The 55,683-nt window shown below is 71.6% G+C and carries 54 protein-coding genes and 1 pseudogene (2 of these 55 running past the window's edge); 25 read left to right on the top strand and 30 right to left on the bottom strand.

What is annotated here, in order from left to right; genetic code table 11:
* The 5 genes from ACWCQS_RS16015 to ACWCQS_RS16035 all read right to left on the bottom strand — a co-directional run.
* Positions 1-323: the 5' portion of a hypothetical protein gene (locus ACWCQS_RS16015; protein WP_451004970.1), read on the bottom strand. The gene continues 133 nt to the left of window position 1, outside the view; 323 of the gene's 456 nt are visible here — the first part of the coding sequence; the start codon lies at positions 321-323; the stop codon falls past the left edge of the window.
* Positions 320-871, bottom strand: a complete 552-nt coding sequence (locus tag ACWCQS_RS16020; RefSeq protein ID WP_451004971.1) for an RNA polymerase sigma factor — start codon at positions 869-871, stop codon at positions 320-322. Before ACWCQS_RS16020 ends, ACWCQS_RS16015 begins: the two co-directional genes overlap by 4 nt.
* A gap of 7 nt (positions 872-878) precedes the next feature.
* Positions 879-1,904: a DUF1648 domain-containing protein gene (locus tag ACWCQS_RS16025; protein ID WP_451004972.1), complete on the bottom strand. Its 1,026-nt coding sequence runs from the start codon at positions 1,902-1,904 to the stop codon at positions 879-881.
* Positions 1,901-2,251, bottom strand: coding sequence for a GntR family transcriptional regulator (locus ACWCQS_RS16030; protein WP_388622974.1), 351 nt, complete (start codon positions 2,249-2,251; stop codon positions 1,901-1,903). Before ACWCQS_RS16030 ends, ACWCQS_RS16025 begins: the two co-directional genes overlap by 4 nt.
* A 100-nt stretch (positions 2,252-2,351) precedes the next feature.
* Positions 2,352-3,263: a D-alanyl-D-alanine carboxypeptidase family protein gene (locus tag ACWCQS_RS16035; protein WP_451004973.1), complete on the bottom strand. Its 912-nt coding sequence runs from the start codon at positions 3,261-3,263 to the stop codon at positions 2,352-2,354.
* 213 nt (positions 3,264-3,476) lie between these two features.
* Between ACWCQS_RS16035 and ACWCQS_RS16040 the strand changes: the two genes are divergently transcribed.
* A complete protein-coding gene (locus ACWCQS_RS16040; protein ID WP_451004974.1) occupies positions 3,477-4,151 on the top strand; it encodes a GntR family transcriptional regulator in 675 nt (224 codons plus the stop codon).
* Entirely contained in the window at positions 4,148-5,455 is a 1,308-nt protein-coding gene (locus tag ACWCQS_RS16045) for an MFS transporter (RefSeq protein ID WP_451004975.1), read from the top strand. The genes ACWCQS_RS16040 and ACWCQS_RS16045 overlap by 4 nt, the downstream gene beginning before the upstream one ends.
* Before the next feature lie 63 nt (positions 5,456-5,518).
* On the opposite strand, the gene ACWCQS_RS16050 is transcribed toward ACWCQS_RS16045, so the two are convergent.
* Complete coding sequence (locus ACWCQS_RS16050) at positions 5,519-6,343, bottom strand: maleylpyruvate isomerase family mycothiol-dependent enzyme (RefSeq protein WP_451004976.1); 825 nt, start codon at positions 6,341-6,343, stop codon at positions 5,519-5,521.
* Positions 6,344-6,524: 181 nt separating this feature from the next.
* Here ACWCQS_RS16050 and ACWCQS_RS16055 point away from each other — a divergent pair, with 181 nt between their 5' ends.
* Entirely contained in the window at positions 6,525-7,319 is a 795-nt protein-coding gene (locus ACWCQS_RS16055; RefSeq protein ID WP_451004977.1) for a carbon-nitrogen family hydrolase, read from the top strand.
* Positions 7,320-7,335: 16 nt separating this feature from the next.
* Here the strand turns inward: ACWCQS_RS16055 and ACWCQS_RS16060 are convergent, their stop codons facing one another.
* Together ACWCQS_RS16060 and ACWCQS_RS16065 are read right to left on the bottom strand one after the other, a co-directional pair.
* Positions 7,336-7,830 carry an LURP-one-related/scramblase family protein gene (locus ACWCQS_RS16060; RefSeq protein ID WP_451004978.1) on the bottom strand — a complete coding sequence of 165 codons (495 nt, stop codon included), beginning with the start codon at positions 7,828-7,830 and terminating at the stop codon, positions 7,336-7,338.
* A gap of 108 nt (positions 7,831-7,938) precedes the next feature.
* Positions 7,939-8,979 carry a helix-turn-helix domain-containing protein gene (locus ACWCQS_RS16065; RefSeq protein WP_451004979.1) on the bottom strand — a complete coding sequence of 347 codons (1,041 nt, stop codon included), beginning with the start codon at positions 8,977-8,979 and terminating at the stop codon, positions 7,939-7,941.
* A gap of 52 nt (positions 8,980-9,031) precedes the next feature.
* On the opposite strand from ACWCQS_RS16065, the gene ACWCQS_RS16070 reads away from it, so the two are divergent.
* The 3 genes from ACWCQS_RS16070 (at position 9,032) to ACWCQS_RS16080 (ending at position 11,960) form a co-directional block, all read left to right on the top strand.
* Complete coding sequence (locus tag ACWCQS_RS16070) at positions 9,032-9,430, top strand: cupin domain-containing protein (protein ID WP_451004980.1); 399 nt, start codon at positions 9,032-9,034, stop codon at positions 9,428-9,430.
* Positions 9,431-9,465: 35 nt separating this feature from the next.
* Positions 9,466-9,795 (top strand): recombinase family protein, encoded by a 330-nt coding sequence (locus ACWCQS_RS16075; RefSeq protein ID WP_451004981.1) that lies wholly within the window; start codon positions 9,466-9,468, stop codon positions 9,793-9,795.
* 356 nt (positions 9,796-10,151) lie between these two features.
* Positions 10,152-11,960, top strand: a complete 1,809-nt coding sequence (locus tag ACWCQS_RS16080; RefSeq protein WP_451004982.1) for an NHL domain-containing thioredoxin family protein — start codon at positions 10,152-10,154, stop codon at positions 11,958-11,960.
* A gap of 31 nt (positions 11,961-11,991) precedes the next feature.
* Here the strand turns inward: ACWCQS_RS16080 and ACWCQS_RS16085 are convergent, their stop codons facing one another.
* The 4 genes from ACWCQS_RS16085 to ACWCQS_RS16100 all read right to left on the bottom strand — a co-directional run bounded on the left by ACWCQS_RS16085 (position 11,992) and on the right by ACWCQS_RS16100 (position 16,436).
* The gene (locus tag ACWCQS_RS16085) at positions 11,992-12,249 is read right to left on the bottom strand and encodes a DUF6458 family protein (protein WP_450981460.1); all 258 of its coding nucleotides are present in this window, start codon (positions 12,247-12,249) and stop codon (positions 11,992-11,994) included.
* A 66-nt stretch (positions 12,250-12,315) separates the two neighbouring features.
* A complete protein-coding gene (locus ACWCQS_RS16090; RefSeq protein ID WP_451004983.1) occupies positions 12,316-13,614 on the bottom strand; it encodes a M18 family aminopeptidase in 1,299 nt (432 codons plus the stop codon).
* 104 nt (positions 13,615-13,718) lie between these two features.
* Positions 13,719-15,545 carry an acyl-CoA dehydrogenase gene (locus ACWCQS_RS16095; RefSeq protein WP_451005082.1) on the bottom strand — a complete coding sequence of 609 codons (1,827 nt, stop codon included), beginning with the start codon at positions 15,543-15,545 and terminating at the stop codon, positions 13,719-13,721.
* A 132-nt stretch (positions 15,546-15,677) separates the two neighbouring features.
* Positions 15,678-16,436, bottom strand: a complete 759-nt coding sequence (locus ACWCQS_RS16100; protein WP_451004984.1) for an alpha/beta fold hydrolase — start codon at positions 16,434-16,436, stop codon at positions 15,678-15,680.
* 129 nt (positions 16,437-16,565) lie between these two features.
* Between ACWCQS_RS16100 and ACWCQS_RS16105 the strand changes: the two genes are divergently transcribed.
* The 4 genes from ACWCQS_RS16105 to ACWCQS_RS16120 all read left to right on the top strand — a co-directional run bounded on the left by ACWCQS_RS16105 (position 16,566) and on the right by ACWCQS_RS16120 (position 18,624).
* Positions 16,566-17,030 carry an SseB family protein gene (locus ACWCQS_RS16105; protein ID WP_031172737.1) on the top strand — a complete coding sequence of 155 codons (465 nt, stop codon included), beginning with the start codon at positions 16,566-16,568 and terminating at the stop codon, positions 17,028-17,030.
* A gap of 6 nt (positions 17,031-17,036) precedes the next feature.
* Positions 17,037-17,312, top strand: coding sequence for a hypothetical protein (locus ACWCQS_RS16110; protein WP_451004985.1), 276 nt, complete (start codon positions 17,037-17,039; stop codon positions 17,310-17,312).
* A gap of 30 nt (positions 17,313-17,342) precedes the next feature.
* Positions 17,343-17,540 carry a hypothetical protein gene (locus ACWCQS_RS16115; protein ID WP_451004986.1) on the top strand — a complete coding sequence of 66 codons (198 nt, stop codon included), beginning with the start codon at positions 17,343-17,345 and terminating at the stop codon, positions 17,538-17,540.
* Between the two features lie 106 nt (positions 17,541-17,646).
* Positions 17,647-18,624 carry a pirin family protein gene (locus ACWCQS_RS16120; RefSeq protein WP_451004987.1) on the top strand — a complete coding sequence of 326 codons (978 nt, stop codon included), beginning with the start codon at positions 17,647-17,649 and terminating at the stop codon, positions 18,622-18,624.
* Between the two features lie 61 nt (positions 18,625-18,685).
* Here ACWCQS_RS16120 and ACWCQS_RS16125 read toward each other — a convergent pair whose 3' ends face one another.
* A complete protein-coding gene (locus ACWCQS_RS16125; protein ID WP_451004988.1) occupies positions 18,686-19,321 on the bottom strand; it encodes a MerR family transcriptional regulator in 636 nt (211 codons plus the stop codon).
* A gap of 99 nt (positions 19,322-19,420) precedes the next feature.
* Here ACWCQS_RS16125 and ACWCQS_RS16130 point away from each other — a divergent pair, with 99 nt between their 5' ends.
* Positions 19,421-20,632, top strand: a complete 1,212-nt coding sequence (locus tag ACWCQS_RS16130; RefSeq protein ID WP_451004989.1) for an AI-2E family transporter — start codon at positions 19,421-19,423, stop codon at positions 20,630-20,632.
* Here ACWCQS_RS16130 and ACWCQS_RS16135 read toward each other — a convergent pair.
* Positions 20,599-22,716: pseudogene (locus ACWCQS_RS16135) on the bottom strand (SpoIIE family protein phosphatase); the annotation flags it as partial. The gene ACWCQS_RS16130 and the pseudogene ACWCQS_RS16135 overlap by 34 nt on opposite strands.
* Positions 22,717-22,945: 229 nt before the next feature.
* Between ACWCQS_RS16135 and aspS the strand changes: the two are divergent.
* Positions 22,946-24,709 carry an aspartate--tRNA ligase gene (gene aspS / locus ACWCQS_RS16140; protein ID WP_451004990.1) on the top strand — a complete coding sequence of 588 codons (1,764 nt, stop codon included), beginning with the start codon at positions 22,946-22,948 and terminating at the stop codon, positions 24,707-24,709.
* A gap of 65 nt (positions 24,710-24,774) precedes the next feature.
* On the opposite strand, the gene ACWCQS_RS16145 is transcribed toward aspS, so the two are convergent.
* Both ACWCQS_RS16145 and ACWCQS_RS16150 read right to left on the bottom strand, forming a co-directional pair.
* Entirely contained in the window at positions 24,775-25,467 is a 693-nt protein-coding gene (locus ACWCQS_RS16145; RefSeq protein WP_451004991.1) for a hypothetical protein, read from the bottom strand.
* Positions 25,468-25,546: 79 nt separating this feature from the next.
* A complete protein-coding gene (locus ACWCQS_RS16150; protein WP_451004992.1) occupies positions 25,547-26,491 on the bottom strand; it encodes a hypothetical protein in 945 nt (314 codons plus the stop codon).
* A 182-nt stretch (positions 26,492-26,673) separates the two neighbouring features.
* Here ACWCQS_RS16150 and ACWCQS_RS16155 point away from each other — a divergent pair, with 182 nt between their 5' ends.
* Positions 26,674-27,021, top strand: coding sequence for a DoxX family protein (locus tag ACWCQS_RS16155; RefSeq protein ID WP_451004993.1), 348 nt, complete (start codon positions 26,674-26,676; stop codon positions 27,019-27,021).
* A 95-nt stretch (positions 27,022-27,116) separates the two neighbouring features.
* Positions 27,117-27,347: a hypothetical protein gene (locus tag ACWCQS_RS16160; RefSeq protein ID WP_451004994.1), complete on the top strand. Its 231-nt coding sequence runs from the start codon at positions 27,117-27,119 to the stop codon at positions 27,345-27,347.
* Between the two features lie 67 nt (positions 27,348-27,414).
* Here the strand turns inward: ACWCQS_RS16160 and metG are convergent, their stop codons facing one another.
* The 6 genes from metG to ACWCQS_RS16190 all read right to left on the bottom strand — a co-directional run bounded on the left by metG (position 27,415) and on the right by ACWCQS_RS16190 (position 35,703).
* Positions 27,415-29,139 carry a methionine--tRNA ligase gene (metG, locus tag ACWCQS_RS16165; protein WP_451004995.1) on the bottom strand — a complete coding sequence of 575 codons (1,725 nt, stop codon included), beginning with the start codon at positions 29,137-29,139 and terminating at the stop codon, positions 27,415-27,417.
* Positions 29,140-29,288: 149 nt separating this feature from the next.
* Positions 29,289-30,824 (bottom strand): VWA domain-containing protein, encoded by a 1,536-nt coding sequence (locus tag ACWCQS_RS16170; protein WP_451004996.1) that lies wholly within the window; start codon positions 30,822-30,824, stop codon positions 29,289-29,291.
* A 73-nt stretch (positions 30,825-30,897) separates the two neighbouring features.
* Positions 30,898-32,841 (bottom strand): FUSC family protein, encoded by a 1,944-nt coding sequence (locus ACWCQS_RS16175; RefSeq protein ID WP_451004997.1) that lies wholly within the window; start codon positions 32,839-32,841, stop codon positions 30,898-30,900.
* A 35-nt stretch (positions 32,842-32,876) separates the two neighbouring features.
* Entirely contained in the window at positions 32,877-33,833 is a 957-nt protein-coding gene (locus tag ACWCQS_RS16180) for an endonuclease/exonuclease/phosphatase family protein (protein WP_451004998.1), read from the bottom strand.
* 125 nt (positions 33,834-33,958) lie between these two features.
* A complete protein-coding gene (locus ACWCQS_RS16185) occupies positions 33,959-34,948 on the bottom strand; it encodes a hypothetical protein (RefSeq protein WP_451004999.1) in 990 nt (329 codons plus the stop codon).
* A gap of 272 nt (positions 34,949-35,220) precedes the next feature.
* On the bottom strand, positions 35,221-35,703 hold the full coding sequence (locus tag ACWCQS_RS16190; RefSeq protein WP_451005000.1) for a hypothetical protein: 483 nt from the start codon (positions 35,701-35,703) through the stop codon (positions 35,221-35,223).
* Positions 35,704-35,857: 154 nt separating this feature from the next.
* On the opposite strand from ACWCQS_RS16190, the gene ACWCQS_RS16195 reads away from it, so the two are divergent.
* Entirely contained in the window at positions 35,858-37,033 is a 1,176-nt protein-coding gene (locus ACWCQS_RS16195; RefSeq protein ID WP_451005001.1) for a PP2C family protein-serine/threonine phosphatase, read from the top strand.
* Positions 37,034-37,162: 129 nt separating this feature from the next.
* Positions 37,163-38,734 carry a hypothetical protein gene (locus ACWCQS_RS16200; protein WP_451005002.1) on the top strand — a complete coding sequence of 524 codons (1,572 nt, stop codon included), beginning with the start codon at positions 37,163-37,165 and terminating at the stop codon, positions 38,732-38,734.
* A 25-nt stretch (positions 38,735-38,759) separates the two neighbouring features.
* On the opposite strand, the gene ACWCQS_RS16205 is transcribed toward ACWCQS_RS16200, so the two are convergent.
* Entirely contained in the window at positions 38,760-40,004 is a 1,245-nt protein-coding gene (locus ACWCQS_RS16205) for an amidohydrolase (protein ID WP_451005003.1), read from the bottom strand.
* Between the two features lie 82 nt (positions 40,005-40,086).
* On the bottom strand, positions 40,087-40,257 hold the full coding sequence (locus tag ACWCQS_RS16210) for a hypothetical protein (RefSeq protein ID WP_451005004.1): 171 nt from the start codon (positions 40,255-40,257) through the stop codon (positions 40,087-40,089).
* Positions 40,258-40,369: 112 nt separating this feature from the next.
* Here ACWCQS_RS16210 and ACWCQS_RS16215 point away from each other — a divergent pair, with 112 nt between their 5' ends.
* The gene (locus tag ACWCQS_RS16215) at positions 40,370-41,713 is read left to right on the top strand and encodes a tetratricopeptide repeat protein (protein ID WP_451005005.1); all 1,344 of its coding nucleotides are present in this window, start codon (positions 40,370-40,372) and stop codon (positions 41,711-41,713) included.
* An 11-nt stretch (positions 41,714-41,724) separates the two neighbouring features.
* On the opposite strand, the gene ACWCQS_RS16220 is transcribed toward ACWCQS_RS16215, so the two are convergent.
* On the bottom strand, positions 41,725-42,507 hold the full coding sequence (locus ACWCQS_RS16220) for a hypothetical protein (protein ID WP_451005006.1): 783 nt from the start codon (positions 42,505-42,507) through the stop codon (positions 41,725-41,727).
* Between the two features lie 367 nt (positions 42,508-42,874).
* Between ACWCQS_RS16220 and thrS the strand changes: the two genes are divergently transcribed.
* The 3 genes from thrS (at position 42,875) to ACWCQS_RS16235 (ending at position 46,899) form a co-directional block, all read left to right on the top strand.
* Positions 42,875-44,110, top strand: coding sequence for a threonine--tRNA ligase (gene thrS, locus ACWCQS_RS16225; protein ID WP_451005007.1), 1,236 nt, complete (start codon positions 42,875-42,877; stop codon positions 44,108-44,110).
* Between the two features lie 57 nt (positions 44,111-44,167).
* Positions 44,168-45,136 (top strand): nucleoside hydrolase, encoded by a 969-nt coding sequence (locus ACWCQS_RS16230; protein WP_451005008.1) that lies wholly within the window; start codon positions 44,168-44,170, stop codon positions 45,134-45,136.
* A gap of 101 nt (positions 45,137-45,237) precedes the next feature.
* Positions 45,238-46,899 (top strand): glycoside hydrolase family 13 protein, encoded by a 1,662-nt coding sequence (locus tag ACWCQS_RS16235; RefSeq protein WP_451005009.1) that lies wholly within the window; start codon positions 45,238-45,240, stop codon positions 46,897-46,899.
* Here the strand turns inward: ACWCQS_RS16235 and ACWCQS_RS16240 are convergent.
* Positions 46,896-47,618 (bottom strand): DUF4142 domain-containing protein, encoded by a 723-nt coding sequence (locus ACWCQS_RS16240; RefSeq protein WP_451005083.1) that lies wholly within the window; start codon positions 47,616-47,618, stop codon positions 46,896-46,898. The genes ACWCQS_RS16235 and ACWCQS_RS16240 overlap by 4 nt on opposite strands.
* Before the next feature lie 237 nt (positions 47,619-47,855).
* On the opposite strand from ACWCQS_RS16240, the gene ACWCQS_RS16245 reads away from it, so the two are divergent.
* A complete protein-coding gene (locus ACWCQS_RS16245; RefSeq protein ID WP_451005010.1) occupies positions 47,856-48,542 on the top strand; it encodes a DUF6445 family protein in 687 nt (228 codons plus the stop codon).
* A 22-nt stretch (positions 48,543-48,564) separates the two neighbouring features.
* Here ACWCQS_RS16245 and ACWCQS_RS16250 read toward each other — a convergent pair whose 3' ends face one another.
* Both ACWCQS_RS16250 and ctaD read right to left on the bottom strand, forming a co-directional pair.
* Positions 48,565-48,909 carry a cytochrome C oxidase subunit I gene (locus ACWCQS_RS16250; RefSeq protein WP_451005011.1) on the bottom strand — a complete coding sequence of 115 codons (345 nt, stop codon included), beginning with the start codon at positions 48,907-48,909 and terminating at the stop codon, positions 48,565-48,567.
* Entirely contained in the window at positions 48,906-50,624 is a 1,719-nt protein-coding gene (ctaD, locus tag ACWCQS_RS16255; RefSeq protein WP_451005012.1) for an aa3-type cytochrome oxidase subunit I, read from the bottom strand. Before ctaD ends, ACWCQS_RS16250 begins: the two co-directional genes overlap by 4 nt.
* Positions 50,625-50,816: 192 nt before the next feature.
* Between ctaD and ACWCQS_RS16260 the strand changes: the two genes are divergently transcribed.
* On the top strand, positions 50,817-51,503 hold the full coding sequence (locus ACWCQS_RS16260) for a DUF4328 domain-containing protein (RefSeq protein ID WP_451005013.1): 687 nt from the start codon (positions 50,817-50,819) through the stop codon (positions 51,501-51,503).
* On the opposite strand, the gene ACWCQS_RS16265 is transcribed toward ACWCQS_RS16260, so the two are convergent.
* Entirely contained in the window at positions 51,500-51,739 is a 240-nt protein-coding gene (locus ACWCQS_RS16265) for a hypothetical protein (RefSeq protein WP_451005014.1), read from the bottom strand. The two genes, ACWCQS_RS16260 and ACWCQS_RS16265, sit on opposite strands and share 4 nt — an antisense overlap.
* Positions 51,740-51,788: 49 nt before the next feature.
* Here ACWCQS_RS16265 and ACWCQS_RS16270 point away from each other — a divergent pair, with 49 nt between their 5' ends.
* Positions 51,789-52,454 (top strand): SDR family NAD(P)-dependent oxidoreductase, encoded by a 666-nt coding sequence (locus ACWCQS_RS16270; RefSeq protein ID WP_451005015.1) that lies wholly within the window; start codon positions 51,789-51,791, stop codon positions 52,452-52,454.
* A 104-nt stretch (positions 52,455-52,558) separates the two neighbouring features.
* Entirely contained in the window at positions 52,559-53,506 is a 948-nt protein-coding gene (locus tag ACWCQS_RS16275) for an MIP/aquaporin family protein (RefSeq protein ID WP_451005016.1), read from the top strand.
* A gap of 15 nt (positions 53,507-53,521) precedes the next feature.
* Here the strand turns inward: ACWCQS_RS16275 and ACWCQS_RS16280 are convergent, their stop codons facing one another.
* The gene (locus tag ACWCQS_RS16280; protein ID WP_451005017.1) at positions 53,522-54,601 is read right to left on the bottom strand and encodes a PucR family transcriptional regulator; all 1,080 of its coding nucleotides are present in this window, start codon (positions 54,599-54,601) and stop codon (positions 53,522-53,524) included.
* A 289-nt stretch (positions 54,602-54,890) separates the two neighbouring features.
* On the opposite strand from ACWCQS_RS16280, the gene ACWCQS_RS16285 reads away from it, so the two are divergent.
* On the top strand, positions 54,891-55,683 hold the 5' portion of the coding sequence (locus tag ACWCQS_RS16285) for a flotillin family protein (RefSeq protein ID WP_451005018.1). 1,397 nt of this gene lie beyond the right edge of the window; the window shows 793 of its 2,190 coding nt (coding positions 1-793); it begins with the start codon at positions 54,891-54,893; its stop codon lies off the right edge, out of view.

The raw sequence follows: 55,683 nt of genomic DNA on the forward strand, positions 1-55,683 counted from the left end.
GTGCCGCCGGCCTCGGGGGCGGCCGCCATGCCGCCGACGATCAGCCGGGACTGCATCAGGCACCAGCCGGGCGAGAGCCGTACGTCGAAGGACTCCGTCAGGCCCGAACGGCCCACCGCAAGCGCCCGTTTGCGGTCCGTGTCACCGGGTGGCACGCGGAACTCGCGGAGGAACGGCACCAGATGGGGCAGTTCCGCCTCCAGGTCGGCGGCCACCGCCCACACCCGGTCGTACGGCAGCGCCAGATGCTCCTCGGTGTACAGACCGGCGTGCAGCCCCGCGGCCAGCACCCGCAGCCGCAGCACCGGATCGGAGGAACTCATCGTGACCACGCCTTCCGGAAGGAGGAACGGGCCCGGCTCAGCCGGGACTTGACAGTGCCCTGGGGTACGCCGAGCAGGGCGGCGACGGTGGCCTCGTCCAGTCCTTCCAGTTCGCGCAGGACGAGGACCGCGCGGTGCCGGACCGGCAGCCGGGCCAGTGCGTCCCGCACGTCGGCGGGCAACTCACCGTCGGCGTCCGCGCGCAGTGCGCCGAGGTGGGCCAGGTCGGCGGGGTCGGCCGGTTCCTCGGCGGAGGTGCGGCGGGCGACCCGGACCGCCTCGCGCACGGTGGTCGTGCGCACCCAGCCGTAGAAGGCCCGTTGGTCGCGGAGCGTGCGCAGGCCTTTGAAGACGGCCAGGAGCGACTCCTGTACGGCGTCGGCCACGTCGTGCGGGGCGATCGGGCGGCAGAGCCGGGTCACGTACGGGGTGATCAGCGTGAGCAGTTCGTCCATGGCCAGGGCGTCCCCGTCCTGGGCGGCCCGGACCAGTGCGGCGGCCGTGTCCCAGGGTGCCGCCCGGCCGTCGTCCTCCCCCTGGATGTCCATGGCCGGCTCAGTCCCGCGACCGCATCGCGTTCAGCAGGGCCGCGCCCCGTTCGGCGTCGTCCACGCTCACGGCGAAGTCCGTGCGGCGGCCGCGGGGGCGTACGACCAGGCAGTCGCCGGCGCGGAGCATGACCGTCGTGCCGAGGCCGCTGAGGCGGTAGCCCCAGCCGCCGACCTGGGAGGGCTGCCGGCGCTCGGCGCGTGCGGACTCGATGGCGGTCGGCGACCAGTGGCGGGCGGGCCAGCCGAGCGGGCCGAACGACACCTCAAGGCCGGCTTCCGACACCTTGGCCTGGACGGAGGAGGAGAGGGCACCAGTGAGCGAGACGGTGGCGCACACGACGCACAGCGGGACCAGCACGGTGGCACTCGCCAGACCGGCGACCAGTGCCACCAGCGCGCCGGCGGCGATCAGGCCGGTCAGTGCGGCCAGCAGTTGCAGCCAGGGGTTGGCCGCGCGGGAGAACCACACCAGCCGCTCGCCCTCGGGCAGGTTCAGCGCGGGGGTCGGGGCGGCCGGCGGGGTGGAGCCGGTGCGGGTGGTCAGCCACCAGGCCACCACCCCGGCGACCGCCGCGAGAGCTAGGGGGAGTACGACTCCGAGCGCCGGTTCGCGGGCCTCGTGCCAGTCGGTGCGGTCCAGGTTCGCGCGGACGACGGAGGCCTGTGCGCCGACGAGCACCGCCGCCGTGGGCGCCAGGGCGATCGCCCGCCAGGGGCGTGCGGCCGGCCAGGAGCGGCGCCATCGCACGCTCAGCGCGAGGGCGATCAGCAACCAGATGCCGGCCGGGAACAGGGAGGCCTCCCACAGCGGCATCGAGCCGTCGGGGGCGGCACCCCCGCTCCAGTGGGTCGCCAACCGGTCGGGCAGCCGACCGTGCGCGGCCCAGGGCAGGCCCGCGAGCAGCGCGGCGACGGCCACCGTGCATCCCGCGAGCCCCCAGCGCCCGGCGCGCCTTCGGGTACCTGTCCACTCGTATCCGCCGCGGTTCCGGTCGTCCTCGTCCCGGTCCCGTTCGTCCCCGTCGGTCATGTCGTGGTCCCCCGGATCATCTCGATGAGGTCGGTGCGGCTGTAGCCGAGCCGGGATGCCTCCGCGACCAGCTCCCGCACTCTGATCTGCAGTCCGGAGCGCCGGGCCGCCCCTTCGGCGACGGTGATCCCGCGGCCGCGGCGAAACTCCAGCAGGCCCTCGTCCCGCAGTTCGCGCAGGCCGCGCAGGACCGTGTTGACGTTGATGTCCAGGGCCGTGGAGAGATCGCGGGCCGAGGGCAGCCGGTCGCCGGTGCGGCACTCGCCCTCGGCGATGGCCCGCCGGATCGCCGCCGCGACCTGCTCGTGCAGGGGGCGGGTGTCGGTCTTGTCCAGACGCAGCAGCATGGTGCCAATGACACTAGCACCAACGGTGTCATTGTGCGCCCGGGCAGCGGAACGGGCCCGCCGCTGGCGTGCGACGGGCCCGTGGGTGTCCGGTGAGGTGTCAGCCGAGCTTGGCGAAGCCGTAGTCGAGGAGCTTCTTCGCGTCCGCCTCGCGCTGGGGGATGGAGGTGGAGGCGAGGACGGTGCCGATGATCGTCTTGTTGTTGCGGGTGGCGGCAAAGACCAGGCAGTAGCCGGCCTCCGGGCCGGAGCCCGTCTTCACACCGATGGTGCCGCTGTAGCTGCTGAGCAGACCGTTGGTGTTGGTCCATGGGGCCATCGTGCGGATGCTGCCCGTCTTGGTGACGGTCTTCGCGGTGTACGACTTCGTCTTGACGATCGCGCGGAACGTGGAGTTCTGCATCGCGCTGCTGGCGATTTTCGTGAGGTCGCGCGGCGTCGAGTAGTTGTTGCCGTTGCCGATGCCGTCGAAGGAGTCGAAGTGCGTGTTCGTGAGCTTGAGGCTCTTGGCGGCGGCGTTCATCTTGCTGATGAAGTTCGACACGCGCGCGGCACGGGTGGTGCCGGTGCCGTAGGTGTCGGCGAGCGCGTAGGCGGCGTCGCAGCCGGACGGCAGCATCAGGCCGTACAGCAGCTGACGGACGGTGACCTTGTCACCGACGATCAGGTGCGCCTGGGAGGCGTTGTTCGCGACCACGTAGTCGCTGTACGCCTTCTGGATCGTCACCTTCTTGTCGAGGTTGAGGTTCGACTGCGCGAGCACGACCTTGGCGGTCATGATCTTGGTGGTGGAGCCGGTGGAGCGCCGGGTGTCCGCCGCCTTGGTGTAGAGCGTCGTACCGCTCACGTTGTTCATCACGTAGCCGCCCTTGGCCACGATCGTGGGCGTCGTGAGGGCCTGAGCGGGCGTCGCGGTGAGGGCACCGGTCGCGAGCAGCGCGCCGGAGGTGACGGCGACGGCGGCGGCTCTGCGGATGCGGGTGCTGTGGGTGCCCTTAATGCCGGTAATCAAAGTGATGTACCCCGATTGTCGTGAATGCCCCTGAAGTGCGGCCGAGTTGAGGTGGCAAGAGCAGAGGGCCGCACGTGTGAGACACGTAAGTAGCACAGAAGGTTGCGCGATTGCTGTGTGCGATCTTCGTCACATCCACCGCCGCGTCCGCCGTCGCGTTCGGATGCTGGACGCCACTGCCGCATGCGTACGTGTTGTATCTATCATGTGGACATGCAGACGGCCGTACAGCAGCACACCCGCCGAGACCCCAAGCCCCCGCCCGCCGCCGACCGCGTGTACGCCCACGTCAAGCAGGGTGTTCTCGACCGGCGGTACGAGGGCGGCACCCTGCTCACCGAGGGGGAGCTGGCCGAGGCCGTCGGGGTCTCGCGCACGCCCGTGCGGGAGGCGCTGCTGCGGCTGGAGGTCGAGGGCCTGATCCGGCTCTACCCGAAGAAGGGCGCGCTGGTGCTGCCGGTCTCCGCGCAGGAGATCGCGGATGTCGTGGAGACCCGCCAGCTGGTCGAGGAGCACGCCGCCCGCAAGGCCGTACCCGCCCCGCCCGGGCTGCTCGAGCGCCTGACCGAGCTGCTGGAGCTGCAGAAGGCGCAGGCCGCCGCTGGTGATCTGGCCGCGGCCGCGGTCACCGACCGCAACTTCCACGCCGAGATCGTGCGCAGCGGCGGTAACGAGATCCTGGCCCGGCTCTACGACCAACTGCGCGACCGGCAGCTGCGGATGGGCGTCGCCGTCATGCACTCCCATCCCGACCGGATCGCCAAGACGCTCGCCGAGCACGAGGAGATCCTGGACGCGCTGCGCGCCGGGGACGCGGAGGCGGCCGTCGGGGTCGTGCACCGGCATGTGAGCTGGTTCGAGCACCTCGCGCGGGGTGAGGTCCGATGAGCGCTCCGGCGCGCAACCTCACCCTTCCGGGTGATCCACCGGGCGGCCGACGCGCCGTCACCGTGTGGTCCATAGGAGTCGCCGTCTACTTCGTCGCCGTCATCTTCCGTACGTCACTGGGCGTGGCGGGGCTGGACGCGGCGGACCGCTTCCATGTGAACGCGTCCGCCCTGTCGACGTTCTCCATCCTCCAGCTGCTGGTCTACGCCGGTATGCAGATACCCGTCGGCCTGCTCGTCGACCGGCTCGGCACGAAGCGGGTGCTGAGCATCGGGGCGGTCCTCTTCACGGCCGGTCAGCTGGGGTTCGCCTTCTCGCCCTCGTACGGCACCGCCCTCGCCTCCCGTGCCCTGCTGGGCTGTGGTGACGCGATGACCTTCATCAGCGTGCTGCGGCTCGGCACCCGCTGGTTCCCGGCCCGGCGAGGGCCGCTGGTCGCGCAGCTCGCGGGGCTGGTCGGCATGGGGGGCAACCTGGTCTCCACACTGGTCCTCGCCCGGCTGCTGCACGGCATCGGCTGGACCCCGGCGTTTGCCGGCAGCGCGCTCGCGGGTGTCCTCGTCCTCGTGCTGACGCTGCTGTTCCTGAAGGACCATCCCGAGGGGTACGAGCCGGAGCCGGTGCCGCACCAGGGCGCGGCGTATGTGCGCCGGCAGATCGCGGCGGCCTGGCGGGAGCCGGGGACCCGCCTCGGACTGTGGGTGCACTTCACCACCCAGTTCCCGGCGATGGTGTTCCTGCTGCTGTGGGGCCTGCCGTTCCTGGTCCAGGCGCAGGGGCTCAGCCGGGCCACGGCCGGTGAGCTGCTCACCCTGGTCGTGCTGTCCAACATGGTGATCGGGCTGGTCTACGGCCAGATCATCGCCCGGCACCACGCGGCGCGGCTGCCGCTGGCGCTGGGCACGGTCGAGGCGACCGCGCTGCTGTGGGCCTCGACGCTGCTGTATCCCGGTGCGCATGCGCCGATGTGGCTGCTGGTGGTGCTGTGCACGGTGCTGGGGGCGTGCGGTCCGGCCTCGATGATCGGGTTCGACTTCGCGCGGCCGGCCAATCCGCCCGCGCGGCAGGGGACGGCGTCCGGTATCACCAACATGGGTGGTTTCATCGCCTCGATGACGACGTTGTTCGCGATCGGGGTGCTGCTGGACGCCACCGGGGACGACTACGCCGTGGCGTTCTCGGCGGTGTTCGTGCTGCAGGCGCTGGGGGTGTCCCAGATCCTGCGGCTACGGGGGCGGGCGGCCCGGCGTGAACGTGAGCGGCTGGTGGCGAGCCGGGTGGAGACGGTGCACGTTCCCGCATAGGTGCCCTGCGCCGGTGCGGGCCTCACCGGGGGCTGCCGCCCTCAGCCCCCGCAGCCACCGGCACTACGGCGTCACCGTGAAGTTGCGCAGGATCGCCGCCGTCAGGTCCGGATCGCCCTCGGTCTTCACCCGGTCGGCCACCGCCTCCGGGGTCACCCGGCCGCAGGCGAGGCGGACGTAGGTCTCCCAGTCGAGGGTGAGAGCGGCGGCGGGGCCGAGGGCCGGGGCGGTTTCCAGGGTGCCGCGGCCCTGGATGTCGACGCGGATGGTGCGCAGGAACTCCACCGGACCGTGCACATCGAAGACGATGGCCGAACTGCGCGGTGCGTCCGCGTCCTTCGCCACGACCTTGGGGAGTGCGTCCAGGAGCACGTCCCGGGCCACGTGCGCGCCCGGTGAGTCCAGGTTGCCGGGGCGGCCGAGGGCCGTACGCAGGTCCTGCTCGTGCACCCATACGTCGAAGGCACGGGCGCGGTAGGCCTGTTCCACCGTGATCTCCGCGCCCAGCGGGCCGCGGACCGTGGTGCCCGGGTCACGCGACTCGTTGCGCAGCTGGCGGTTGCGGCGGATGACCGTGTACTCCAGCTCGGCCGTCATCTCCGGCGCCGTGTGGTGGCGGCGGACGTCGACCTGCACCTCCGTGTACCGCTGGTGCTCGGTGGTGACGTGGAAGAGGTCACGGGGGAGGGAGTGGATCGGGCGCGGGTCGCCGAGCATCTCGCAGTCCATGCCGATGACGTGCGACACGATGTCCCGGACCGACCAGCCGGGGCAGGGGGTCCGCCGGTTCCACTCGCCCTCCGCGAGCGACTGGACCATCTCGGATATCGCGTCGATGGAGTGCGTCCAGGCGTCGGCGTAGGGCTGGAGGGTGGGATGCAGACTCACGGAACGGGACCCCTCGGCGGTCGGTACACGGGCAGGTTGTGGCGGCGTTGCCAGCGGGCGGCGGCGGCACTCGGCGGGTGTCTGGGAGGCTAAGTTACGCTGCCCGCAGGCACCCCGGCAGTGCTTTCGTGTGACGATCGTAGGCCTGTGTGGACGACTCGAATGCCAGGACGGTGGTAGTGTGCGCGCCTCGCTGATCCAGATCGCCGTGAACGAGGACGAATCGGTCGACACCCGGCGGCAGCGGGTGGCCGCGCTGGTCCGGGAACAGGCCGGTGCCGACCTGGTGGTCCTGCCCGAGCTGTGGACCACCGGCGCCTTCGCCTACGAGGAGTTCGGCCGCGAGGCCGAGCCGCTCGAAGGGCCGACGTACGAGACGATGGCCAAGGCCGCGAGTGACGCGGGTGTCTGGCTGCACGCGGGCTCGATTCCCGAGCGCGACCCTGACGGGCCCCTCTACAACACCTCTCTCATCTTCTCCCCCTCCGGTGAGCTTGCTGCCGCCTACCGCAAGATCCATCGCTTCGGCTTCGACAAGGGCGAGGCCGTGCTGATGGGCGCCGGGCGGGACCTGGTGACGGTCCGGCTGCCCGGGACCACGCTCGGCGTGGCCACCTGCTACGACCTCCGTTTCCCCGAACTCTTCCGGTCACTGGTCGACGCCGGCGCCGAGACACTGGTGATCCCGGCGGGCTGGCCCGAGCGGCGACGCGCGCACTGGACGCTGCTGGCTCAGGCGCGGGCGGTGGAGAACCAGGCGTTCGTGCTCGCCTGTGGAACGGCCGGGACGCACGCCGGAGTTCCGCAGGCGGGTCACTCGATCGTGGTGGATCCGTGGGGCGAGGTGCTCGGCGAGGCGGGCCCGGACGAGGAGGTCCTCACCGCCCACTTCGACCCGGCGAAGGTCGCCACCACCCGCGAGCAGTTCCCGGCGCTGAAGGACCGCGTGCTGGGCCTGGAACCGCCGCGCCGCTGAGGTCTCTCGGCCGGCCTCAGTCCCCTTCCCGCTCCTTCTGCGCGAGATGGATCACGCACACCGCCACCGCGATCAGCAGGGCCGGGTCCGCGTCCTCGCGCACGATGTCGACACCGTAGGTGTCGCGGAGGGTCAGCCAACGCCGGGAGATCACGGCCAGGAGTTCGCCGTCGTACTCGATGGCGAACTCGTGGTCGAGGATCTTGCCGCTGACGTCCAGCTCGGTGCCGTCGACCAGGGACACCCGGTAGTGGTTGCGCAGCAGGGACAGCCGTTTGCGCTTGACGGTGGCCAGGCCCTCGCCGTCCCGCTCGATCACCATCGTGTCGCGCAGCGCCAGCATCTTCTGGTGGATGTCGATCAGCACGCGCCCGTGGGCGTCCTTCAGCTGGAAGGTGTCCCGCAGCCGCATGGCCTTGCCGTCGACGAGAAAGACCTTCCGGCCGTGCTCGTCCTCGATCCAGTAGTCGTCACCGATGCCGAGCAGCCGGTCGTGTACGAGGAGTCTCATGCGGGTACCGTTCCCCGCCGCGCGTTGATCATCACGGTCCGGCCGAAGGCGCCTGCCGGTTGCGCTCAGCACGGCCCTCCGGAGCGAGTCGCCCGCTGATCGCGCTCATCAGGTCCTTCCGGACCGAGCCTTCCGCCGGTCGGACTCGCCAGGACCCGCCGGCCCGAAGCGCCTGCGGTACGCCGATGGGCTGAGCCCCGTCTCCCGGCGCAGCCGGGCCCGCAGGTTGGCCGCCGTACCCAGGCCGCAGCGGGCCGCGACGACGTCCAGGCGCTCCTCGCCGCGCTCGATCAGCCGGCAGGCCAGCGCCACCCGCTCCCCGGTGAGCCAGGCCAGCGGGGTCGTACCCAGCTGCGCGCGGAAGCGGCGGTGCAGGGTGGCGGGGCTGACGGCCGCGCGGGCGGCGAGGTCCGCCACGGTCAGCGGTTCGCCCAGCCGCTCCTGCGCCCAGCTCAGCAGCGGGCCGAGCGACTCGTCGGGCACCTCGGGCACCGGGCGCTCCACGAACTGCCGCTGGCCACCGTCGCGGTGGGCGGCGAAGACCAGGCGCCGGGAGACGGCGTTGGCGAGTTCGGCGCCGTGGTCGCGGCGCCAGAGGTGCAGCCCGAGGTCGAGCGCGGCCGCGCTGCCGGCGGCGGTGAGGATGTCGCCCTCGTCCACGAAGAGGACGTCCGGCTCCAGCAGCACCTTGGGATGCAGGTCCCGGAAGGTGTCCGCCCACATCCAGTGGGTGGTGGCCCGGCGCCCGTCGAGCAGTCCGGACTCGGCGAGGGCGAAGCTGCCCGTGCAGAAGCTGACGATGCGCGCCCCGCGCGCGTGGCTGCGCCGGATGGCCTCCAGGACGTCGGCGCCGCGCGGTACGACGTTGTCGGGGCGTCCGGGGACGACGAGGGTGTCGGCCTCGTCCACCGCCTCCAGGCCGGGTACGCCGGTGAGGGTGAAGAAGCCGTGGTTCATCCGGATCCGCGGGCTGGGCGTGCACAGCGTGACCGTGTACAGCGGCCCCCGGTCGCCCAGTTCGGGCCGGGGCAGTCCGAACAGTTCGGTCGCGACACCGACCTCGAAGGGGTTGGTGCCCGCGTCCACGATCACCACGACCCGGTGCGGCGGCACGCCCCGGTGCGAGGGCTGAGAGGATCCTTGCGGCATATGCGATTCCTAGCACTCGTGGGGCGGTACCGGAACCCCGCACGATGACCCCATGGAACCCATCTCCGAACCCATCGCCCTGGACAAGGCCTTCGCCTCCTTCACCGAGTGCTGGAGCCCGCGCATCGTCGCCGCCGTCAACGACTACGACGTCCGGATCGCCAAGTTCGAGGGCGAGCACGTCTGGCATGTGCACGAGAACACCGACGAGTTCTTCCTGGTCCTCGACGGCGAGGTGCACCTCGGCCTGCGCGAGCCGGCCGGTGAGCGCACGCTCGTCCTGACCAAGGGCTCGGTGTTCACCGTCCCGCGCGGCACCTGTCACAAGCCCTCCGCGCCCCGCCGCGCCGAGGTCCTCCTCTTCGAGCCCACCGGCACGCTCTCGGTCGGCGACCGGCACGATGAGGTCCCGGACCATGTGGATGTCACGACGGGCCGCGCGCTGACGTAGGCACGCGCCGAGTTCATTGCCTTTGACTGGTGCACGTGGACCGAGGCCGGTCCGGCTGTAAGGAAGTCACGCGGAAGGGATTCGACGCGGCCAGGAACGCGGTTACGTCGGGTGCCGTACGGACCCTGATCGTCTGGAAGCCGGATCGTCTGAGCCGGAAAGGGAGCGCCGAAGTCGGACCGCTCCTGGACGAGTTCGACGAGGTCGGCGGACGGCTGGTCTCTGTCATGGACGGGCTGGATTCGACGCTTTCCGGGGACCGGCCGGCCATGGCCTCGCTGTCCGAGTGGGCACGCACCGAGGCTGAGACGCAAGGTGAACGCATTCGTCACGCCAAGCAGTACCTGCGTAGCCGGGGCAGGTGATCGGTGGGCAGCCGCCCTACGGGTTGCGTATCGCCCCCGGCTCCGGGCGATTGACGCCGGACCCTGAGACCGTGGTGTACGCACGTCTGATCGCCGACGAGGCGGGCGATGGCCGCCCGTGTCGAGGAAGCGGTGGTCCACGCCTTCCTGAGCAGGAATCCGACGCTTGTTGCGCAGTGGGAGCGGAGCGAGGTACAGGAAAGACGAGCGCTCCTCTTTGCCGCAGTGGAAAGGGTATGGGTGACCAGGGCTCCGGGCCGGGGGCGACGGTTCGATCCCGAGAAACGGCTTCGGATCGTCTGGGCGGGCGAAAGTCACGAGGAATAGCCCGGGCTCATGTGTGGTTGGTCTCGATCATGGCAAAGCACGCACGCGTTCGAGCCCCCGAACTGGTTGGCAAGGGTGGCTGGATCAATACGGGTGACAAGGAGCTCGGTCTCGCTGAGCTCCGAGGACGCATCGTAATTGTTGATTTTTGGACATTTTGTTGCGTGAACTGCCTTCACGTCCTGGACGAGCTGCGCGAGCTGGAGGAGAAGCACCGGGACACGGTGGTGATCATCGGTGTGCACTCCCCGAAGTTCGTGCACGAGGCCGAGCACCAGGCGGTCGTGGACGCCGTGGAGAGGTACGGGGTCGAACATCCGGTGCTGGACGATCCCGAGCTCGCCACCTGGAAGCAGTACGCGGTGCGCGCCTGGCCGACCCTCGTCGTCATCGACCCGGAGGGGTATGTCGTCGCCCAGCACGCGGGCGAGGGGCACGCGCACGCCATCGAGCGGCTGGTCGAGGAGCTGGAGGCGGAGCACGGGGCGAAGGGCACCCTGCGCCGCGGCGACGGTCCGTACGTGGCGCCGGAGCCCGAGCCGACGACCCTGCGCTTCCCCGGCAAGGCCCTGCTGCTTCCGTCCGGGCACTTCCTGGTCAGCGACACCACCCGGCACCAGCTGGTGGAGCTGGCCGAGGACGCCGAGACCGTCGTACGGCGCATCGGCTCCGGCACGCGCGGCTTCGCGGACGGCGGTCCGGAGGAGGCCGCCTTCAACGAGCCGCAGGGCCTGGCGTCGCTGGAGGACGGAGCGGTGGTGGTGGCCGACACCGTCAACCACGCCCTGCGCCGCCTCGACCTGGCCACGGGCGCGGTGACCACCCTGGCCGGCACCGGAAGGCAGTGGTGGCAGGGGTCCGCCACCTCCGGCCCGGCCCGCGAGGTGGACCTCTCCTCGCCCTGGGACGTGGCGGTCTTCGGCGGCCGGGTGTGGATCGCGATGGCGGGCGTCCACCAGTTGTGGACGTACGACCCTGTGGCGGGCACGGTCGCCGTGGCGGCGGGCACCACCAACGAGGGCCTGGTCGACGGCCCCGGCGCCGAGGCCTGGTTCGCCCAGCCCTCCGGTCTCGCGGCGACCGCCGAGCGGCTGTGGCTCGCCGACTCCGAGACGAGCGCCCTGCGCTGGGTGGACCTCGACGGGCATGTCCACACGGCGGTCGGCACCGGCCTGTTCGACTTCGGCCACCGGGACGGCGCCGCCGGCCAGGCCCTGTTCCAGCACCCGCTGGGCGTCACCGCCCTGCCCGACGGCTCGGTGGCGGTCGCCGACACCTACAACCACGCCCTGCGCCGCTACGACCCGGCGACCGGCGAGGTCACCACGCTGGCCACCGACCTGCGCGAGCCCAGCGACGCCGTGCTCGTGGGTGAGGACATCGTGGTCGTGGAGTCGGCCCGGCACCGGCTGACCCGGCTGCGGCTGCCCGAGGAGGCGGTGCGGGTGGAGTCGGTCGCCCACCGCACCCAGCGCGCGGCGACCGAAGTCGCCCCCGGCAGACTCCGGCTGGACGTCGTCTTCCAGGCCCCCGCGGGTCAGAAGCTGGACACCAGATACGGTCCCTCGACCCGTCTGCTGGTCTCCTCGACCCCGCCCGAGCTGCTGCTCAAGGGCGAGGGAGCGGACCCGGACCTGAGTCGTGACCTGGAGCTGAACCCGGAGGTCACGGAGGGCGTCCTGCATGTCTCGGCGATGGCCGCGAGCTGCGACGACGATCCTGCGAACGAGTACCCGGCCTGCCATGTCCACCAGCAGGACTGGGGCGTCCCGGTCCGTCTCACCGAGGGCGCGCCGGACCGCCTGCCGCTCGTCCTCGCGGGGATGGACGAGCAGTAGGCAGGCGCACTCGTCGGATCAGGCGCCCGCGTCAGACGCCGTACCCGTCGGTGTAGCCGTCGTCGCGGTAGTGGTGGTGATGGTGCGGGTCCTCCTCCACCACCGGTGTCGGCGGGACCACGACCCGCCGGCGCCGTGCGATGCCGCTGAACGTGGCGACGCCGATCAGGCCCACGGCCATCAGGATCACGCCGACCACGTCGAGGTTGACGCCGCGCATGTGCCAGTCGGTCGCGAATGTGAGGATGGCTCCCACGGCTATGAGGATGATGCATCCGCCGAGCCCCATGAGACCTCGCCTCCCCTTCCGGTACCGGAATCTCCGGTCCCGGCCGGGTACCCGGCGAGGTCCCGGCTAGCCCTCCAGAAAGGCAGTCAGGGCGTTCGCCAGCAGGAACGGGTCGTCGGCGCCGCACAGTTCACGGACGCTGTGCATGGAGAGGACCGCGACGCCGATGTCGACCGTGCGGATGCCGTGGCGGGCCGCGGTGATGGGGCCGATCGTCGTGCCGCACGGCATGGAGTTGTTGGAGACGAACGACTGGAAGGGCACGTCCGCCTTCTCGCAGGCCGCCGCGAAGATCGCCCGGCCCGAACCGTCCGTGGCGTAGCGGTTGTTGACGTTGACCTTGAGGATCGGGCCGCCGTTGACCCGCGGGTGGTGCGTGGGGTCGTGCCGCTCGGCGTAGTTGGGATGCACGGCGTGGCCGGTGTCGGAGGACAGGCACACCGTGCCGGCGAAGGCCCGGGCCCGGTCCTCGTACGAGCCGCCGCGGGCGAAGACCGAGCGCTCCAGCACGCTGCCGAGCAGCGGGCCGTCCGCGCCGGTGTCCGACTGGGAGCCGTTCTCCTCGTGGTCGAAGGCGGCCAGCACGGGGATGCGGGTGAGCGGGGCGCCGGAGGCCCCGGCCGAGACGAGTGCGGCCATGGCCGCGTGCACCGACAGCAAGTTGTCCATGCGCGGGCCGGCGACCAGCTCCCGGTCCCGGCCGAGGTAGGCGGGGGCCTCCACCGGGTGCGTCATCAGGTCCCAGCCGGTGACCGAGTCGGCCGGGAGACCGGCCTCCTGCTCCAGGAAGGCGATCAGATCGCCGTCGCGCACATCGTCGCCGAGGCCCCAGACCGGCTGCAGATGACGCTGCTTGTCGAGCTTGAGCCCCTCGGAGCTGACCGAGCGGTCCAGGTGGATGGCCAGTTGGGGCACGCGCAGCAGCGGCCGGTCCACGTTGACCAGGACCGTGGAGCCGTCCCGCAGGCTCAGCCGGCCGGCCAGGCCCAGGTCGCGGTCCAGCCAGGAGTTCATCAGCGGGCCGCCGTAGATCTCGACGGCGACCTGACGCCAGCCGTGCGCCCCGCTGTCCGGCCGCGGTTTGATGCGGAGGTTCGGGGAGTCGGTGTGCGCGCCGACGATGTGGAACGGCGTGTGCGGCTCGGCGCCCTCGGGGACGTACCAGGCGATGATCGCGCCGCCGCGCAGCACGAACTTGCCGCCGCTCGCCGAGTCCCAGGCGTCCGTCTCGGCGACCTGCCGGAAGCCCGCCTTCTCCAGCCGCTCGGCGGTGTTCGCCACGGCGTGGTACGGCGTCGGGCTCGCCGCCAGGAAGGACATCAGGTCGTCGGTGTGGCCGCGGTCGAAGCGGGCTGGTGCGCTCATGGGTTCACCTTAACGACGTGCACGGGCCCGCTCCCGGAAAGGGAGCGGGCCCGCACAGGGAATCCGCAGGAATCCGCAAGTACCTTCCAGAACGCGGCCTGGTCCTAGAACGCGGCCTCGTCCAGCTCCATCAGGTCCAGCTCGACACTCGAGGCGACCTTGCGGGCGAGGGTGACACCCGGGAGGACGTTCGCCGCGAAGAACTTCGCCGCGGCGATCTTGCCGGTGTAGAACGCCTGGTCCTTGGCGGAGGCCGTGGCCAGCTTCTCGGCGGCGATCGCGGCACCCTTCAGCAGCAGGTAGCCGACGACGACGTCACCGGAGGCCATGAGCAGCCGGGTGGTGTTCAGGCCCACCTTGTAGATGTTCTTGGTGTCCTGCTCGGTGGCGGCGAGGTCGGTCAGCATCAGGCCGACGATCGCCTCCAGCTCCACGGCCGCCTTGGCCAGGTGCTCACGGGCGCCGGCCAGCTCCTCGCCGCCGGTGCCGAGCGCCAGGAACTTCTTGATGTCCTCGGCGAGGGAGTTCAGCGCGGCTCCCTGGTTGCGGACGATCTTCCGGAAGAAGAAGTCCTGGCCCTGGATCGCGGTGGTGCCCTCGTAGAGGGTGTCGATCTTGGAGTCCCGGATGTACTGCTCGATCGGGTACTCCTGCAGGAAGCCGGAGCCGCCGAAGGTCTGCAGCGACTGGGCGAGCTGCTCGTAGCCCTTCTCGGAGCCGTAGCCCTTGACGATCGGCAGCAGCAGGTCGTTCAGCGCGTGCTCGGCGGAGGCGTCCTCGCCGGCCGCCTCCTTGAGCTGGATCGCGTCCTGGACGGAGGCGGTGTACAGCACCAGGGCGCGCATGCCCTCCGCGTACGCCTTCTGCGTCATCAGCGAGCGGCGCACGTCCGGGTGGTGGGTGATGGTGACCTTGGGCGCGGCCTTGTCCATGAACTGCGCGAGGTCGGGACCCTGGACGCGCTCCTTGGCGTACTCCAGCGCGTTCAGGTAGCCGGTGGACAGCGTGGAGATCGCCTTCGTGCCGACCATCATGCGGGCGAACTCGATGATGCGGAACATCTGGCGGATGCCGTCGTGCTTGTCGCCGATGAGCCAGCCCTTGGCGGGGTGCTGGTCGCCGAAGGTCATCTCGCAGGTGTTGGAGGCCTTCAGGCCCATCTTGTGCTCGACGTTGGTGGCGTAGACGCCGTTGCGCTCGCCCAGCTCGCCGGTCTCGAAGTCGAACTCGTACTTCGGCACGAGGAAGAGGGAGAGCCCCTTGGTGCCCGGACCGGCGCCCTCGGGACGCGCGAGCACGTAGTGGAGGATGTTCTCGGACATGTCGTGCTCACCGGAGGTGATGAAGCGCTTCACGCCCTCGATGTGCCAGGAGCCGTCCTCCTGCTGGATCGCCCTGGTACGGCCGGCGCCCACGTCGGAGCCCGCGTCGGGCTCGGTGAGCACCATCGTGGAGCCCCACTGCTTCTCCACGGCGATCTTGGCTATGTGCTTCTGGACCTCGTTGCCCTCCTCGAAGAGGATGCCGGCGAACGCCGGGCCCGAGGAGTACATCCACACGGCCGGGTTGGCGCCCAGGATCAGCTCGGCGTAGGCCCAGATCAGGGAGCGCGGCGAGGTGGTGCCGCCGATCTCCTCGGGCAGGCCGAGCCGCCAGTACTCGGAGTCCATGAAGGCCTGGTAGCTCTTCTTGAAGGACGCCGGGACCGGCGCGGTGTTGGACTCGGGGTCGAAGACCGGCGGGTTGCGGTCGGCGTCGGCGAAGGACTCGGCCAGCTCGTTCTCCGAGAGGCGGGTCATCTCCTCCAGGATGCTCTTCGCGGTGTCGACGTCCATCTCCTCGAACGGGCCGGTGCCGTACACCTTGTCGCGCCCCAGTACTTCGAAGAGGTTGAACTCGATGTCGCGGAGATTCGACTTGTAGTGCCCCATGGCGACGGCTCCGTAGAGGGATCGGCGAGGCACTGACTCCTCGCACCTAGTTCACGTACCAACAAGTGGCCATGATGATGCTACCCGTCGGTAATAAGAAGCAACCCCTGCCGGTCCAAGTGTGAGAAGGGTCTACTCCGGCGTGTCCTCCAGCCCGTCCGTGAGCAGGGCCGCCCACTGCTCCGGCTGCTCGGCGAAAGCAAGGTGACCGCCTGGTATCTCCACCAGCCGGGCTCCCGGGATGCCCTCGGCCACCGCGTGGTGCAGCCGGGGCGGGATCAGATGGTCGTCGACCGGTGAGACGACCAGCGTGGGTACGGCGATCCGGCCCAGGTCCGCGGTCACGTCCAGCCGCTCCACCAGCTCCACGTGCTCCGGCGTCCCCTCCGGCACGGCCGCTCCCCTCTCCTTCACCGCCGCCTCCAGTTCCTCCGGGGTCATCGCCTCCAGCGCGGCCGGACTCAGGGCGTGGGCGAACAGGAAACGGCCGAGCGTGTCGGGGTCCCCCGACTCCACCAGCGTCCGCCACACGCGCGCAGTGAGCCGTACCTGCGCGTCGGCGCGCGCGAAGGGTGCGGTCAGCACGAGTCCCGTCACCCGCTCCGGGTACCGCACGGCCAGCCGTATCGCCACCGGCCCGCCCAGCGAGTAGCCGGACGCACCGAACCGCTCGATGCCCTCGGCGTCGGCGACCGCCACCAACTGGTCGGCCAGGTCGTCCAGTTCGAGCGGCCGGGTGGCGGGCGGGGTGCTGCCCGCGCCCGGACAGTCGGCGCCGATCACCGTGTACCGCGCGGTCAGCCGGTCCATCACCGGGCCGTAGTTGCGGTCCAGGGATCCGCCGGCGCCGTGCGCGAGGAGCAGGGCGGGGCGGGACGTGCTGTCGGACATGAGCCCCCCGGGGTCGCTGTCCGTCGATGTCTTCAGTGGTCGTACGGAACCTAACAGGATTGTCTAGCGACCGCTACATAATTTCTCCCCGACGCCACCGTGCCGCTCCCGCTCGGTACGCTTGCGCGCATGTACGGCTACGACCAGAACGTCGGTGCTCAGCAGCAGTACGCCGCACCCCAGCAGCCGATGGCCGGCGGCTACGGGCAGCAGCCGCCGCTGTATCCCGAGCCGTCCCCGCCCTCCCTCGCGGACGCGGTGCGTGCCTTCACCACCGGGCAGATGTCCGCCGAGGACTTCCAGCAGATCTTCGCCACGTCGAAGGTGTACTGCCCGCGTGGCGACACCCCCGGCTTCCTCGCCCTGCACAACACCCAGCAGCCGGTGATCCCGATGTTCACCTCGCTCAAGGAGCTGCGCCGGTACGCGGGCAAGGAGTCCAAGTACTTCGTGATCACCGGCGCCGAGGTGATCGACCTGCTGCCCACCGGATACGGCTTCGTCCTGGACATGGAGGGCGAGCACCGGATGGTCTTCGACGCGAAGGCGGTCGAGCAGATGGTCGACTTCGCCATGCGGCGGATGTACGGCTAGCCGGCCGTGCCGCACGGACGCCGGCTCTGGTGGGCCGGGGGTGGGGTCTTCGCGCTGACGGCGTGCGTGCTGGGGATCGCCGGAGGCGTGGCGTCCGTCGTCGTCTGGTTCTGCGTCCCGGCCCTGGCCGCCTGCGGCTGCCTGTCCACGGTGAGCGGCTGGCGGCTGGTGCGCGCGGCCTGGGTGCTGCGCACGCAGGGGGTCGCGGCGGAGGGGCGGCTGGAGTCCTTCCGTGAGATCGGCACCGAGAACGGGCCTCTGACGCGCTATGTGTACGCCTAGACGGATGCCCGAGGGACGCGGCGCGAGTGTGTGGGTACGGACACGGGCGGTGCCGCATGGGTGCGGATCCTGTACGACCCCGCGGACCCCGACGGGAGCGGTCAGGTCGGAACCGGTACCGCGGGAATGCTCGTCTTCGGCGTCGTCCTGCTGCTGGTGGCCGGTGTTCCGGTCCTGGTGGGCAGTGCCGGGGCGGCCGCGTTCGCGGTGACGTCCGCCTTTGTGTGAGCCCCATGCCGTGGAGCCCGGAGGGAATTCCCTCCGGGCTCGTTCTGTTGGGGGTGGCAGAAAGTTCAACGCTCAACTAAAGTGAGCGCACAAGGAGGTACCGACCATGCCTGCAGTGACCGTCGAGAACCCGTTGACCCTGCCCCGCGTGACCGCTCCCGCCGACGCGGTGGCGCGTCCGGTGCTCGCCGTCACGACCGCTCCGAGCGGTTTCGAGGGCGAGGGCTTCCCGGTGCGCCGGGCGTTCGCGGGGATCAACTACCGCCACCTCGACCCGTTCATCATGATGGACCAGATGGGCGAGGTGGAGTACGCGCCGGGCGAGCCCAAGGGCACCCCCTGGCACCCGCACCGCGGCTTCGAGACCGTCACCTACATCATCGACGGGGTCTTCGACCACCAGGACTCCCAGGGTGGTGGCGGCACCATCACCAACGGCGACACGCAGTGGATGACGGCGGGCTCCGGTCTGCTGCACATCGAGGCGCCGCCGGAGTCCCTCGTCGTGTCCGGCGGTCTCTTCCACGGCCTGCAGCTGTGGGTGAACCTCCCGGCCAAGGACAAGATGATGGCCCCGCGCTACCAGGACATCCGCGGCGGCAACGTCCAGCTGCTGACGACTCCGGACGGCGGGGCGCTGCTGCGGGTCATCGCGGGTGAGCTGGACGGCCACAAGGGTCCGGGCATCACGCACACCCCGATCACGATGATCCACGCGACCGTCGCGCCGGGCGCCGAGGTCACCCTGCCCTGGCGGGAGGACTTCAACGGTCTGGCCTACGTCCTCGCGGGCCGCGGCAGCGTCGGTACGGACCGTCGGCCGATCCACCTCGGGCAGACCGCGGTGTTCGGCGCCGGGTCCTCGCTGACCGTGCGCGCGGACGAGAAGCAGGACTCCCGCACGCCGGACCTGGAGGTCGTCCTGCTCGGCGGACAGCCGATCCGTGAGCCCATGGCCCACTACGGCCCGTTCGTCATGAACACCAAGGAAGAGCTGATGCAGGCCTTCGAGGACTTCCAGAAGGGGCGGCTGGGGACGGTTCCGGCGGTGCACGGGATGAGCGGCGAGGGACCGCAGTCCTGAAACCGGGTCGGCTGGGAAGGCCGGCGACCGCCCGAGACGCCCGGGGCGGCGACACCGCGGGCTAGGCCGAGGGCGTTGGTGTTCTCGCCGAGGCGTTCTCCTGGGCGATGCGGCGTAGTGCGGCCATTGCGGTGTCGCCCAGGACTGTGCCCAGTACCACGGTCTCGATCTTGCCGTCGACGGTCGGTACGCGGGCCACGGTGGCCAGCTCGGACTCGGCGAGGCGGGCGGCCGCCGAGGCGTACTCGTCGAGCAGCGCCAGCAGATCGTCCCGGCCCAGGTCCCGGTACGTCACGACGAGCTGCACCAGCGTCGCCCAGCCGGGGTTCCTCGGCCGGGCCGTCCAGCCGTGCCGGCGCATCAGCTCGGCCACGTCCGCCTCGGCCCGCTCGCGGTCCTGCGGGGTGCCCCGGTCCCCGGCGGTCCGGCTGACCGCGGACTGGGCGACACCGAGCATCGAGTGGACGGTGCGGTCCGGAGCGTCCATCCGGGCGAGCACCTGGCCGACCGCGGTCACGGACATGCCGCCGACCTCCAGCATCGCCCGGATGAGCTTCAGCCTGCGGACGTGGGTGTCGTCGTACCGGACCTGGTTGGGGCTGGTGCGCTCGCCGGGCGGCAGCAGGCCCTCCCGTGCGTAGAACTTGATCGTCGGAACCGGGACCCCGGTGCGCTGCGCCAGCTCTCCGATACGCATGGGGCGAGGATACGAGCCTCCCTGCCCGCCGGAGCGGCACCTCACCCGCCCGGCCCCGTGCGGCAGGACACCGGTCGGCGCCCATGATCCGCTGGACGCGTGCAGCTGTTGCCCGACCCCGTTCGACGCCTCGCCGCCTGGTGTGCAGTGCTGCTGCTCGTCGCAGGGGTGGGCTGGGTCGGGGTGCGGCTGTGCGGGGAGTTCCGTACGGCCGTCACCCCGGTGCTGCTCGCCCTGCTCGGTACCGCGCTGCTCGGCCCGCTGTACCGGCGACTCGTGCGCACCGGGGTGCAGGCCTCCGTGGCGGCCGGGCTCACCTGTGTCGCCGTCGTGGCCGTCGTCGGCGGTGCCGTGTACATCGTCGTCGCCGCGCTCATCGACACCGGCGACCAGATCATCGCCTCGCTGCGGGACGCCGCCAAGGGTGTCGCACAGCACTTCGGGGCGGCCGGCACCGGTCTCGACGACCTCGCAGCGAACTCGCGCAAGCTGCTGAGCAAGTTCGGGGGCACGGCCGCGTCCAACGTCATCAGCGGGGTCAGCGTCGTCGGCGAGTCCATCGCCATGGCCGTGCTCGCCCTGCTGCTCGTCTTCTTCTTCCTGCGCGATTCCCACCGGGCCGTGGAGGTCCTGCGGGCCGTCGCGCCCGGCGGCACCGCCGACACCCTGGAGGCCGTCGCCCGGCGGGCCTTCGAGGCGGTCGAGGGGTTCATGCGCGGGACGACCCTCATCGCGCTCATCGACGCCGTGTGCATCACCGTCGGCCTGCTGGTCCTACGGGTGCCCGGCGCGATCGGGCTGGGCGCGCTCGTCTTCGTCGGCGCCTACATCCCCTACCTCGGTGCCTTCATCTCCGGCGCGGTGGCCGTCCTGGTCGCCCTCGCCGACCGCGGCTTCGTCATCGCGCTGTGGGCGCTCGGGCTGGTCCTCGCCGTGCAGGTGCTGGAGGGGCATGTGCTGCAGCCGGTCATCCAGAGCCGGACCGTGCAGATGCACCCGGCCGTGGTGATGCTCGCCATCACCGCCGGGGCGTCCGTCGCGGGGATCCTCGGAATGCTGCTCGCGGTCCCGCTGACGGCGGCCGCCTTCGGGGTCGTACAGGAGCTGCGGACGCGTTACGCGGCGCCCTCCGACGCATCCTCCGGTTCGCCGACCTCCGACGCATCACCGCCCGGCGCGTCACCCTCCGGCCCGGCGTCCCCCGACGCATCGCCGTCCGGTTCATCGCCGGTCAGTACGCCGCCTCCCGCCACGCCCCCCTCGGACGCGCCGCCCTCCGACGCATCCCCGGACGCACCCCCGGACTCGTAGAGCTCGAACCAGATGCTCTTGCCCTCGCCGCGCGGGTTCACCCCCCAGGCGTCCGCGAGCAGCTCGATCAGCATCAGGCCGCGGCCCGAGGAGGCCAGCTCGCCGGGGTGGCGCTTGTGCGGCAGGTCGTCGCCCGCGTCGGTGACCTCCACCCGCAGCCCGCGCACCCCCGCCTCGCCGGTCACCTCGGCGAGCAGCAGCGCGTCGGTGTCGGTGTGGACGAGGACATTGGTGACCATCTCGGAGACCAGGAGCACCGCCGAGTCGACCTGCTCGGGCGAGGCCCAGTCGTGCAGCAGCTCGCGCAGATGCCGGCGGGCCTCGGCGATCCGGTCCGGCTCGTCCTGCTGCACCGACAGCAGGGTGCGCCGTACCGCGGCCCGTACGGCGCCCTCCAGCGGCCTGCCCAGCAGCAGCAGCGCGATGTCGTCCTCGCGGCGGTCGGCCAGGGGGCCGGTGGTGTGGTGGGAGGACGGCCCGTGCACGCCCTGCACCAGCGCGTCGGCCAGCGACTCCAGATCGACCCCGTCGTCCCCCGGGTGCGCCTCCAGGATCGTGCGCAGCCGGTGCCAGCCGCTGTCCATGTCGTGTCCGCCGGTCTCGATCAGGCCGTCGGTGCAGAGCATCAGCGTCTCGCCGGGTTCCAGGGTGAACCGGGTCGTCGGGTAGTCCGCGTCCGGGTCCACGCCCAACGGCGGCCCGCCGGCCGTCGGCCGCATCATCACCGTGCCGTCGGCCATCCGGATCGCGGGGTGCGGGTGCCCGGCGCGGGCGATCTCCAGCACCCCGGTCGCCGGGTCGGCCTCCACGTACACGCAGGTCGCGAAGCGGATGTCGGTCATCTGGTCGTCGTGGGTGATGCCGTGCAGGAACCGGGAGGCGCGGGTGAGCACGGCGTCCGGGCGGTGGCCCTCGGCGGCGTAGGCGCGCAGGGCGATGCGCAGCTGTCCCATGAGGCCCGCGGCCCGTACGTCATGGCCCTGGACGTCTCCCATGGCCAGCGCGAAACGACCGGAGGGCAGCGGGATCATGTCGTACCAGTCGCCGCCGACCTGGAGACCGCCGCCGGTCGGTATGTACCGGGCGGCCATCTGCATGCCGGGGATCTCCGGGCCGAGCGTGGGCAGCATGGAGCGCTGCAGGCCGTCCGTCAGCTCCCGCTCCGATTCGGTGACCTCCGCCCGGGACAGTGCCTGGGCGAGCATCCGGGCCACCGTGGTCAGCACGGCCCGCTCGTCGGGCGTGAACGCCACCGGATAGGCGAAGGCCGCCATCCAGGCGCCCATCGTGCGTCCGGCCACGGTCAGCGGCAGGAAGGCCCACGAGCGGCGGCCGAAGTGCCGGGCGAGCGGCCAGGTCGCCGGGTAGCGGGTCTTGTACTCCTGGGGCGAGGACAGATACACCGCGCGGCCGGTGCGAACGACCTCGGCCGCCGGATAGTCGGTGCTCAGCGGCATGTTCGAGAAGGGGTTCATGGCGCCGGGCTGGTGCCCGTGCTGGCCGGTGATCGTCAGCCGGTCGCCCTCCGCGCCGAACACCACGAGCCCGTCCGGGGAGAACCCCGGCATCGACAGGCCGCCGGCCACCCGCAGCACCTCTGCGGTGGACCGTGCCTCCGCCAGCGCCCGGCCCGCGTCCAGCAGGAACGCCTCCCGCGAGCGCCGCCAGTCGCCGGTGACCGCGCTGCGGGCGGCCCGGGTGCCCGGGGTCGGCTCGGTGACCTCCTGGAGGGTGCCGATCAGCTCGTACGCCCGCCGCTCGGGATCGAAGGACGGCTTGGACCGGCTGCGGACCACCCGCAGGACGTTCCCCTGCTCGTCCATGATCCGGATGCGCACCTCGGCGAGCGTGCCCTCGTCGACCGCCAGCGGGACCACACCGGTGATCTCGTTCCAGTCCTCCGGGTGCAACCGGGCCCGGGTCTGGACCTCCGTGAGGGTGGTCGGCTCCGCGGGCAGCCCGAGCAGCCGCGCCGCCTCCGCGTCCACGGTGACCAGTCGGGCGGCCGTGTCCCAGTGCCACAGCCCGGTCGCGAGGGCGGCGAGGACATCTCCGACGGACGGGAGGGGCTCGCCTGTACGCATTCGCCCACTTTAAGAAGGTCTGACCGATAGCTGCCACCGTAGGAAAGAAGGATCCCGCGTTCCGGACACTCGGAGGATCCTCCAGTGCGACGCGGGGACGGCGCGGGAAATGGTGGGGAGCCGATCTTTGGCTGCCCGGTACCCTTGATGGGTCCGGGCCCCGTGCCCGTTCTCGCCGGGGAGAGCACCCCTCCCCCGCAGACCCACACACGAAGGACGATGAACGACGATGCATCGGTACAGGTCCCACACCTGCGGCCAGCTCCGCGCCTCTGACGTCGGCACCGACGTCCGGCTGAGTGGCTGGCTGCACAATCGGCGCGACCTGGGCGGCATCCTCTTCATCGATCTGCGCGATCACTACGGCATCACGCAGCTGGTGGCCCGCCCCGGCACGCCCGCGTACGAGGCCCTGGACAAGATCTCCAAGGAGTCCACGGTCCGCGTCGACGGCCGCGTTGTTTCACGTGGAACCGAGAACATCAACCCCGACCTGCCCACCGGCGAGATCGAGGTCGAGGTGGCAGAGGTCGAGTTGCTGGGCGCCGCCGCGCCGCTGCCGTTCACGATCAACACCGAGGACGGGGTCAACGAGGAGCGGCGCCTGGAGTACCGCTTCCTGGACCTGCGCCGTGAGCGCATGCACCGCAACATCCTGCTGCGTACGTCGGTGATCTCGGCGATCCGCCACAAGATGGCGGCGATGGGCTTCAACGAGATGGCGACGCCGATCCTGAGCGCAACCTCCCCGGAGGGCGCCCGCGACTTCGTCGTCCCCTCCCGCCTGCACCCCGGCAAGTTCTACGCGCTGCCGCAGGCCCCGCAGCAGTTCAAGCAGCTGCTGATGATCTCCGGCTTCGACCGCTACTTCCAGATCGCGCCCTGCTTCCGCGACGAGGACGCCCGCGCCGACCGCTCGCCGGGCGAGTTCTACCAGCTCGACGTCGAGATGAGCTTCGTCGAGCAGGAGGACGTCTTCCAGCCGATCGAGCAGCTCATGACCGAACTGTTCGAGGAGTTCGGCAACGGCCGCCATGTCACGTCTCCCTTCCCGCGGATCCCGTTCCGCGAGGCGATGCTGAAGTACGGCTCCGACAAGCCGGACCTGCGCGCCAAGCTGGAGCTGGTCGACATCACCGATGTCTTCGAGGGCTCGGAGTTCAAGGCGTTCGCCGGCAAGCATGTGCGCGCGCTGCCCGTCCCGGCCGTCCAGGACCAGCCGCGCAAGTTCTTCGACCAGCTCGGCGAGTTCGCCATCTCGCTGGGCGCCAAGGGTCTGGCCTGGGTCCGTGTCGGCGAGGACGGCGCGCTGTCCGGCCCGATCGCGAAGTTCCTCACCGAGGAGAACGTCGCCGAGCTGACCAAGCGCCTGTCGCTGGCCCCCGGCCACGCGGTCTTCTTCGGCGCGGGCGAGTTCGACGAGGTCTCCAAGATCATGGGCGCGGTCCGCGTCGAGGCCGCCAAGCGAGGCGGCCACTTCGAGGAGGGCGTCTTCCGCTTCTGCTGGATCGTCGACTTCCCGATGTACGAGAAGGACGAGGAGACCGGCGCGATCGACTTCTCGCACAACCCCTTCTCCATGCCGCAGGGCGGTCTGGAGGCCCTGGAGACCCAGGACCCGCTGGACATCCTGGGCTGGCAGTACGACATCGTCTGCAACGGTGTCGAGCTGTCCTCCGGCGCCATCCGGAACCACGAGCCGGAGATCATGCTCAAGGCCTTCGAGATCGCGGGCTACGACCGTGAGACCGTCGAGGAGAAGTTCGCCGGCATGCTCCGCGCGTTCCGCTTCGGCGCCCCGCCACACGGCGGCATCGCCCCCGGCGTGGACCGCATCGTCATGCTCCTCGCGGACGAGCCCAACATCCGCGAGACGATCGCCTTCCCGCTCAACGGCAACGCCCAGGACCTGATGATGGGCGCCCCGACCGAGCTGGAGGAGGCCCGCCTGCGCGAGCTGCACCTGAACATCAGGAAGCCGCAGCCGAAGTAGTACGGCACAGGATTCATGGGAGAGGAGAGGCCCGGAACCCCGGTGGGGTTCCGGGCCTCTCCTCTTCAGTCCCCGGCTTCCCCGTCCTCCTCGTCCGGGGAAGCGCCGTCCTCCAGCCGGCGCTCGGCGATGTCGTCGGACCAGTGCTGAGCCCAGGCGCGCAGGGCGGTGACCTGCTCCTGCGTCAGGCCGTACCGGATGAAGTCCGCGTCGGAGTAGAAGTCCGTACCCGTCAGCCGGGACTGCAGCGTGGGCAGATCGAAGGGATCATGGGCGTGCCGGCGGCCCAGCTCCTCCAGATCAGGGAACGAGAACCGGGCGGCCGCGGCCTGCGCGTCCACCAGATCGACGGCGGCGCCACGGTCGTACAGCGCACGGATCTTCGTCCCCACGGCGTCCTCCAGGGAGAGCGCGGGACCGTACTCGGTCAGCTCCGGCGGCTGCCAGAACGCCTCCTTGTGCAGGGTGAGGACGCACGGCTCGCCGGTCGGCGGGTCCGTCACCGTCAGCTGCGCGGTGAGCGCGGTGAGCGCTCCGGTTTGCACCTGCCGACCCCGCGCCTCCAGGGCTGCGCCGACGGCATACGCCATCCGGTCGGTTGGCTCCGGGCCCTCCGTCGCGAGGTCCACGTTCCCGTGCGGCCGTTCGAGCAGTCCATGGGCCTGGAGCGCATAGCCTCCGGCCAGGACCAGGGAGAAGGGCGTGCCCAGCGTCAGGGCGGTGCTGATGAGGCGGAGATGGGCTTCGGGGTGGTTCACCGGGCGGCCGGGCGGGTTCGTAGGAGCATGGTCGGAGTTCCTCCTGGGCGCTCGGCACCGAGTGGACGGGCCAGGCAAGTCAGGCAGGCTCGGTGGTGCCTTCCGGCGCGTCCGTTGCCTCGGTGAACAGGTCCTCCGCCCGCGTGACCGTGCCGGCCCGGTCGAGCCAGTCGTTGAGACGGTCGAGGTCGGTGCAGGTGGTGATGCGCTCGCGGACGGCGTCGGAGACGGCGAGGCCGCGCACCTCAAGGACGCGGAGGATCCCCTTTGCCTCGCCTGCTGCCTTGCCCTCCGCCTTGCCCTCTGCCTTTCCTTGGAGGTACGCCGTCTCACGGACCGTTCCCCGGCCGGGGAAGTAGGTGACGAAAGAAGACATGATGTCCTTCCATTTCTCTCCGGCCGGGCTGCCGGCCAGGTTGACGTCAAGGAACTCGTAGAAGTAGTCGGCGGTCTCGGGGTCGGCTTTCTGGACTTCCAGGAGGGCGCGGTTGATTGCGTCCAGTATGGCGTCGGCGTCGCGGCTGCGGGCATGTGCCAGCGCCGAGAGCATCGCCAGCGCCAGGTTCTTCGCCACCGTTCGGGAGTCGCTGATCACCGGCAGGTTGTGCGGCCCGGCGACCAGCGGAAAGGTCCGCTGAGCCGTCCAGCCCCGCACTCCGCAGTCGAGGGGGCCGGCTGCCCAATTGGCCGTGGCCCGGTCCTGACAGACGACGAGAAGCAGCACGGGCAGGTTGTACTTCGCCTGGAGGTAGGCGACGTAGTACGCCCAGCTGGACGCCTTGGCCTCACTCTTCTTCGACTGCGACTCGATGGCGAGGATGAAGTCGTCCCCGTCGGACGGACCGATGCGCAGCACCGTGTCCACGCGGCGCTCCAGCGGCTTGGCCTCCGTCACGTCGGTGGCGATGGCGTCCACGGTCGCCTTTCCGGTTAACGGGACGCCGAGCACCTCGAACACGGGCCTCAGGACCTCGGGCCGCTCCTGGAAGATGCGGTGCATGCCCTCGTGGGCTGAAGTGACCATGGGGGCAACATATGGGCGGGTGATGGGCGGCCTGCCCCGACATCGAGAGGCGTTCACTCTTTCGAGGATCGGAGAAACGTTCATTTCGGGCCGAGATTGTTTCCCGCTCGCTGTCACATTCGTCGGCGTGGCGGTGTCAGAGAGCTGTCCGCACCTTCGAAACGTCTCTCCGGGAGTTGGTCATGCACACCGCCCACATTGTCGTCACCCTGATCGCCGCGCTGATGGCCGGGTTCTCGGGGGCCGTGCTGCTCATGCGGGCCCAGTGGATCGTCAAGGCGCTCACCGACTACCGGGTGCCGCGGAGCTGGTGGACCCTGCTCGGCGTGGCCAAGGCCGCCGGGGCCGTGGGGTTGGTGGTCGGGTTGTTCGTGCCGGTGATCGGCGTGGCGGCCGGGATCGGGCTCGTCGTCTACTTCCTCGGTGCCGCCGTCACCGTGGCCCGCGCCCGCTGGTACTCCCACATCCCCTTCCCGCTCGTCTACGCGGCCCCCGTCGTCGGCGCGCTCGTCCTCGGGTACGCCGCCTGAGCCGGAATTTCCCTTCGCGAGGCGGCAACTTCCTTGTCCACGGCGGCCACTGAGGAGTCGTAAGGCATGTTCAGCACACCTTTGAGGACTCCTCCGTGGCTGCTCCCTCCCACCGCCGGTCCCTCCGCAAGCGGCGCACCCTCGCCGTGTCCGCCGCCGTCGTGGCCGCGGGCGTCGATGCCGGGGTGTTCGTGATGAACGCGAACGCGACCGCCCAAGATCAAGACGACCATGAACTGGAGCCGACACTCACCGCGGGCCTGACGTCCGCGAAGAACCTGCCGACGGAACTGGCGACCAGCACCGGCGCCGGCGTGCTGAAGTAACCCGGGCGACGTACACGGCGGGCCCGGGAAGAGGTTCTTCCCGGGCCCGCTGGGGCCGTCGGAGGCGTCAGCCCTGCTCGCCGCCGAAGCGCTCCTTGTACGCCGCCAGGTCCTCGTCGGTCAGCTTGGCGAAGAGGACCGGGGGGACCGTGAAGGGCGTGCCGGCCGGGACGGCGGTGAGGGACCTGGCCTCGGCCTCGGTGATCCAGGTGGCGGTGTCGTCCTGGAGGGAGAAGGCCTGGCGCATGGCGGCGGCCGTCGCCGGGATCAGCGGCTCGGAGACCACGGCGTACAGGTGGATCAGGTTCATCGCCGTACGCAGGGTGAGGGCCGCGGCGTCCTTGTCGGTCTTGATCTGCAGCCAGGGGGCCTTCTCCTCCAGGTAGGAGTTGCCCGCCGACCACAGGGCGCGCAGGGCCGCGGCGGCCTTGCGGAACTGCATGGTCTCCATGTGGCCCTCGTACTCGGCGAGGAGTTCGGCGATCTGCTCGCCGAGCTTCGTCTCGGCCTCGCCGGGGGTGCCGCCCGCGGGGACCTCCTCGCCGAAGCGCTTCTTCGAGAAGGACAGCACGCGGTTGACGAAGTTGCCGAGGGTGTCGGCGAGGTCCTTGTTGACCGTGGCGGTGAAGTGCTCCCAGGTGAAGGACGAGTCGTCCGACTCGGGCGCGTTGGCGATGAGGAAGTAGCGCCAGTAGTCGGCCGGGAGGATGTCCAGGGCCTGGTCGGTGAAGACGCCGCGCTTCTGGCTGGTGGAGAACTTGCCGCCGTAGTACGTCAGCCAGTTGAAGGCCTTGACGTAGTCCACCTTCTTCCAGGGCTCGCGCACGCCCAGCTCGGTGGCCGGGAACATGACGGTGTGGAAGGGGACGTTGTCCTTCGCCATGAACTCGGTGTAGCGGACCGGGTTCTCACCGGAGTCCGCGTCGTACCACCACGACTTCCAGTCGCGGTTCTCCGGGTCCTGGTCGGCCCACTCCTTGGTCGCGCCGATGTACTCGATCGGCGCGTCGAACCAGACGTAGAAGACCTTGCCCTCGGCGGCCAGCTCCGGCCAGGTGTCGGCCGGGACCGGGACGCCCCAGTCCAGGTCACGGGTGATCGCGCGGTCGTGCAGGCCCTCGGTCAGCCACTTGTGGGCGATGGAGGAGGCGAGCTGCGGCCAGTCCTTGTCGTGCCGGGCCACCCACTCGCGGACCTCGGTCTCCAGCTTGGACTGGAGGAGGAAGAGGTGCTTGGTCTCCCGCACCTCCAGGTCCGTGCTGCCGGAGATCGCCGAGCGCGGGTTGATCAGGTCGGTCGGGTCGAGCACCCGGGTGCAGTTCTCGCACTGGTCGCCGCGGGCCTTGTCGTAGCCGCAGTGGGGGCAGGTGCCCTCGACATAGCGGTCGGGGAGGAAACGGCCGTCGGCGGGGCTGTAGACCTGGCGGATCGCCCGCTCCTCGATGAAGCCGTTCTCGTTCAGCTTGCGGGCGAAGTGCTGGGTGATGTCGCGGTTCTCGGGGCTCGAGCTGCGGCCGAAGTAGTCGAACGCGAGGGCGAAGCCGTCGTAGACCGCCTTCTGCGCGTCGTGCGCCTGGGCGCAGAACTGGTCGACCGGCAGGCCCTGCTCCTTCGCGGCCAGCTCGGCCGGGGTGCCGTGCTCGTCGGTGGCGCAGATGTACAGGACGTCGTGGCCGCGCTGGCGGAGGTACCGGGAGTACACGTCCGCCGGGAGCATGGACCCCACCATGTTGCCCAGGTGCTTGATCCCGTTGATGTACGGAAGGGCGCTGGTGATGAGGTGTCGAGCCATCGTGGCTGCTCCCAGGTCGCTGCTTTTCTGCGGTTTCGAACCTTGAAATCGTAGCCGACATGGGTGGGCCGCCCGTTTCCCATTTTGCAGAGTGGGAAGCGGGCGGCCCGGCGTCACTGAGGGTGACTGTCCGTCGCGGGTCGTCCGTGTTACGGGCGCCAGGAGGCGAGGACGCCCTCGTACAGCTCCGCATCGGTCAGCTCGCGGGGGGTGGGGCCCGCGTGGAAGAAGGAGGCGTTGGCTGTCTTGAGTTTGCGGAGGTAGTCGAAGGCCTTGTTGTCGTGCTCTCCGAAGGCGACGAAGGAGAAGAAGACGGCGGGGTGGGTGTCCGCCGCGGCGGTGAGGGCCTGGGTCGCGGGGGTCTTCGCGTCCGGGGCGCCGTCGGTCTGGAAGACGACGAGGGCGGGGGTGGCGGAGGTGGCGTCCTTCTCGTACTCGTCGTAGTGGGCGAGTACGGCCTCTACGGCGGCGTGGTAGCTGGTACGGCCCATGCGGCCGAGGCCGGCGTGCACGTCGTCGATCTTGGTCTCGTGGTCCGGGGTGAGGGTGAGGTCGGTGGTGCCGTCGATCTCCGTGGAGAAGAAGACGGTGTGGACCGTGGCCTCGGGGTCCAGGTGGGCGGCGAGGGCGAGGGTCTGGTCGGCGAGGGCCTGGGCGGAGCCGTCCTTGTAGTACGGGCGCATGCTCGCGGAGCGGTCGAGGACGAGGTAGATCTTGGCGCGGGTGCCGGTGAGGTCGGTTCTCTTCAGGGCGGCTGTGGCGGCCTTGTAGGCGGTGGCGAGGGAGGGCGTGCGGGACTTGACCTTGGCGAGGGTGGTGGCCGACGACGGCGTGGGGGCCGGTTCGTCCGCCTCGGCTTCGCCTTCGGCGTCGGTGTTCCCACCCGCACCACCCGTGCGGGTTTCGTCGTCGGCTGCGGGTGCCTCCGGCGTGGGGGCGGGTTCGTTCGCCTCGGCTTCGCCTTCGGCGTCGGTGTTCCCACCCGCACCACCCGTGCGGCTTTCGTCGTCGGCTGCGGGTGGCCCCTGTGGGGTGTCCTCGCCGTCGGCGGCTTGCGGGGCGGTCGTCTCGTCGGTCGGTACGGCCATCTCCTCCGCCGTCACCGACACCGCCTCGACGGCCTCCTGCGCCTCGGCCTCTGACGTCTCTGCGCCCTCCGGCTCGGGCTGCGCCTCGGCCTCTGGCGCGGCGGGCTCCGGCTCGGGCTGCGCCTCGGCCTCTGACATCTCGGCGGGCTGGGGCTCGGGCTGCTCTTCGGCCTCGGCGGTCTCTTCGGCCTTCGGCTCGGGCTGTGTCTCCAAGGCCTCCGCGAGCTCGGGCTGCTCTTCGGCCTCGGTCGTCTCGGCGGGCTGGGGCTCGGCCTGCTTCTCGGCCTCTGTCGGCTCGGTGGCCGGCTCCTCGGCCGTCGGCTCGGTCTTCTGTTCCTGCTCCGGCTTCGCAGTGTCGTCGAGGTGCGCCGGTTCCGGGTCGCCCTCTGCCGGGCGGGGGACCTTTACGTTGTTGAAGGCCGCTGTCACCAGGTGGTGTTCCTCGGGGGAGGAGCGGCGGGGTTCGGGGACGGTGGCGTCGGCGGTGGGCTGAGGGGTCTCCGGTTGCGCCGGCAGGCGGTCGGCACCCTCTGCCTCGGTGGCTCGTCCCTTGCGGGAGCGGCTGAATGCGTTCCGCAGGAGAGTGAGAATGCCCATGTGTGCAACCCTTCGCGTGAGTTGATCCACGTCGATCCCTGGCCAGGACGGACACGTAAGGTTAGCGAAGCACTCAGTGGGGGGATGCGATCGACCGGGCCGCTGCCACCTCCTGGCGGAGCGGCTCCAGGACACTGCCCGCGGGACCGGTGAGGTCAGTGCGGACCGGGGTCAGGGTTTCGGCGTCCCGTACGCCCTCCGAAAGCTCCCGGAGCTGTAGGACCACCTGGGTGATCTCGGCCGTGGACGGGGGCGCCGCCCCGTGCCGTACGCGCACGCGCGCCGCCGTCGTCGCGTCGACGATCCGTTCCACCGCCACGACCAGCGGCCACCACGCGGCCGCGCGGCGGCCGGTCGGCGGTGGTTCGGTCAGGGCCCGCTGGAACTCCGTACGGATCACCGACAGGTCGCGATAGAGGCGGCGGCGCATGCGGGCGCGGGCGGCCGGGTCGCAGTCGGGGGCGAACGCCGTCTCCACGTACCGCGCCGTGTCCGCCACCGCGTCGGCCAGGCGGTCGCCGACCCTGGTGCGCCAGCTCTCCGGCCAGAGGAGGTAGCCGGCGGTCAGGGCGATCGCGCAGCCGAGGAGCGAGTCCGTCAGGCGGGGCAGGAGCAGAGCCGTGCCCTGGTGGTTCAGGATGTCCGAGAGGAGGAGGATCACCGGGGTGATGGCCGCCGTCTGGTAGCCGTAGCCGCGGGGGGTGAGCGCCGGGATCAGGGGGGCCAGGAGCAGCATCGCGAGGACGTCCCACCAGCCCAGCGGGACCTCCGCCAGGACCACCGCCGCGATCACCAGGCCCGCCACCGTGCCGAGGGCGCGCAGCAGGGCGCGGGAGAAGACCGAGCCGAAGTCGGGCTTCAGGACGAAGGTGATCGTCAGGGCCACCCAGTAGGAGCGGGGGACGGGGATCAGCGACACCAGGGCCTGGGCGATGCCGATGCAGACCGCGAGGCGCAGGCCGTAGCGCCAGGAGTTGGCCGAGAGCACGACGCTGCGGGCCGCTCTTGCCGTGCGGATGCCCAGCGCCGCGGGGCGGCCCAGGCGGTCGTCGATGCCCCGGGGGTCCACGTCGGGGGCCGTGACGACCTCGGCCGTGTGGCGCAGGGCGTGGTCCACCGCGCGGGCCGTCTCCGTCGCCGGTACCGGGAGGTCCAGGGCTATCGGGCCCGTGTAGCCCGTTTCGACGGCCTGAGCCAGGTGGTGGACCGTCTCGGGGATCCGGGCCGGCAGGGGGCGAGCCGCCAGATGAGCCGCGGGGGCCGCCTCCACCACCGGGATGATGGCGTTCAACTGGGCGAGGAGCCTGGTGAGTTCGCGGCTGCGGCCGTGGTGGCGGGCGCGCCGGGCCAGGATCAGGTCGTAGGACTGGTTGAGGGACTGGGTGACGGACCGGCGGGCCTCGTCGTACTCCTCGATGTGGGCCGTGCCGGAGACGGTGAGGAGCCCGGCGACCGCGCGGTACGCGGCCGCCACCGCCGCGCGCTCGGGCACGCCCGAGCGCAACGGCCAGGCCAGCAGGGCGAGGAGGAGGACCAGGAGGCCGCCGCCGGTCATCAGGGCCGGAGCCAGCCACCAGGGGTGCGGGAGGGGGAGGCCCGCGCCCACCACGCAGTTCAGGAGGAGGAGCAGACCCGAGACCGAGGCCACCGCGCCGATCGTGGAGATCATGCCGGAGAGCAGGGCGACCCCGGTCACCGTGGCCACCGCGTACCAGCCGTGGCCGTACACCAGCGCGCCCAGCGTCACACCGACCGCGCCGAAGAGCTGCGGGACGGCGATGTTGAGGATGCGCATGCGGTAGGCGTCGGCGGTGTCGCCGATGACGCCGGACAGGGCGCCCATGGAGGCGAGGGCGCCGTACGCCGGCGAGCCGGTGGCGAGGCCGATGGCGAGCGGCAGGGCCATGCCGACGGCGGCGCGGGCCATGGCGGCCTTGTTGACAGGGGCCTGCTGCGGGCGGAGGTTCCGGACCAGCCAGTCGGGAGGGGTGAGGCCGATGGGGAACTCTCGCGACATGCGGCCATTATCGCCGTCGGCGCTGATCGCCCGGTTCATCCCCGCTGGTGGAGGGCGAGGTCCACGACGAGGGCGCGGTGGTCGCTGCCGACCACGCGCAGAAAGCGGGCGCCGGTCGCGCTGAAGTCCGGTGAGAGCAGGACGTGGTCGATCTGGGTGCCGACGACCGAGGCGGTGCGCGCGGGCCAGCTGGCGGCGCGGTCATGTCCGGTGAGGTGGGCGGCGTCGGTCAGGCCGGTGTCGAGGATGCGGCGCAAGGCCGCGTGGTCCTGGGTGGCGTTGAAGTCGCCGGCCAGGATGGTGGGGGTATGGGGTTCGGCGGCCGCGAAGGCGCGGAGCCTGCCGAGTTCGCGGTGCCACAGGCCGACCTGGCCCGGCAGCGGGGGCATCGGATGGGCGAGCTGGAGGCGTACGGCGTGGCCCCGCACGTCGGCGATCGCGCCGGGCATGCCCATGGTGCCGGGGACACCGGCCGTCGGTGTCAGGGGAAAGCGGCTGAGGAGGAGCGAGCCGTGGGAGCCGGCCGCGCGGACCGCCCGCCGGTAGGGGTAGGCCGTCGCGAAGTCGGCCGTCAGCGTGGCCTGGCAGGTGAACTCGCACTCCTCGACGAAGACCACGTCCGGGCGGCGGTCCCGGAGCCACGGGACCAGGGCCGGAGTGCCGCGCCCGAACTCCACGTTGGAGGTCAGCACGCGGAGGGTGGCGAGCGGCGGGCCGACGGGGTCGGCGGGTCCGTCGTACGGCTGGAGGTACCAGGCGAGCACGCCGAGTACGACGGCCCCGCACACCAGGCCCGGCCACCAGCGGGCGAGCAGCGCGCACAGCAGGGCGAAGCCGGTCGGCACGAGCAGCCACGGCAGGAAGGCGAGCAGCTGGGGTACCGGGGTGACCCCGTCGGTGTCGGCGACCCGGCAGCCGGCCACCATGCCGGTCCCGGCGAGCAGCAGTCCGGCACACCAGGCGCCGAGCCTGCGTCCGGGGCGACGGTTCACGGGCCGAGCCTACGGGGTGTTCGCCGCCTGGGTGCGGGGATTCGCCGTTGTTCCGGGGCCGCCCCCGGCTGCGGGGGCGTTGTGGTTGCCCGCGCAGTTCCCCGCGCCCCTTCGGGGATCCTGGCTCATCCCCAGGTTGTGGATGCCTCAGCTGCCGGAGGCGGGGTCGTCGTCCCTGTGACGGGGGCGGAGGCCGGAGCAAGGGGCGTGGTCGGTGTGGCCGTGACCGGTGTGGTGCGGTGGCGAGTGGTGCGGCGTTGGTTCGGACGGCGGGTCAGCCAGGTGGTCAGCGCCACCATGAGGCCCAGGGCGAGCAGGAGCCAGGCCACCGTGCGCAGGGTGGCGGTGAGGGCGTCGTAGACCGCGCCGACGGCCGGATGCGGGGCGTCGGCGGGCAGGCCGGAGAGGGTGAGGCTGCGGCCGACGGCCACGACCAGGGCGAGCAGGCCGCCGCCCAGGGCCGTGCCCAGCGCGGTCGCCGCGACCGCGCGGCGGCGGTGGACGGCGAGGGCGATCCCGGTGGCGGCGAACGCGACGGCCGCCACCGGCAGCCAGAAACCTGCGACTTCGAGCACGTGGAACCCCTTCCGGAAGGAGGCCAGTTCGCCCGCCGGGAGCACGGAGACCGCGGTGTGCTCCACCGGGATGCGTGCGGCGATCGGCACATGGTCCCGGGCCAGCTGGCGCTTGACCTGGTCGGTGACGGGGGCGAAGTCGACGGTGACCGGCCGCCCGGTCGCCGCGTCGTCCTCCTCGTCGCGCAGGGCGCGCAGCACCGCGTCGTGGGTGACCCGGTTGCCGGTGTCCCAGGCCAGCCGGAAGGCCTCGGTCTGGGTGAAGGAGCGCACCGCGTCCCGCACGAACGGGCGGACCGAACCACCCGCCGGGCGCACGTCCAGATGCTGGTCCACCGCGCGCAGGATGCCGTCACCGACCGTGTCCACGACGGCCTCCCGCACACTCGGGTCGGCGGCCAGCGGCGCCATCGTGGTGACGTACCGGCCCGTGTCGGCGAGCCCGTACGCCGCCCAGGCCGCCAGCGCGCCGAACGGCACGAGGAGGCAGGACAGGGCGAGCAGTACGGCCGACAGGGCGCTCCTGAGGCGTGGGGGCACGCTTCCAGGCTTCGGCCGGCGGGGCGCGGGCGCGAGCGGGGCGGGTGCATTCGGGCGAAGGCCCGCACCCCTTGGTGGAACTGGGGGCTGCGACCTCCGGTGGAGGGTTCACCCGAACGGGTGTTTCCTGGTGTTGGGGGGAGGAGGCCGGTGCAAGGCCGGGTGAGGGATGTGGGGAACACGGGGGAGGCGTGGGTCCCGGCCCGCCGGGACCCATGCCCGTGCCCATGCCCACCCGCTCGCGGCGCGCGCGGTCGGTGTCTACCGCGCGGTCAGTGGACTCGGCGCCCGAACGCGTCCTCGCGCGTGTAATAGCGGTAGAAGAACGTGCCGAAGGTGCACCCTGCGACGACCAGCGACATCATCACGGACCGCCAGACCGAGTGCGGCGTCTGGATGTACAGGAAGCCGAACGCGATGCCGGCGAACGCCGACCACAGCAGCGCGTGCACCTCCCTCGCCATTCGCGGGGCCAGCGTCAGCAGGGCCATGGACACCACCGCGAACACCAGCGCGCTGAGCCAGCCGAGCAGCAGGTTCCCGCCGGTGATGGGGCCGCCCTGGCGGGCGTCGGCCGCGACCCAGTAGCCGTAGACGAGGCCCAGGACGACCGGGCCGGCGAAGTGGGCGATGCGGTGGGTGCGTGCGTCGAAGACGTCGGGCGGACGGGTGGGCCGCCCACCGGGAACCCGTTCTCCGATCGCCCTGCGGCCAGGGCGGGCCATGCCGCCGGGCGCGGGTGCCGCTTGAGCCATGAGAGCACTCCTCTCTCTCCTCGCCCCCGGCTTCCAGAGCACACCTGGGGGCACGGCCTGGCAAGTCGGCCAGGAGAGTGACGGGTGCCCGGATGCGGCCGGTTCTCTCCCATGTTTCGCTGGGAACGCCGAGAGACATGGAGGGCTGCCCGCCGTGACGGACACGGAGTACGGCCGGCGGCGCCATCCGCTGCGCGTGCGCGGCCGGAACGTCGCCTGGGTGCCGCCTCTGCTGCTGCTCGTCGGCATCGTGCTGCTGGACTTCAACACCACCGAGCGGTTCCGGATCGTCTCCTGGATCGTGCTGGTCCCCGGTACGGCCGCCGCGATCTGCGGGGTGTGGACGACGTGTGCCTTCGCCGTGCTCGCGGTGGTGACGTACGTGGCCGTCGACAGCGCCTGGCCCGACCAGTACCGGGCCGGTCTCGGCGACTTCGTCCTGGTGGCCCTCGGCGGCATGCTGGCCGTGGTGGCCTGTGCCGTGCGCCTGCGCAAGGAGCGGCAGACCCTGCACATCCAGGACATCGCCGCGACCACCCGCCGTACCGTGCTGCGCCCGCTGCCGCCGCGCTGGGGCGGGCTGGAGCACGCCGGGGTGTATCTGGCGGCCGACGTCGAGGCCCGGGTCGGCGGCGACTTCTACGACATCCAGCCCGGCCCGCACGGCACCCGCCTCTTCGTCGGCGACGTGCAGGGAAAAGGGCTCGGCGCGGTGGAGACCGCGGCCGCGCTGCTCGGCACCTTCCGCGAGGCCGGCTACCACGAGGAGGACCTCGGGACCGTCGCCGAGCGCCTGGAGATCCGGATGCTGCGGCACCGCCGGCACACCACCGCGCTCGGCCGCGAGGACGGCGACCGGTTCGCCACCGCCGTGCTGATCGGCTTTCCCGAGGACGCGCCGGAGAGCATCGAGGTCGTCAACTTCGGACATGAGCCCCCGCTCGCCGTCGGCCCGCGCGGAGTCCGCGAGCTGCCCAGCGGGGACGGGCTGCCGCTCGGCTTCGGCGACCTCGCGGGCGGTCTGCCGCCCGTGCACCGGGTGCCGCTCGCCGCCGACGAGACGCTGTTGCTGGTCACCGACGGGGTGACCGAGGCCCGTGACCGACGGGGCGCCTTCTATCCGCTGGTCCGGGAGCTCGCGCCCGCGGTCGCCGACCGGGCGGGTAGCCCCGATCCCTGGCTGCTGGTCCGGCTTGTCCGCGATGGCGTCCTGCGGCACTGCGGCGGCCGGCTCGTCGACGACACCACGGTGTTCGCGGTGCGGCGGGTGCGGGGGGCTGCCGCGGGCGAAGACGGCGAAGCCGGCCAAGAGGGACGTTTGCGGTCCTGACGCCGTCCTCCTGGTCTCCTGAGGCGCGCGTTTGCAGGCGCAGCGGTTACGGTGCTGGCTGGAGAGCGTGGAGAGCCGGCCAGGTCGGCAGGGCCGACAGGGGCTGCAGGGGCTACAGGGGGAGGACCGATGCCCGGAACCGTGCTGCTGCTCGCGGCCTCGCCGGTGGGCCGGGGGCGGCTGGTGGAGGCGGCCGGTGTGCTGCCGGTGCTGGCCGCCGTCGCCCCGGCCGTGCTGTCCGGCACCGACACCGCCAACGTCGTGGAACTCGCCGATCCGCTGGAGCCGCAGGCCGTGCTGACCCGGCTGCGCGCCGCGGCGGCCGCGCCCGGGCCGCTGACCCTGTACATCGCCGGGCAGCTGCAGCTGGACCGGCGGCAGCGGCTGCCGCACCTTGCGCTGGCGCGCACCACCGCGGCGACGGTTCGCTACACCGGGTTGCCGTGGCACTGGATACGAGAGGAGCTGCGCTTGCGCTCCGCTGTGGATACGGCGCTGGTCGTGGATCTGCATGCGGATGCGGAGGCGTGGCGGTACGTGGCGGAGCGGGGGCTGGACTGCGGTGCGAATGCTGCCGTGTACGGGCGTGTCGCGCCGGTGGGTGGGCGGCGGGGGGTGGCCGAGCCGGGGTACATGAAGGCGGTGGCGACGTTGTTGCGGAGTGGGTACCGGCCGCCGCTGCTTCAGTTGCACGAGCTGGCGTTGGGGCGGATCGCCGAGGCCAGTGCGGGCCGGGACCTGGTGCTGGCCGTTCCTGGGGGCTCCGCCCCCAGACCCCCGTTCGCCCACCCGCCCACCCGAGTCGGTCAGCCGGAAGGCCAGGCCCCCACCGCACCCGGCACGAGTCCGGCCCCGCATGCCAGTGGGCAGGCCCCGCCCGCGCCCGGAACCAGGCAGACGCCTCCGCCGCTCGCCACCGGGCAGGCGCCGCCCGCGCCCGGAGCCAAGCAGGTGCCCCCCGCGCTGGCCACCAAGCAGGCCCCGCCCGCGCCCGGAACCAGGCAGGTGCCGCCGACGCTCGCCACGGGGCAGGCCCCGCCCGCGCCCGGAGCCAGGCAGGTGCCCCCCGCGCTGGCCACCAAGCAGGCGCCGCCCCCGCCCGCCCCCAGTCACGCCCCCGGCGCCGTCAAGCAGGTCCCGCCCGCCGCCAAGCCGGACCCCTACGCCGACAGGCAGGATCCGCCCGGCGCCAAGCAGTCCCCGCTCGCCCCCAGTCACGCCCCCGGCGCCGCCAAGCAGCCCCCCCACGCCCTCGCCCCACCCCCCGGTGTCACCAGCCCCGACCCCCATGCCGCCATCAGTGCTGCCGTGCAGGGTGGGCGGCACGGTGATGCCGATGTGCTTGCTGCTCGGCAGGAGGAGGCTGCCGTGCGTGTCCATGGGCCGGGTTCCGACGAGGCTCTGCACTGGGCCGAAGTGCGTGCCGATCTCGCGATGTTCGCGGGGGACGCGGTGCGCAGTTGCCGGGCTTGGCTCGCCGTGGCCGAAGTGCGGCTGGCCGCGGGGCAGGCCGTGGACGCGCCTGCCGTGGAGGCGGCCGTGGACCGGGCGCACCACCAGTGGGGGCGGATCACGGACGCGGCGCGGGCGCGTGAACTAGGGTCCGCGCTCGCGGAGTTGCGGCTGCGGGTGCCGGGTCGCCGGCAGGGTGCGCTGGAGAACGTCCGGCGGCAGCTGCGGCAGCTTCAGGCCGTCCAGTAGGCGTCAGCAGGTCTCGTAGGACCCCTCACGCCGCCGGCAACAGCGCCAGGGCCCCGGAGACGAGCGTGCGGACTCCGGGGGCGATCACCGACAGGTCGGGTGCGAAGTCCGGGCTGTGGTTGCTCGGTACGGCCGCGAACTTCTCCGACAGGGTGTCGCCGGGGGCCTTGTCCCACACCTCGGCCGGGGTGGTGGTCACGAACCAGTACGAGTACGGGATGGCGCCGTCGAGCGCCAGCGCGGGGAAGTCCTCGCTGCCCATCGCCGGGCCCGGGTCGAACACCGTGCCCGCGCCGAAGACCTCGCCGTGCACGGCGGCCACCGCGCTGTCGGTGCGCGCGTCGTTCACCGTCACCGGGAAGGTGTTGCCGATGGTGATGTCGGGCTCGCGCGGGCAGCCGGCGGCCAGGCACTCGCCGTGCGCGATGCGCCGGATCGCGGCCAGCATCCGCTGCCGTACCTCCTCGGACTGGCTGCGCAGGTTCAGCGAGACGCGGGCCTCGGACGGGATGATGTTGTGCCGGGTGCCGGCCTCGATCCGGCCGACGGTCAGCACGGCGGACTCGCCGGCGGCGAGCTCCCGGGAGACGACCGTCTGGAGGCGGGTGACCAGGTAGGCGGCGGTGACGACGGGGTCCACCGTCGCCTCCGGACGCGAACCGTGCCCGCCCCGGCCGTGCACCACGATGTCCACGTCCGTCGCCGCCGACATGATCAGGCCCGGCGCGTGCGGGTACAGGCCCGCCAGGCCCGGAGCGGCGTGCTGCCCGAGCAGGACGTCCGGCCGGCCGAACCGCTCGTACAGCCCGTCCGCGACCATCCGGGCCGCGCCCTGCCCGGTCTCCTCGGCCGGCTGGCCCACCACCAGCAGGGTGCCCCGCCAGGTCTCCCGCCCGGTGGCCAGGGCCTCGGCGGCGCCGGTCAGCCAGGTGACGTGCAGATCGTGCCCGCACGCGTGCATCACCCCGTCCGCCGCAGAGGCGTACGGCAGCCCGGTCGCCTCCCGGACCGGCAGCGCGTCCATGTCGGCCCGCAGCAGCACGGTCGGCCCGTCGCCGTTGGCCAGCCGGCCCACGACCCCGGTGCCGCCGACGCCCTCGGCGGTCTCGAACCCGGCGCCCTTCAGCCGCCCGGCCAGCGTCGCGGCGGTGCGGTGCTCGCGCAGGGACAGCTCGGGGTGGCGGTGCAGGTCGCGGTAGAAGTCCTCCCACCGCGACACCGGCAGGTCGGAGGTCAGGTCCAGGGCGGTACGGGCGGCGGCAGAGGTCATGCTCGCAGCGTAGGCCGCCGACGGGGCCCGCGGGAGGGTCGGTCGTTCCGGCCGGGGCACCCGGTGCGGCCGGGCAGGCCCTTCACCTCGCGGATGCCGACTGCTGGGTCCCGTGGGCGCCCGGTCCGGCTTCCGCCGCCCGGGCCGGGCCCGCGTTCGCCGCGAGGATCAGGGCCGTCGCCGCGATCAACGCGGCGACGACGGCCCTGCGCGCGGTGGTGTTTCCGTAGGGTGCGGATGTACGTCCGGGCACGGTGACCTCGCAACACAACAGCGACGTATTAAGCAGACTTAATCCGCCGTTTAACCTAGGGGCTGGACGGGTCCAACGGCAAGAGGCAACAAGGGAGTTGGGGGGCCGGGCAATGCGGGAACGGGACGACCCTGCGGTCATCGGGCGGCGCGTACAGCAACTGCGCACCGAACGCGGGCTGACACAGCGGCAGTTGGCGGAGCCCGCCTACACACCCGCCTACATCTCCACCGTGGAGGCGGGCCGGGTGCGGCCCTCGGACGAGGCGCTGCGGCACATCGCCGGCCGGCTCGGCGTGGAGTACGAGGAGCTGGCCGTCGGACGGCCCGCCCACCTCGCCACCGACCTGCGGCTACGCCTCACCGAGGCCCAGCGGGTCCTCGCCGACGGCAGGGCCGAGGAGGCCGCCGGCCAGTACACGGAGCTGCTCGCGGAGGCGGAGACCCATGGGCTGGGCTGCGAGCGGACCACGGCGCTCCTCGGGCTCGGCGAATGCGCCCTGGAGACCGGTGAGCTGGCGCAGGCCCGGGAGTTCTTCGAGCGCGCCGAGGCGCACCTGGCGGACGAGTCGCTGCCGGTGCGGGTGCCTGCCGTCCGCGGGCGCGCCGTCGCCCACTACCTCGCCGGTGAACTCAGGTACGCCGTGTACCTCCTGGAATCCACCCTCGACGAGCTCAACCGCGGTGGACTGCACGACCCCGACGCCCTCCTGCTGCTCTACGCCAGCGTGATCGGCCCGTACATGGACATGGGCGCGCACGCCCGTGCCGCCCAGGCCGCCGAGTTCGCCCTTGCGCTCGCGCCGCAGGCGGGCGATCCCGCGCTGATCGCCCGGATGCACCGCTCGGTGGCCCGCACCCTGATCGCCGAGGGCCGGGTCACCGAGGCCGACGCCTCCCTCGCCAAGGCGGCCGAGCTGTACCGCCGGCTGAGCCTGCGCACCGAGCTGGCCAACTGCCACTGGATGCGCGGATACGTCTGTGCCCAGAACGGCGAACTGGAGCGCGCGGAGGCCGAGTTGCGCCAGGCGTACACCATGCTCTCGGAGACCCGGGCGGCCCTGTACCGCAGCCAGGCCGCCGTGGAACTGGCCGATGTGCTGCACCGCCGGGGCAAGTCGGAGGAGGCCGCCGTACTCCTGGAGGGCGTCCTCGGCGACTTCTCCTCCGAGCGCGGCGCGGTGCACGCCGCCGCGGCCCACCGTCTGCTCGGCATCATCGCCGAGGACGCCCGGGACACCGAGGCCGCCGAGGAGCACTACGTCCGCGCGCTCAGCCTGCTGGAACGCGCGGGCGCCGCCGGTGACCTGGCCGACCTGTGCCGCCTCCTCGGCGATCTGCTGCGCCGCACGGGCCGTATCGACGCCGCCCTGGACGCCTACCGCACCGGCCTGGGCCACCGCACGACCCCGGGGACCACGACCCTGGGCCCGGCACCGGCCCAGCCGCCGCTGTGACGCCTCGCGGATCACACCTGGGCCCGGCCCTGCTTGCGGATGTCCACCAGGCGCAGGGCGCCGATCTGGACGGCGGCCTGGGTCGCGTCGTTCGGTACGTCGCCCAGGCCGCCGTTGGTGAGGGCGAAGGCGTCCGGGCCGACGCGGACGGCGGCCACATCCAGGGTGAGCACGGCGTGCTGGCCCTGTCTGTTCATGGCGGCGATGCTGATCCGCAGGCCCTGGCGCGCGTCCCCGACCTGCGGCAGCGTGGCCTCGCTGACCTGGACGTCCTCCGTGATCCCGGTCTCCGTGCCGGCCGTGAACCGCGCGCACCGCGCCGGCATCGTCTTCAGCCAGGCGAGCGCCGCGTCCACGTCGGCGGGGCGGCGGGCGGCGATCTGGTAGCGCAGCTGGGCGTTGGTGTCGTCGTTGTCCAGGCCGACGGCGACGCGGGCTGGGCCGCCGAGGAGTTCGTCGGTGTAGAGGGCGTCCAGCAGCCGCTGGCACTCGCCGGCCGAGGTGTTCGCCTTCAGCAACTGGTCCCGCCAGGTGGCCGCCCCGCGGGTCGCCGTCCAGGGGGCGCCGAGGTCGGTCTGGGTGATGAGCGCGGCCTGCGCCTGCTCGTCGGTGAGGGTGGAGCCGTCGGCCCGCATGGACCCCTTCGGCGTCGGTGACGGCTTGTCGATCGTCGGGATGGGCTGGGGCGCGGTCTCCGGCTGCTTCAGACCGAGGGCCGCGCAGCCGCCCATGGCGAGGAGGCCGGCGACGGTGAGCCAGAGCGGGAGGCCGCGAAGGCGTATCGCGTCGAACATGGAGGTGCCTCCTGGGGCTGCGACCCGGTGGGCGTACTGGTCGGGCCGGCTGATGTGGTGCCTGATCTCACGGCACCACCGCCCGGACCGGCCCACCAGCGCTCCGGGCCGTCCGGGTGAGTGGTCCGCCGGGTCCGGGCGAGTGGTCCGCCGGAGCCCGCGGAAAACGCCTCGACCTGCCGCTTCGGTGCCTGCTACGGTCGCCGTATGCAGCGCGCCCAGCAGTGCCACCCGTGCCCGAAGAGCACGACGACGCCGGAGACCGTCCCGGCGCGCTGACACCTGACCAGCATCCGAGCCCCGGGGCGAACGCCCCGGGGCTTGCGTCTGCGTGGGTGTTCGCCTCCCCCAGTGAGGAGACCCACCGATGAACGACGCACTCCCCGACCACCGCCGCCTCGGCCGCGAGCTCGACCTCTTCGACACCGACCCGCTGATCGGCGCGGGGCTGCCGTACTGGCTGCCGGACGGCGCGGTCGTACGGCACACCCTGGAGGAGTACATCCGCGAGGCCGAACGCCGGGCCGGGTACCGGCATGTGTACTCGCCCGTGCTCGGCAAACGGGAGCTGTACGAGATCTCCGGGCACTGGGACCACTACAGCGACGACATGTACCCGCCGATGAAACCGGGCCCCCATGAGTCCGAGGAGGTCGTACTGCGGCCCAGCCTCTGTCCCCACCACGCCCTGATCTACCGCGCCCGCTCCCACAGCTACCGGGAACTGCCCCTGCGCATCGCCGAGCTGGGCGGCATGCACCGTGCCGAACTGTCCGGCGTCCTCGGCGGTCTGACCCGCGTCCGCGCCATCCAGCTCAACGACGCGCACATCTTCTGCACCCTGGACCAGGCGGTCCAGGAGGCCCGCGGCGCGCTGGAGCTGATCGCCCGCGCCTATGCCGACCTGGGCATCGAGGCCGTACGCCACCGGCTGTCGCTGCCCGGGGAGGGCGGAAAGTACGTCGCCGATCCGGAGCTGTGGCGCCGGGCCACCGAACTGCTGCGGGAGGTCCTGGACGCGTCCGGTGTGGCGTACGAGGAGGCCGAGGGCGAGGCCGCCTTCTACGGCCCGAAGATCGATGTGCAGATCGCCGACCCGGCCGGCCGCGAGTCCACCCTGTCCACCGTGCAGATCGACTTCCACCAGCCGGCCCGCTTCGACCTGCACTACATCGGCGCGGACGGTGCCAGGCACCGGCCGGTCATGGTGCACCGCAGCATCATCGGCAGCGTCGAGCGGGCCGTCGCCCACCTGATCGAGGCGCATGCGGGCGCCTTCCCGGCCTGGCTGGCCCCGGTGCAGCTGGCCGTCCTGCCGGTCGGCGAGGAGCAGCTGGAGCAGGCGGCGGCGATCGTGCGCCGGGCCGTGGAGCTGGGCCTGCGCGCCGAACTCATGGGCCCCGCCGAGGGCACCCTCGGCGCCCGGATCCGGGCCGCGCGCCTGGTGCCGTACCAGGCGGTGGTCGGCGCCCGGGAGGCCGCGGCGGGCCTGGCCGCCGTACGGCTGCGGGACGGCCGCCGGCCCGGCGAGCTGCCGGTGGCGGAGCTGCTGTCCCGGATCGCCGCGCGGGTGGCCGCACGCGGCACCGTCCTGTGGGACTGACCGCCGTGAGCGGAGGTCGGAACTGATCTAAGGTCGGCTTGACGGAAGGAGTCCGCTGTGACCGGTCAGCCCATCCCCGTGATCATCGACTGCGACACCGGGGTCGACGACGCCCTCGCCCTGCTGCTGGCCGTGCGCCATCCGGACCTGGATCTGCGGGCGGTGACCTGCGTGGCCGGGAACACGGACGTCGACGGCGTGGTCCGCAACACCCTGACCGTGCTGGAGCAGGCGGGCGCCCCGGACATCCCGGTGGGCCGGGGCGCCGAGCGCCCGCTGATCGAACCGGCGCGCTCGGCACAGCATGTGCACGGCGCCGACGGCATGGGTGACCTGGGCCTTCCCGCGCCGAAGCGCACGGCGTCCGAGCTGGACGCCGTGGCGCTGCTGCGCCGCGAGATCCTGGCCTCGCCGCGCCCGGTCACCCTGATCCCGACCGCGCCCCTGACGAACATCGCCCTGCTGCTGCGCACCCACCCGGAGGTGACCCGCAACATCGAGCGGATCGTCTTCATGGGCGGCGCGGTGGCCGTCGGAAACGCCACGCCGGTCGCCGAGTTCAACGTCTGGCACGACCCGGAGGCGGCGGCGATCCTGCTCACCGCCGGGGTGCCCGTCACGATGTACGGGCTCGACGTCTTCATGCAGGTGGTCGTGCCCGCACCGGAGGTCCACCGGTTGCGCACCAGCGGCGACCCCGGCACCCGGCTGGCCGGGGAACTGCTCGCCCATCGGCCGGCCCACCAGGGCGAGGCCCCCGACGCGGAGGAGGCGGGCGGCCTCGGTGACGCGGGCGCGGTGTGCGCGGTCGCCGACCCGCAGGGCATCACCACCCGGCTGCTGCCGGTCGAGGTCTCCCTGGCCCCCGGCCCGACCCGGGGCCAGACGGTCGTCGACCGCCGCCCCCGCCCCGGCGAGTCCGAGATCCACGAGGGCAGGCGCGAACAGCCCCTGGTCGACGTGGCGTTGGAGGTCGACGTGGACCGGTACGTGAAGCTGTACCTGGAGACGGTGGAGCGCCCTTAGGCCGCGTCGCGCCGCAGCGGGGCGGTACTCGCCCCTATGGTTCCTTTCCGGGCAATGTGGACAGGTTCTCTGTACCGTCGTCCTTCCCGAAGGGATCCCGTATGGCAGGCCGCTCCCCGGACCTCTCCTCCAAGAACCCCGACTGGTGGCGCCAGGCCGTCATCTACCAGGTCTACCCCCGCAGTTTCGCCGACGCCGACGGCGACGGACTCGGCGATCTGCGCGGCATCACCCAGCGCCTGGACCACCTCGCCGGCCTCGGCGTCGACGCCCTGTGGCTGAGCCCCTTCTACCCCTCGGAACTGGCCGACGGCGGCTACGACGTCGCCGACCACCGGGACGTCGACCCCCGCCTCGGCACCCTGGACGACTTCGACGCCCTGGTCGGCGAGGCCCACCGGCTCGGTCTGAAGGTCGTCGTCGACATCGTCCCGAACCACACCTCGCACCAGCACCCCTGGTTCCAGGAGGCCCTGCGGTCCGGCCCCGGCTCCCCGGCCCGCGAGCGCTATGTCTTCCGCCGCGGCCGCGGCGCACACGGCGAACTCCCGCCCACCGACTGGCAGTCCGTCTTCGGTGGCAGCGCCTGGAAGCGGACCCCGGACGGCGAGTGGTACCTGCACCTCTTCGCCCCCGAACAGCCCGACCTCAACTGGGACGACGAGGACGTCCGCGCCGACTTCCGCACCACCCTGCGCTTCTGGTCCGGCCGGGGCGTCGACGGCTTCCGTGCCGACGTCGCCCACGGCCTCGCCAAGGACCTCGCCGAGCCGCTGCGGGACATCGGGAACATCGGCGCCACCGGCGAGACGGCCCTGCCGCTCGTCGAGCCGGGCAGCCACCCGTACTGGGACCGCGACGAGGTCCACGAGATCTACCGGGACTGGCGCAAGGTCCTCGACGCCTTCAGCCCGCCGCGCACCGCCGTCGCCGAGGCCTGGGTCCCGGACCCCCGCCGCGCGCTGTACGCCCGCGCCGACGAACTCGGCCAGGCCTTCAACTTCGAGTATCTGGAAGCACGTTGGGACGCCGACGAGCTCCGCCGGGTCATCACCGACGAGCTGGCCACCGCCCGGGCCGCCGGCGCCACCGCCACCTGGGTGCTGTCCAACCACGACGTCGTACGGCACGCCTCCCGCCTCATGCTCCCGCCCGGCACCGACCCGGCCGCCTGGCTGCTGTCGGGCGGCAGCACGCCCGCGATCGACCCCGTGGCCGGGCTGCGCCGGGCCCGCGCGGCGACCCTGCTGATGCTGGCGCTGCCGGGGTCGTCGTACCTCTACCAGGGCGAGGAACTCGGGCTGCCGGAGGTCGCCGACCTGCCCACCGAGGTGCTCCAGGACCCGATCTGGGAGCAGACCGGCCATGTCCGCAAGGGCCGCGACGGCTGCCGGGTGCCGCTGCCGTGGACGACGACCGGGCCCTCGTACGGCTTCGGGCCGGGCGCCGCCTGGCTGCCGCAGCCGTCGTCCTTCGCGGCGTACGCCGTTGAGGCGCAGACGGAGGCCGAGGGCTCGACCCTGGAGCTGTACCGCACCGCGCTGTGGCTGCGCCGCAAGCTGCTGGAGGGCGAGACGCTGACCTGGACGCCCGACGCCCCCGCCGGCGTCCTGGACTTCACCCGCTCCGAGACCTGGCGCTGCGTGACCAACCTCGGCGCCGGGCCCGTACCGCTGCCGCTCGGGGAGGTGCTGCTCACCAGCACCGGCTCACCGCTCGACGGTACGACCCTGCCGCCGGACACCACCGTCTGGCTGGCCTAACCCACCGACGGGCTCGGCCCCGGCGAGGCGCCGCCGCCGGCCAGCCCGCTGAGGTCGACGGGCGTCGACGTGGCGTTCGGCGGCGGGGTGAGCACCACCTCCGGCTGGCCGGCGGCCGGGGGCGGCGGGGTCAGGTCGGAGGCGGGCAGCTTGGGCGGGGTGGTCTGCTGGAAGATGGTCTGGTCGAAGTCGACCAGACCGGTCTTCTCCATCACCGTCATATGGTCCAGCACGGTGTCGTTGGCCTGGTCGGCGAGGGCGCGCACCAGCGAGTTCTTGGTGGTGGACCGGATCTTCGAGATCGTGTTGAAGATCGAACCGTGCGTCATCCGCAGGATGTTGGCGAAGTCGCTGTCGAACTTCTTCCCGGTGTCCGCCTTCAACTGGCTGACGAAGCCCTGCTGCTGGGGGCTCGGCAGGTTGGGCAGCGTGATGTTCAGCATCGGCGCGATCTTGCGGCAGGTGGTGTCCAGGGCCGCGTGCCCGTCGACCAGGTGCTTGCTGGCCGTGATGACCGTCGGTGTGGTGCCCTTCTGCAGTCCCATCTGCCCCACCGGGTACTCCCACAGACCGGCGGCCCGCACCTTCACCACGAAGTCCCGGTCCTGCTCGGTGAGCGGCCCCCACTGGGTGTTGGCGATGACGCGGTCCTGCGCGGTGGTCACCTTGGTCAGACCGAGCATGCTCGGGTAGGCGAGTGCCACCAGGGTGACAGCCATCGCACCGCCCACGAAGAGCGTTCCCGTCGCGTTCCGCGAAAAGCGCACCGTGCCTCCTGCCCGGTCGTGGATCCCGCCCACGGTGACGGTGCGGGGCGGTTCGGACGCACAGCAGTACGGACGGGGCGGCCGTTCGTATCGGTGCGGCGGGTAAAGATTTGTATCTGTGCCGCAGGTAAAGAAGAGTTGACCATTCCTCGGGAGAGGCGTGAGGAAACGCTGGCATAGATTCGCCGCATGCCCCCACAGCCGCCGCCCCGCATGCCCGCCGCCCTGCCCGTGCTGCCCTACCGCAAGCCCACCAAGGGCCGCGACTACTGGGTCTTCGACGACGTCCTGCCCGAGGTGGACGCCGTACGGGAGCGGTGCCTGGCCAAGGACGACTGGGTCAAGGGCTACCCGTACACCTCCGAGACCTGGCCCGGCCTGCGCGCGATGCCCGGCCTCGACCCGGCCGAACTCACCCGCGTCGAAGCCCTGGTGAAGCAGGCCACCGGTGCGAAGAAGCTGTGGGTGCAGCAGGCGCCCGGCGGCGGCACCCTCAACCACAACTGCGTCCAGGTGGTCGGGGAGGGCGAGAGCGAGCCCCGTCCGCACACCGACTCCCGCGCCCTGTGCCGGTACGCAGCCGTGCTGTACCTGAACCCCGGTGTGCCCAAGAACTGCGGCACCGCCTTCTACCGCCAGTCACTGCCGGGCGGCCGGCTCGGCGGCAACATCGTCCAGGCCCCGCACAACAACCTCGTCGAGGCCCTCGGCACGAGGTTCGTCCCCGCCGACCATTTCGAGGAGGACGTCCGCGTCCCCCACAAGTACAACCGCCTCCTCCTCTACAACGCCAACCTGGTGCACAGCGCGACGGGTTACTGCGGCAAGGAGCTGGAGGACAAGCGCATGACGGCGGTGTTCTTCTGGATGGCCTGACGGCACCGCGGCGCGGGCCTCGTCACCGGAGCAGCAGCAGTGTCGCCGCGGCGAGGCAGGCCGTGCAGACTGTGAGGGTCAGGGCCAGGCAGCGGCGTTTCAGGTCCTGGTAGCGGTGTTCGTACTCGGCCCGCAGGGACACGCAGCGGGCCGCGATGCGTTCCAGATCGGCTCGGGAGCGGGCCAGGGTGTCGGCGATGTAGCGGTGTTCGATGTCCTCGCGCTGGGCCGTGGTCAGCCACTCCAGGGATCCGGTGAACTCCCGTGCGCGTTGCTCCGCCTCGGCGATGCGGGCCTGCCAGAGCAGGTACCCCTCCACCTCGTTGGCGAGCGCGTCGTCGGCTCCCTGCCGCGGCAGACCGCTCACCCCTGTCCTCGGTCGGGCCGCGCCGGGAGCGGGTGCTCGTGCTCCAGCATCGCGATGTCGGGGTGGTGCAGGTCGAACGCCGGGGACTCGCTGCGGATGCGCGGCAGGGTGACGAAGTTGTGCCTCGGGGGCGGGCAGGAGGTCGCCCACTCCAGGGAGCGGCCGTAGCCCCAGGGGTCGTCCACGGTGACCGGCTTGCCGTACCTGGCCGTCTTCCAGATGTTGTAGAGGAACGGCAGCATCGACAGGCCGAGCAGGAACGAGCCGATGCTGGAGACGGTGTTCAGGGCGGTGAAGCCGTCGGCCGCCAGATAGTCGGCGTAGCGGCGCGGCATGCCCTCGGCGCCGAGCCAGTGCTGGACGAGGAAGGTGGTGTGGAAGCCGACGAACAGCGTCCAGAAGGTGATCTTGCCGAGGCGTTCGTCCAGCATCTTGCCGGTCCACTTCGGCCACCAGAAGTGGAAGCCGGCGAACATCGCGAACACGACCGTGCCGAAGACGACATAGTGGAAGTGGGCCACCACGAAGTACGAGTCGGAGACGTGGAAGTCCATGGGCGGTGAGGCGAGGATGACTCCGGTCAGGCCGCCGAAGAGGAACGTGACCAGGAAGCCAGCCGCCCAGAGCATCGGCGTCTCGAAGGACAGGCTGCCCTTCCACATCGTGCCGATCCAGTTGAAGAACTTCACGCCGGTCGGCACGGCGATCAGGAAGGTCATGAAGGAGAAGAAGGGGAGCAGCACCCCGCCGGTGACATACATGTGGTGGGCCCACACCGTCGCGGACAGGCCGGCGATGGAGATGGTCGCGGCGATCAGGCCCATGTAGCCGAACATCGGCTTGCGGGAGAACACCGGGATGATCTCGCTGATGATGCCGAAGAACGGCAGCGCGATGATGTACACCTCGGGATGGCCGAAGAACCAGAAGAGGTGCTGCCAGAGCAGGGCTCCGCCGTTGGCCGCGTCGAAGACGTGGGCGCCGAACTTGCGGTCCGCCTCCAGCGCGAACAGGGCGGCGGCCAGGATCGGGAAGACCAGCAGGACCAGGACGGCGGTCAGCAGCACGTTCCACACGAAGATCGGCATGCGGAACATGGTCAGACCGGGGGCGCGCATGCAGATGATCGTGGTGATGAAGTTGACCGAGCCGAGGATGGTGCCGAAGCCGGAGAAGGCCAGGCCCATGATCCACAGGTCGCCGCCGATGCCCGGCGAGTGGACGATGTCGGTCAGCGGGGAGTAGGCGAACCAGCCGAAGTCGGCCGCACCGTCCGGGGTGAGGAAGCCGCCGACGGCGATGAGCGAGCCGAACAGGTAGAGCCAGTAGGCGAACATGTTCAGCCGCGGGAACGCCACGTCGGGCGCGCCGATCTGCAGCGGCATGATCCAGTTGGTGAAGCCGGCGAACAGCGGCGTCGCGAACATCAGCAGCATCACGGTGCCATGCATGGTGAACAGCTGGTTGAACTGCTCGTTCGAGACGATCTGCAGGCCCGGCCGGGCCAGCTCGGCGCGCATGATCAGGGCCATCACGCCACCGATCAGGAAGAACGCGAAGGACGTCGCCAGATACAGCGTGCCGATCGTCTTGTGGTCGGTGGTCGTCATCCACTTCACCACGACACTGCCGGGCTGCCTGCCCCGGACCGGTACCTCGCTCTCGTAGGCGTCCTCGGCCGCGGCGGCCCCATGGGGTTCGTTGAGGATGCTCACAAGTCGTCCGTCTCCTGATGGTCGCGATCCGCGCACGCCATACGTCGGCTACTGGCCATCCTTTGCCGCGCGAGGGTGTACGCGCCGCCCGACGCGCGGCCGACCGCGTGACGGATGCACCCGGACGGCCTAGCGGCGCCCCTCGCCCGGCGTCCCTGGTGGCCTGCGGCTTTCGTGCGGCAGGATGGCGTGGTGATCGAAGAGGAAGATCAGTCCGCTGCCCACCGGCCCGTTCAGGTGGCCGGGCGGCTGGCGGTCGGTGGATTGGTGCTCGCCGGGCTGGCCTGGCTGGTGCGTGGGGTGTGGGAGGTGCGGCTCGCCGTCGCGGGGGAGCCGGGCGACGGGCCGCCGGATCAGGGGAACGGGGTGCACCGGCCGCTCAACTCCCTCGAGGAGTCGTACCACTGGGTGACCGCGGTGGGGGCCGGGTTCGTTCTGGTCTGTGCGCTGCTGTTCCTGTCCTGGCTGTGGCGGCTGCGGGACAACGCGCGGGCGCTGTCGGGGGATGCGCCGAAGTACCTGGGGTTCTGGGTGTATCTCGGGTGGGTCCTGCCCGTGTTCAATCTGTGGGTGCCGCGCGGGATCGTCGTCGACGCGTTCCGCAGCAGCGCTCCCGGACGGCGGCTTCCCGGTTCCGTCGACGTGTGGTGGGCGCTGTGGCTGCTCGGGACGCTCGGCGGGGCGGGGGTCGTGTACCGCGACTCCACGGACGAGATCATCGGGCGTGCCTACAGCGAGGTGTGGCCGCTGCTCGTGTGCGACGCCGCCGTGGTGGGCGCCGCGATCGCCGGTGCCCTCGCGGTACGGGCCGTCACCGCGGTACAGGTGGAGCGGATCCGCGGGGCCCACGCTCAGGTGGCCGAGGCCGAGGTCGGCTAGCGCGCCGGCTCGATCACGTCCGCCCACACGCGGTCCTCCCAGGGGTTGCCCGGGACGCCCAGGCGGGCCGCCACCACGTCGTCCAGGAACTGCGCCCGCTCGGCCTCCAGCGGCACACCGGGCCACCAGAGGGCGTCGCACTCGGTGCAGACGAGGAAGCGCGCGCCGTCCGTCCTGAAGCGGTACGGGTGCAGCCGATCCTGCTCGCAGCAGGGGCAGACCGGGTGAGTCGTCATGGCGGGCACGGGTGTGTGGGTTGGTGTCGGGCGCGGTACGGATGCGGGCATGAGCAGTATCGCCATTGTGGGGGCCGGGCCGGGGCTCGGGGCCGCCGTTGCCCGGCGGTTCGGGCGGGAGGGGTTCGCGGTGGCCCTCTTCGCCCGGGAGCGGGAGCGGCTCGACGCGCTGGTGCGGGACCTCGACGGCAGCGGGATCACGGCCCGGGGGTTCGTCGCCGATGTGCGCAGGCCGGAGGAGCTGGCCGCGGCGCTGGGGCGGGCGGCGGCCGAGGTCGGGACCGTCGAGGTGCTGCAGTACAGCCCGGTGCCGCACCGGGACTTCATGCGGCCGGTGCTGGAGACCGGGCACCGGGAGCTCGTCGGGCCCATCGAGTTCTCCGTGTACGGCCCCGTGGCCGCCGTGCAGCAGGTGCTGCCGGGGATGCGCCGGCTGGGGCGCGGGACGATCCTCCTCGTCAACGGCGGGACCGCCGTCGTACCGCACACCGAACGGGCCGGGACGTCCATCGCGTTCGCCGCGGAGAGCGCGTACGGCCATCTGCTGCACGAGCGGCTGGCCCCTGAGGGGATCCATGTCGGGCAGCTGGTGATCCCGGGGGCGATCACTCCGGGGCACGCGCGCAAGGATCCGGCCGTGCTGGCGGAGACGCTGTGGGCCATGCACCGGGACCGGCACGGTTTCCGGCACTTCGCCGACGATCTCGACGCCTGACCCGTCGTTCCTGGTGACCTACGGGCCACGGTCACCCTGCGATGCCAGGGTTTGTACGCCAACATGGTGATGTTGGCCGTATTGCTCTCTTCAAGGGGGCCTCCGTGGCTGTCGAAATCCCCGCGATCATCAAGCCGTCCCGGCTCAGGAGCCGGGGCGGACTGCTGGGTGAGTGTCTGGCCGAGTTCCTCGGGACCTTCGTGCTCATCTCCTTCGGCTGCGGTGTGGTCGCGACGGCGGTCGCCGCACTGCCCGGTTCGGGCCGTGCCGCGACGCCCACCACGATCTTCCTGGCGGCGGGTGACTGGCTGCTGATCACCTGGGGCTGGGCGTTCGGCGTCGTCTTCGGCGTCTACGTCGGCGGCGGGGTGAGCGGTGCCCATCTGAACCCGGCGGTCACCCTGGCCATGGCGGCACGGCGCGGATTCTCCTGGGCCAAGGTCCTGCCGTACTGGTTCTCGCAGGTGGTCGGCGCGCTCACCGGCGCGGCGCTGGTCTACCTCGTCTATCACGACGCGATCAGCGCCTATGACGCCGCCGCGCCCGGCCCGAAGGTCAACGGGCACACGAACGCCACCTTCTCGATCTTCGCCACCTTCCCGGCGGCCTACTTCCACGGCGGCGTCTGGGGGCCGCTGATCGACCAGATCGCCGGTACGGCGTTCCTGCTGATGCTGATCGCCGCCGTCCTCGACGTGCGCAACCAGGCCGTGCGGGCCAACCTCGCACCGCTGATCGTGGGTTTCGTCGTCGCCGCCATCGGCATGTCCTACGGCGCCAACGCGGGCTATGCCATCAACCCGGCCCGTGACTTCGGGCCGCGCCTGCTCACCTACGCGGCCGGCTGGAACAGCCTGGCGTTCCCGGGCAGCGTGTCCGGCGTGTACAGCGGCTACTGGTGGATCCCGATCGTAGGGCCGCTGATCGGCGGTGTGGCCGGGATCGTCGTGTACGACCTCTTCATCGGTGACGTCCTGCTGCTCCGAGCCGAGCTGGGCGAGCCACCGGAGCCGGGGCGGGCGACGGCGGTGCGCACCTCCGACGAGGAGTAGCCCCGGGGACGGCGCTCACAGCGGCCGGTTCGGCCAGTCCAGGAGGCGGGCGCCGATCACGGCCGTCTGGAGCATGTAGCGGTGCGCCGGGTCGGCGGGGTCCGCGCCGGTGAGTTTGTGGATGCGTTCCAGGCGGTAGGTGAGCGCACGGACGCTGAGGGAGAGCCGGCGGGCGGCCTCGGCGGCCACGCAGCCGGAGTCGAAGTAGGCCGCGAGCGTGTCCAGCAGGGGCACGGGTCCGCCGCGGGCCCGGATGAGCGGGCCGAGGGTGTGCGACACCAGGTCGACCAGCGCCTGCCGGTCCCGGGCCAGCACCGGGTAGATGAGCAGGTCGGCGGCCCGCAGCACCGGCCCGCCCAGGCCGAGCCGGGTGGCCATCTCCAGCGCGGCGAGGGCCTCCTCGTACGACTGCACCACCCCGCCGGCGCCGTGCTGCGGGCGGCCGATGGCGATCCGGCCGCCATCCGTCGCCGCGTACGCCTGCTTGGCGAAGTGCAGGAGGATCTCGTCCTCGTCGCCCGGCGCCACACACAGCAGCCGGCCGTTCTTGGTGGTGAGCAGGATGCTGCGGGAGTCGAAGCGGGCGAGCACGGCGGCCTCCACCCGGCGGGCGACCGTGCCGCCCTCGACGTAGGCGGACGGGCCTTCGGCGACGGCCACCGCGTGCGCCCGGGACAGGTGCAGGCCGAAGCGCTCGGCGCGCTCGACGAGGCGGCCCAGGTCGCTGCGGCCGTAGAGCAGGTCGTCGATGAACTCCCGGCGCGCGGCCTCCTCACGGCGTACGGTGAGCCGCTGTGCGCGTTCGTAGCCCTCGGCGAACGCGTCGATGGCCTGCTCGACGGCGGCCAGCGTGGCCAGGCCGCTCTCGGCCGAGCCGGGCACGGCCGGCCAGGCGGCGCGGGTGGCGGCCAGGTGGGCCACGATCAGCGCGCGCAGTCCGTGCCCGGCCTCGGCGGCCTGCTCGCCCAGGGTCCGCCGGGTCTTCAGCTCCTCCCTGGTCAGCCGCCGGCCGGTGGCCGAGACCTCGGCCAGCGTCCGGGGAAAACCGTCCAGATAGTGCTCGGGCGCGTCATGTATGTCGTGCTTGTCCCCCATGCCGGTACCGGCCCCCGTCCCCCGTGCTCCCGCGATCTTGACGTGCCGGTGACGCTTTCCTAGCGCCTGTCCGGCATCCAGACCCTAGTGAACACTGCCGGACACCGGCAATGCGCGGGCGTATGCCCTGGCCGCACCATCTTCCGCGGGGAGCACTACGGAGGGTCGCGGTGCCGGACGCCGGCCGACGGCCGGTACGTCAGTACCGGCACGGGGGTCCGGTACACGGTCCGGCACCGCGATCCCGGGGGGGCTCCGTACCTCATCGTCTGACGCAAGGACGTGTGTCATGGAAGTCCTCGGCGTGCTCGTCGCCGTCTGCCTCGTCGTCGTGGTGCTCGCGGTGCTCGCGTTCTCCCGGCTGTACCGCAAGGTGGACCAGAGCCAGGCCCTGATCGTGTCGAAGACGCGCCAGGTGGACGTGTCCTTCACCGGCCAGGTCGTGCTGCCGATCCTGCACAAGGCCGAGGTCATGGACATCTCGGTGAAGACCATCGAGATCAGCCGCTCGGGGCGGGACGGACTGATCTGCCGGGACAACATCCGCGCCGACATCCGGATCCTGTTCTTCGTGAAGGTCAACAAGACCGTCCCGGACGTCATCAAGGTCGCCCAGACCGTCGGCACCGAGCGGGCCAGCCACCAGGACACGCTCCAGGAGCTGTTCCACGCGAAGTTCTCCGAGGCGCTGAAGACCGTCGGCAAGCAGATGGACTTCACCGACCTCTACACCAAGCGTGAGGAACTCCGATACCACATCATCGAGTTGATCGGCATCGACCTCAACGGCTACCACCTCGAGGACGCGGCGATCGACTACCTGGAGCAGACCCCGCTCTCCCAGATGGACCCGGCCAACGTCCTCGACGCCGAGGGCATCCGCAAGATCACCGAGCTGACGGCGATCGAGCACGTGCGCACCAACGAGGCCCGCCGCAACGAGCAGAAGGAGATCACCCGCCAGGACGTCGACGCCCGCGAGGCCATCCTGGAGCTGGAGCGCCGGCAGGCGGACGCCGAGATCAAGCAGAAGCGGGAGATCGAGACCTCCCGGGCCCGCGAGGAGGCCGAGACCGCCCGCG

Source organism: Streptomyces sp. NPDC002076, assembly GCF_053593835.1.

Bases quoted from the DNA above. Each gene is read 5' to 3' on its own strand.
- ACWCQS_RS16020 (WP_451004971.1), bottom strand. From the start codon at position 871: ATGGACATCCAGGGGGAGGACGACGGCCGGGCGGCACCCTGGGACACG.
- ACWCQS_RS16025 (WP_451004972.1), bottom strand. From the start codon at position 1,904: ATGACCGACGGGGACGAACGGGACCGGGACGAGGACGACCGGAACCGC.
- ACWCQS_RS16030 (WP_388622974.1), bottom strand. From the start codon at position 2,251: ATGCTGCTGCGTCTGGACAAGACCGACACCCGCCCCCTGCACGAGCAG.
- ACWCQS_RS16040 (WP_451004974.1), top strand. From the start codon at position 3,477: ATGCAGACGGCCGTACAGCAGCACACCCGCCGAGACCCCAAGCCCCCG.
- ACWCQS_RS16045 (WP_451004975.1), top strand. From the start codon at position 4,148: ATGAGCGCTCCGGCGCGCAACCTCACCCTTCCGGGTGATCCACCGGGC.
- ACWCQS_RS16060 (WP_451004978.1), bottom strand. From the start codon at position 7,830: ATGAGACTCCTCGTACACGACCGGCTGCTCGGCATCGGTGACGACTAC.
- ACWCQS_RS16065 (WP_451004979.1), bottom strand. From the start codon at position 8,979: ATGCCGCAAGGATCCTCTCAGCCCTCGCACCGGGGCGTGCCGCCGCAC.
- ACWCQS_RS16070 (WP_451004980.1), top strand. From the start codon at position 9,032: ATGGAACCCATCTCCGAACCCATCGCCCTGGACAAGGCCTTCGCCTCC.
- ACWCQS_RS16080 (WP_451004982.1), top strand. From the start codon at position 10,152: ATGGCAAAGCACGCACGCGTTCGAGCCCCCGAACTGGTTGGCAAGGGT.
- ACWCQS_RS16085 (WP_450981460.1), bottom strand. From the start codon at position 12,249: ATGGGGCTCGGCGGATGCATCATCCTCATAGCCGTGGGAGCCATCCTC.
- ACWCQS_RS16090 (WP_451004983.1), bottom strand. From the start codon at position 13,614: ATGAGCGCACCAGCCCGCTTCGACCGCGGCCACACCGACGACCTGATG.
- ACWCQS_RS16095 (WP_451005082.1), bottom strand. From the start codon at position 15,545: ATGGGGCACTACAAGTCGAATCTCCGCGACATCGAGTTCAACCTCTTC.
- ACWCQS_RS16100 (WP_451004984.1), bottom strand. From the start codon at position 16,436: ATGTCCGACAGCACGTCCCGCCCCGCCCTGCTCCTCGCGCACGGCGCC.
- ACWCQS_RS16105 (WP_031172737.1), top strand. From the start codon at position 16,566: ATGTACGGCTACGACCAGAACGTCGGTGCTCAGCAGCAGTACGCCGCA.
- ACWCQS_RS16120 (WP_451004987.1), top strand. From the start codon at position 17,647: ATGCCTGCAGTGACCGTCGAGAACCCGTTGACCCTGCCCCGCGTGACC.
- ACWCQS_RS16125 (WP_451004988.1), bottom strand. From the start codon at position 19,321: ATGCGTATCGGAGAGCTGGCGCAGCGCACCGGGGTCCCGGTTCCGACG.
- aspS (WP_451004990.1), top strand. From the start codon at position 22,946: ATGCATCGGTACAGGTCCCACACCTGCGGCCAGCTCCGCGCCTCTGAC.
- ACWCQS_RS16150 (WP_451004992.1), bottom strand. From the start codon at position 26,491: ATGGTCACTTCAGCCCACGAGGGCATGCACCGCATCTTCCAGGAGCGG.
- ACWCQS_RS16155 (WP_451004993.1), top strand. From the start codon at position 26,674: ATGCACACCGCCCACATTGTCGTCACCCTGATCGCCGCGCTGATGGCC.
- metG (WP_451004995.1), bottom strand. From the start codon at position 29,139: ATGGCTCGACACCTCATCACCAGCGCCCTTCCGTACATCAACGGGATC.
- ACWCQS_RS16170 (WP_451004996.1), bottom strand. From the start codon at position 30,824: ATGGGCATTCTCACTCTCCTGCGGAACGCATTCAGCCGCTCCCGCAAG.
- ACWCQS_RS16175 (WP_451004997.1), bottom strand. From the start codon at position 32,841: ATGTCGCGAGAGTTCCCCATCGGCCTCACCCCTCCCGACTGGCTGGTC.
- ACWCQS_RS16190 (WP_451005000.1), bottom strand. From the start codon at position 35,703: ATGGCTCAAGCGGCACCCGCGCCCGGCGGCATGGCCCGCCCTGGCCGC.
- ACWCQS_RS16200 (WP_451005002.1), top strand. From the start codon at position 37,163: ATGCCCGGAACCGTGCTGCTGCTCGCGGCCTCGCCGGTGGGCCGGGGG.
- ACWCQS_RS16205 (WP_451005003.1), bottom strand. From the start codon at position 40,004: ATGACCTCTGCCGCCGCCCGTACCGCCCTGGACCTGACCTCCGACCTG.
- ACWCQS_RS16215 (WP_451005005.1), top strand. From the start codon at position 40,370: ATGCGGGAACGGGACGACCCTGCGGTCATCGGGCGGCGCGTACAGCAA.
- ACWCQS_RS16220 (WP_451005006.1), bottom strand. From the start codon at position 42,507: ATGTTCGACGCGATACGCCTTCGCGGCCTCCCGCTCTGGCTCACCGTC.
- thrS (WP_451005007.1), top strand. From the start codon at position 42,875: ATGAACGACGCACTCCCCGACCACCGCCGCCTCGGCCGCGAGCTCGAC.
- ACWCQS_RS16235 (WP_451005009.1), top strand. From the start codon at position 45,238: ATGGCAGGCCGCTCCCCGGACCTCTCCTCCAAGAACCCCGACTGGTGG.
- ACWCQS_RS16240 (WP_451005083.1), bottom strand. From the start codon at position 47,618: ATGGCTGTCACCCTGGTGGCACTCGCCTACCCGAGCATGCTCGGTCTG.
- ACWCQS_RS16245 (WP_451005010.1), top strand. From the start codon at position 47,856: ATGCCCCCACAGCCGCCGCCCCGCATGCCCGCCGCCCTGCCCGTGCTG.
- ACWCQS_RS16265 (WP_451005014.1), bottom strand. From the start codon at position 51,739: ATGACGACTCACCCGGTCTGCCCCTGCTGCGAGCAGGATCGGCTGCAC.
- ACWCQS_RS16270 (WP_451005015.1), top strand. From the start codon at position 51,789: ATGAGCAGTATCGCCATTGTGGGGGCCGGGCCGGGGCTCGGGGCCGCC.
- ACWCQS_RS16280 (WP_451005017.1), bottom strand. From the start codon at position 54,601: ATGGGGGACAAGCACGACATACATGACGCGCCCGAGCACTATCTGGAC.